This window comes from Actinoplanes sp. NPDC049316, assembly GCF_040677315.1.
Lineage (GTDB): Bacteria > Actinomycetota > Actinomycetes > Mycobacteriales > Micromonosporaceae > Actinoplanes.
Genome location: NZ_JBFAQM010000049.1, coordinates 1 through 41,541 on the forward strand (window position 1 = coordinate 1; position 41,541 = coordinate 41,541).

A 41,541-nucleotide genomic window follows, 5' to 3' on the forward strand; every position below is an offset into this window, starting at 1 on the left:
CGTTGAACCCTCTTACCGGAGACCTCTTCAGTTATGAATCACCGCCACGCCGTGACCTCGTACCGGCTAAGCGGGACTTACGAAACACGCCTTAGCCGACGCAGGCCTGGAACTGCGGGAAACCGGCGCCATCGAGGGGTATCCGGTCTTCACCCTCCTGACGGCTCGCTCCCGCACCGGGCGGCCCAAGAACCTGATCTTCGCCTCGCCCGTCAAGCCGGACTTGCGGCTGAGCGACGCGATCGACAACGACATCGAAATCGTCAGCAACGCCGACGCCGTGCTGGTCTACGACCGACCGATTGGCGCCGATGGGGTGCGCTGGCGTGATCTGCAGGCGTGGTGGCGGGACACCCGCACGACCGAAAGTGACGAGCAAGCCAAGATCGATCTGTACCGGCGCCTGCGTCAGAGCTTGCCCGCCAGCTCCCCACCGCAACAGCTCCTGTTCGACCTCTACCACGACATCCACCGGGACAGGGCGCATGACCTTCCCGCCCTGCTACCGGAAGTCTGGCTGCACTGGGATCCCCAGACCGTCAAGCAGCGCGGCGCCGCCGCACTGCTGCACCTGCGCATGGACTTCCTACTGCTTGTCCCTGGCGGCGGCCGCATCGTCCTGGAAGTTGACGGCCAGACGCACTACGCCATCGACGGGCGCGCGGACCCGGCGACCTATGCGCGGACCATGGCCGACAGCCGCAACCTCACCCTGGCCGGCTACGAAGTGCACCGCTTCGGCGCCCACGATCTTCGCGATCATGAGCGGGCCCGCAGCCTGCTCTCCCAGTTCTTCGCCGACTTGTTCCGCCGCCACCAGGTCATCACTGGCTGACAGTCGCCGGGTGCTCCGACAACCCACCTCAAACCATAAGACTAAGATCCAATTCCCGCGCTCACGTGATCGCCTCGAAAGCACGATCTAAAGTGAAACTCTCTCATGCGCTTGATGGCGGCAATGGATCAATACGATAGCTTTATGTCAATTAACGCATGATTACCGCGTCGTGAGATCTTGACCATCGATGACTACGGTCGGCAATAGCGAAGGGCGCGAACACAAGGGCTGGCGCTCCCCTTCTGTTTGGGCACGGCCCGACACCTTCGGCGGCAACCGCGTCCGACAACTCCTCGTCGCCGCGAGCACGTTCCCGGCCGCCGCCGTCCACAACGGCGAGCTACGAGCGGCCAACAACTACGGCAACTGGCCCGCATCGAGCAGCGATCGGCCCCTCGGCGACGACGTCCTCTGGCTCGCCCTTCCCCCGGGAACAGCCGCTGGTAACCCGCTGACGAACGCCTCCTGGCGCAAGCCGGCTCTCCTACCTCGACAAGATCCCTCGGCCGTTCTCGACTCCTACCAAGATGCCATCACCTACAACGAGGGCAACAGGGAGAATCCGGGCCTACGGTCGCCGCAACGGGGCGCCCTGCATGCAGTCCTCGGCTATTGGACGACAAAACGGACCACGCCGGCCACGGTCGTCATGCCGACAGGAACCGGCAAGACCGAAACGATGCTCGCCCTACTGGTCGCCGCGCGACTGCAACGTCTTCTGGTCCTGGTGCCGTCCGACGCACTCCGGGAGCAGATCGCCGGCAAGTTCGAGACACTAGGCGTACTGCAGGAACTCGGCATCGTCACCCCCAAGGCGCTGCGACCGAACGTCGGACGAGTACAGCACGGCTTCACCAACGCCGAAGAAGCAAGAGATTTCGCTCAGGCGTGCAACGTCATCGTCGCGACCCCGCAGGTGCTGAACGCCTGCGAGCCCGAAGCACTCGAGGCGATGACCGCCACCTGCTCGCACCTGTTCGTCGACGAAGCCCACCACGTCGCCGCACGCACGTGGTTTAACATCCGAGAACACTTCACCGAAAAGGATGTCGTCCAGTTCACGGCGACACCGTTCCGCGAAGACGGAAAACACCTGCAGGGCCGCACCATCTACGCATTCCCGCTCCGCGAAGCCCAAGCCCAGGGCTACTTCTCTCAGATCGACTACACCGCCGTCATCGACTTCGACAACCTCGACCGGGCGGTCGCCGAACAAAGCATCGCCAAGCTGCGCGCCGATCTCGCCGCCGGCCTTGACCACGTACTCATGGCCCGCGTCGGCGGCATCCGTCGCGCCAAGGATATTCAGCCCCTCTACGAAGAACTCGCCGCCGACCTGTTCTCCATCATCATCAACCACCAGATGCCCAAGAAGCAGCAGACCGAGGCCATCGCGGCACTACGCGAAGGCCGCTCCCGCATCGTCGTCTGCGTCAACATGCTCGGCGAAGGATTCGACCTACCGTCGCTGAAGGTCGCCGCGGTGCACGAGCCACAGAAGAGCCTCGGCGTCACCCTGCAGTTCATCGGCCGATTCGCACGCACCTCATCCAGCGGAAAATACGGCGACGCTTCCGTCTTCGTCGCCCGTTCCGAGATCGACGTCGATAAGCGCCTGCGCACCCTCTATGCCGAAGACTCCGACTGGAACTTGATCCTGCGCAACCTCACTGAGACCGCCGTCGACGCTCAACAAGACGCGAGCGACTTCGAGGAGGGCTTCACCAGCCTTCCGGATGAGGTCGCCCTACGCAGCCTCCTGCCGAAGCTGAGCACCGTCGTCTACCGCGCCCCAAGCGACGAATGGGAACCCGAGAACGTCATCGACTTCTTCGGCGAAGAGCGCCTCTACACCCAGCCGCTCGGGCTCAACGTCGAAGCTGGCATCGCCTGGTTCGTCATCGAAAACCGTGACGAAGTCAGCTGGGGCGACCTCAAAAACATCGAAGAAGTCACCTACGAGCTCTACGCCCTCTACTTCGACCGCGACCGACGCCTGCTCTACATCAACAACTCCGCCAACGACGGCGTCTTCGAAGACCTCGCCGAAGCCCTCCTCGGCCCCGGCGCCACCCGATTCACCGGCTCAACCGTCTACCGCGTCATGGCCGACATCGACCGCCTGATCCCGACCAACGTTGGGGTCCTCGACGCCCACGACCAATTCCGCCGCTTCTCCATGCACGTCGGCTCCGACGTCACCGCCAGCTTCACCCAAGCCGAAGCCGGCACCAAGTCACAGACCAACATCTCCGGCGGCGGCTACCGCGAAGGCGAGCGCGTCAGCATCAGCGCGTCGCTCAAGGGCCGCATCTGGTCCCACGCCACCGCCCGAGACCTCAAACACTGGCGCGACTGGTGCGACACCGTCGGAGAAAAACTGTTCGACGATACGATCAGCATCGAGAAGGTCATCGGCCAGTTCCTGCTGCCCGAACGCCTAACTGGTCGGCCCAGCGGAACTCTCCTTGCGGCCGAGTGGCCCTGGCAGCTGCACACCATGCAAGCAGACACAGTGCGTCTCTCTCTGAACGACTTGGTCTACGAGGCCGTCTACACCGACCTGGTACCCGACACGACAACCACCGAAGGACCGTTCCGCTTCGACGTCCGTACCAAAGGCTGGACGGCGACCTACGAGGCCACCGTCGAGCAGGGCCACCTGCGCTACCGCTGCATCACCGACGACGAGATCACAGTAGTCAGGGCCCGCTCCGAACTCAGCCTGAGCGACTGGCTCAACCACAACGGCCTGATCCTCATCCTCGACGAGGATCGCATCATCGAGGGCGACCTGCTCTACAAACCAACCTGGGACCGGCCTCCGTTCGACCGCAAAGAACTCATTCCCCTCAACTGGACTGGCACCGACCTCAAGGTCGAATCCCAAACCAAAGACCGCCTTACCGACTCCATCCAGTACCGGACGATCAACGAACTCAAAGCAGAGCCCGAACCCTGGGACCTCATCATCGACGACGACGGAAGCGGCGAAATCGCCGACGTCGTCGCCATCCGCATCATTAAAGACACTCTGCTGATCCGTCTCGTGCACTGCAAATACTCACACGGGGCGACAGCCGGGGCCCGCGTCGAGGACCTCTACGAAGTCTGCGGCCAAACCCAAAAGTCGGTTATGTGGCGCCGCGGGGATCTACACCCCTTCTTCCACGCCCTGGACGACCGCGCACGCAAGAAGTACCGCAGGGGCGGAGTCAACCCGTTCGAGGTAGGCAACATCAAGACCCTCTACAAAGTCCAAGAAAAGGCGACCGTCCTCAGACGCAAGATGGAGATGGTGATCGTCCAGCCGGGACTATCAGCGACCAAGGTCACTCAGCAGCAACTCAACCTCCTTGCCTCGACGCAGGCATATCTCAATACGACAATCAAAGCGCCGCTCATAGTTTGGTGCAGTCCATAGCGGCGGTGCAAACCTGAAGGAAATGGTCACCACGCTATAACGCTAGTGCCGAGTCAAGTCCTCGGATTAACGGTGTCGTGGGCCGGGAAGATGTAGCCTCGTCGGCAGGTCGAAGAACACCGCCACGGGCGAGCCGGAAGCGTTGAGAGCATCGCGCCTGAACAAGCGCAGCCATGAACATGCAGGTCAAGTACCATGAGGATGTGCACGGAAGAGGTAAGCCCTTGGACACCTTTACTCGGCCGAGTATACTTTTCAGCGACCTGGTAAAACGTTTGTTAGCACGTCGCTGGGCCCTCTAAATGCTGGGGGTCAAGGGGTCGCAGGTTCAAATCCTGTCAGCCCGACCGAGTGTGACCAGGGAATATGCCGATTCCGGCATATTCCCTGCGGTCGCTGGAGGTTTTTGTTGTCGCCTCGCTGTCGCACGCCTGCACGGATCTTACACCCGCGTCAGGCGGCTTGGGCGTCGGCGGCGTTCAGGGCCGCGCAGGTGGCGCTCACCCCGTCGGCGGCGGCATCCGGGGTGAGGTGGCCGTAGAGGTCGATGGTGGTGGCCACGTTCTTGTGACGCAGCGTCTTGGACACCACGGCCAGTGGCACCCCTTGGTTGATCATGATGGTGGCGGCGATGTGCCGCAGGTCGTGCACCCGGATGGCCGGCAGCCCGGCGTCGACGGTGAGCCGGCGCAGGTGGTCGAGCACGTACTGCGGCCGCAGTGGTTGCCCGTCCGGCCGGGTGAGTACCAGGTCGAGATAGTCGTAGTGGCGGGCGGCCAGCTGTTGGCGACGCTGGCAGCGGCGCTGCCGCTGCAGCGCCTCGATCGCCCGAGTAGACAGCGCGACCCAGGCGCGGCTGCCTGTGGTCTTGGGCGCGTTGAACATGCTGCGGCTGTTGTCGACGCTGACCAGCGTCCAGCGCACGAACAACATCCGCGCGTCCAGGTCCACGTCGGCCCAGTGCAGACCCAGAACCTCGCCTTACGCATCCCAGTGCAGATCATCAGCTCGAATAGCTCCGCCAGGGGGTCTTCGACGGTGCGGCAGTGCCGCAGGAACGCGCTGGCCTGGGTGGTGCTCCAGCAGTTGAGTTCGGGCCGCGGCGGTCGCGGGATCTTGGCGAAGCGGGCGGCGTTGTGGGGGAGCCGGTGGTTGCGGCGGGCGTCGTTGAGCGCGCTCGACAGCGTCGTGACGCAGCGGCGCAACGTGACCGGGCCCCGGCCGGCGGCGAGTTCCCCCGCGATGAACTGGGCGACGTGGGCGTGGGTGAGCCGCTCCAGGGCCACGGCGCCGAACGCCGGGATGAGGTCGTTGTGGATGTAGGCGGTGTAGCGGTTCACGGTGTTCGGCTTGAGGGTCGGTGTCTTGGTCTCGAGCCAGCGGGTGAGGTAGCCAGCGACCGTTTCGCTGTCGTCGAGGATGACGCCGGCACGCTCGCACTCGAGCACATGGCTCAGGGCTGCCGATGCGTCGGTCTTGGTGGCGAAGCCGGTGCGGCGCATGGTCCGGCGTTTGTCCAGGCTAGGCAGGTCGACGGCGAAACCCCAGCCGCCGTGCCGGGCCTTGGACAGCTTCGGGCAGCGGGGGCCGAGCAGTTTGCCGGAGCTGTCGCGGCAGGCGCAGCAGCGGTAAACACGGCCCCGGTTCGGAGTCTGTCGCATGACGTCCTCCTCGGTAGACGTGAGCTTCTGTCACCTCTACCTGTGCCCCGTTCGGCTGCGACAACATCGCGACAACCCTCCAAGTCATCCCAGCGTGTGACGCTGATGCTTGTCGCATCATCAAGGGGTGGAGTGCGTCGCGCTCCTCGTGGCGCGGACGACCGGTGTGCACGGTGAGGTCGAGGCTCTACCCGATCCCCTGATGCGGGCCGTGTCGCCGCCGGTCGCGTCTCAGCCGCCGAAGTGGGAGAAACGGCAGTTGATCGATGGGATTCGGTGGCGGATCCGGATCGGTGCACCGTGGCGTGACGTGCCGGCCGAGTACGTGCCTTGGCCGACGATCTACGGACTGTTCCGTCGCTGGCAGCGAGACGGGACCTGGGACCGGATCCTGTCAGCGTTGCAGGCCCACGGCGACGCACAGGGCCGCATCGACTGGACGGTCAGCGTGGATTCGATGACCAGCCGTGCTCACCAGCACGCCGCGGGTGCTCGCTCCGGCGGGCACCTGCAGAAGGAACCACCCGGGGTCCACGATGAGCCAGCCGACCACGCATTGGGCCGTTCCCGTGGCGGGCTGACCACTAAAACCCATCTGGCCTGTGAACAGGGTCAGAAAGTGTTGTCGGTGATCGTCACCGCCGGCCATCGCGGCGACAGCCCGCAGTTCGTCGCGGTCCTGTCCCGTATCTGGGTGAGCCGGCTCGGCGTCGGCCGGACCCGCAGCCGGCCGGTGCTGGTGCTGGCCGACAAGGCCTATACCAGCCGCGGCAACCGCGGCCACCTGCGCTCGCGCGGGATCAAGGCGTGCATCCCGAGCAAGAGCGACCAGGACGCCCACCGCAAAGCCAAAGGCTCCCGCGGTGGGCGTCCACCCAAGTTCGACCCGCAGCTCTACCGGCTACGGGCTCGCCGTTCATGATCACGGTCTGCGCGCGGCCATTCCAAGCCGGAGAGCGGGCTCAGGTCGTGCGCTGCGCCGAGTGCCGGCGGCCGGGCCCGACCGCGTCTTCCGTCGAGGAGAGGGGACGCGGCGAAGGGGGCGAACTATGGCTCAACATCATCGACCGAACGAGATCCAATTGAGGTTGACGTAGTCGGCGGGTTGCCCGCTGGTGAGAGTGACGTAGACAGTGTGCCGTCCGGTGACGCCGGACAGGTTGGCGGGTACGGTGCGCCAGCTTTGCCAGCCGCCGGTGTCGGCGATGGCCAGTGAGGCGGCCGGCGCGGCGTTTCGGTCGTCGAGGCGGATCTGCAGGAGCCCGCTGACGCCGGGTGGTGCGCCGGAGGCCAGCCGGGCGTAGAGCTGGGTCGCCGGTCCGGGGTCGAAGTCGACGTTGTCGAAGCGTAGCCAGTCGCCGTTGTTGAGCGCGGTGACATCGAGGCCGTCGTCGAGGTCTGCGCAGGCTTCGGTGCGGGTGCCGTGCTGCTCGTCGGCGCTTTCGCCTTCGATCCTGGCGTAGGCATCGCGGGGGCCGGGGTTTGTGGGTGTCCCCGGCGGGGGTGTTGAGGGTGGCGGGGGGGCCTCGCGGCGCGACACGGCGACGTGGTCGATGACCAGTGGGGCTCCGGGGCGGGTCTGGGGCGTGGGTCCGCCGCCGAAAGCTGCCGGGAAGCTGCCGCCGATGGCGACGTCGAAGATGATGAAGAAGCCGTGGTGCAGCGCGCGGGTCCATGTGTCGGTGTCGACGCGGGTTTGGTCGATGGTGAAGACGAGTTGGTCGTCGCGGTACCAGCGCAGTTGCTCGGGGCTGACACTGCGATCGATTTCGACAGCGTACTGGTGCAGGGCGTTCTGGCAGCCGGGGCAGGGTAGTTCGCCGCTGCCGATGCCGACGGGCTCGTTGCAGGGACCGCCTGGGAAGGCGCCGCAGTGCAGGGTGGCGAACTGTGAGCCGCGTCCGTTGATGTCCTCGGCGATGTCGATCTCGCCGATGCTGGGCCAGTTGGTGGCCCCGACGGGTCGTGCTGCGTCGCCGAGCAACCAGAATGCCGACCAGTAACCCGCGGCCTGCTCGCCGGTGACGTCGGGCTGGCGCAGGGATGCCTCCACGCGCAGGAGGCCACCGGGTGGTGGCACGAAGTCGGTGCGCCGCGTCTCGATCCGTCCCGAGGTCCAGTTTCCTTGCGGATCCCGTAAGGGGGTGATGGTCAGGTTTCCCGTGCCGTCGTGGGCGACGTTGGCCACGCTGTCGGTCATCGTCTCCACCTCGCCGGTGCCCCACTGCGGCGCACCGCCGGAATAGCCGGTGCCCAGGGCGTAGAGCCAGTCCTCCGGGGCGAGACCAGTGCCTGCAGGGCCCTCGAAGTCATCGCGGAACACTGTTGCCCACGATGAAAGGCGAACGGGCGCGTCCCGGACCAGAATCATCCAGGATGACGCGCCGAGCGCGAGTGTCGATGCCGCGGCAAGCATCGCCACCCGTCGCTTTCTTCTGGACAAGGGCCGCCACGCAACCCGCCGCAGGCTTGCCCACTTCCGATCTCTCCGTGGCGTCTGTGGGCGCATTCCGTCACCGCGCATCTCGTTCGGGTAACGCGGCCCTACCCGACCGCACAACTCCACTGTTATCTGCCGTCGGGAATATTCCTCAGGGAAGCCGGTCCCAAGATGCCGGGCCGAAAGACACCCGTCCGCGCAGCATGTATCTGGTCCTGGTCACCCGGCGTCCCCGCACCCCTGGCGCGTTGCCTGCCAATACCGGCAAGTTCGCTTTACCCGCTCGCCGGTGTGGGCTTCGGGAGATGGGCAGCCGCGGCCGTCTTCGAGGCGGGCGGTCAGGTCGGCCCGGCGGGACTCAGCTTACGTCCTGGGCGTACCACGACGGCGCAGCGGAACGTACCGTCGATGGAGATCACGGCGTCCGTCTCCTGCCGCCGCCACAGCGGAGGAGGCGCCTGGGGTGTTCCGCCACAGGCTGCGGGAGTTGTGCGCCGCAGCCAATCGGGTCAGGCGTTGAGTCGGCGGGGGCGCAGCGAGATGACGACGAAAATGTCCGCGCCCTTGACCACGGAATGGCCGAACCGGCGCGTGTAGACGTCGTGCGCTTGCTGCCACCCAGGTCGCCCCGTGGAAACGGCGCAGCCGAGGCCCTGGCGCCACTGCCGGTGCATCAGGACACGGGCCGGGTAGGGGCGGCCGAAGGCGTGCCACCAGCGGACACCGTCGGCATGGCTTACCAGTACAACGACGTCGTCCGACGTTCGGGCGTACTTGGTCGCCATGCGGACCGGGCGTCCGGTGGACGGTGACGGGAAGCACAATTCACAAATGCGTGAGTCGATGAGGCCGTGCATCACCGGGGTTTCCAGGATCGTGTGGACGGCAGGAGTCAAGCGGGTCAGCAGAGGGCAGGCCGGCACGCGTGGATGCGAGCTGATGGGTGGTCGAGCCGTCGGCGTCCGGTCCGGCGCCATGATCATTCTCCTTGTACCGCATACCGATCGTGGTGCAGCCCTCGGGCGGCGTAGCCACCTTGGCCGCGATATATCGGATTTCTGTGTACGTTCCATACTCGCCTTGGCGACGGAGGACCTGTAGGGCCGCTGGTCATGGGGACGACGGGCCGGTCGCAAGCGGCCTGACGAGAGCTCGCGGCCACTACCGGTCAGGTCACCAGCATGTCTCGCAGCGGTCGCCGTGGCGACGCCGCAGTCGCTTGGCCGTATCCGAGCCGCAGGATCATCTGTACGGCATGGTCGCCATACGCATGCGTGAGCAGTCGGCGTAGGTCGGGGATCTCCAAGGGTTGGGTCATCGGGGTCGCCGAGACGCCATGCACACTTGCGGTCAGCAGCACGCGCTGGAGGGCTTGGCCCGCTCGCACCCAATGCTTCGGGGTGTCGCCCGCTGTGGACAGTACGACAATCTTCGGGTGTGCCTCGAAGGGTGACTGACCCGTACGTACCCCTGGCTGGGTGAGTGCGAAGTCACGCAGAGGCATCGTGCGGTCGGGATCATGCGGCCCGAAGGCGTACCGTGGCACCCCATCGGCGCGCTCGGGCGAAGGTTGCGTCCAGAAGGTGAGCTCGTCGCGGTACCGGGCATCAGCTTCCTGCTGGTTGTTGGCGACACGAATCGTCTCGAGAACGGCGTCGCGCTCACCAGGCCCCGGCACGCTCAGCACGGCACCCTCGACCGCCGCCGCGTCCTTGAGCTGACTGATCACTGATGCGGGGACGGCGCGTCCGCTGTACGGTCGCCGATTCGTGTGCCGTCGGGGAATCGCGGCCACCATCTCACGCACTGTGCGGGTAGCGGGTTCCCGCGCGCTGACGACGATCCGCGCGACATACTCCAAGCCCGGCAGCGTCGGCGAGAGTCGTAGGACAGGTGACCGTCCGTGACGCCGGATCGCCAAACGCAAGTTGAAGATTGCGGCCCCTACGCTCATCAGCAGCTCACGTCCCGCCGGATCGATGACATGGAGCTGGCGCCGGGGATCGGCCGCGACGTCGACGGCCATACCTCGTACCCGGAACAGCCACGGCTGACTGTTGTGGATCGAGACAGCGGCAATTGCAGCTCGAAGACAGGCAGTCATCGCCTCTCCGGCTGTCTCCGCACCCTGGATCCGGTCCAGACCTGTGCCGCCCGAGCGCTCGGATGACCCCCCAGGTGCAGAGGGTTCCATGGGATTCGGTGACCGCCCGGTGCTGTGGTCGCGAGTATCATCCATCATGTCGTCGCCATCGGTGCGCGATGTGTTCACGGCGCCCGTCCTACCTTCACGTCGACGCTAGCCGCGTTGCATCCAGGACGTCCGACGACACGTTTTGGCACCGTGCGCGAGCCCTCCATCACTGTTGCCGGCGCCGGGTTGTGCACCCGGGCCGGTCGCCGGACAGATCCAGGTGTCGGCCCATCCCGCCTCGTCTGCTCTACGTCCGGTAGCGCACCATGGCGAAGTCGCTGTTGCCGACCCGGCAGACACCCACCGCGAGGACGGTGTGGTCGGTGACGGCGGCGACTGCGAAGGCTTCGTCGTCGGCCGTGCCGCCGGTGACATCCGTGACGATGGTGCCGCCGTCGCCGAAGGTGACATCGAGCCTGCCGTCGCCACCGTAGCGAGCGAGGGCGAAGTCGCCGAGACGGGGCAGGCCCGAGACTCCGGCTGCCACGATGCGGTGGTCAGGCTGCAACGTCACCGCCAGGGCCTTGTCAGTGCTGCCGTGGCCGATGTCCGTCACGACCATGCCGTCATCGCCGAAGGCAGGGTCAAGGCTGCCGTCGGAGCGATACCGGACCAGAGCGAAATCGTCGTTCGTGCCACGCCCTGCCGCGCTGGCTCCGGCGGCCACGATAGAGCCCTCCGGCTGGACAGCGAGGTCGCGGGCGTCGTCGTCGGACTCCGCTCGGCGCACATCGGTGATCACCACGCCGCCGTCGCCGAAGCTGGTGTCCAGCGCCCCGTCGGTCGTGTAGCGCGCCGTCGCGAAGTCGGTGTCCGCACGGACCTGCGCCACACCCGTCGTCACGATCCTCCCGTCGGGCTGCACGGCCACCGCCCGGGTCTCGTCCGCACCGCCGAGGTCGGTGGACACCACACCGCCGGCGCCGAACGTACGATCGGGGCGGCCGGCAGCGTCGTAACGAACCAGCACGGAGTCGGCGTCCGCGCTACCGGCCGCGACGATCTTGCCGTCAGGCTGCATCGTCACGCCGTACGCCTGACCGCCGACATCGGCAAGCGCAACGCCGCCGGTCCCGAACGTCGCATCCAGCCGGCCGTCGACGTTGTACCGGAGAAGGGCGAGGACCGTCCGTCCGTCCTGGTCTGTCGCCCCGGCGGCGACGATTTTGCCGTCGGACTGCAGGCTCAGAGCCCGGACGAGGCTGTACCTGTGATCGCCGATGTCGGTGACGACCTTGCCGCCCGCTCCGAACGTCGCATCGAGGCTGCCGTCCGGATCATGGCGTGCCATGGCGACGCGGTATTCACCATCGGTGCTGGTCAGGCCCGCGGATACGACCTTGCCGTCGGCCTGCACCGCCATGGCGTAAGCGAGATCCTGCCCTCCGAAATCCGTCAGCACCGTCAAGTCGTCCGGCGTCGCGGCGACCGCCGGCGTCCCGGTCATCGCCGCGCTGAGCAGCGCAGACGTGACCATGCCCAGGAAAGGCGAGCGGCCGTACATGCGATCACCCCATCGTCCCGGGTCGACTGCGCCGTACGTGACCTCATCGGTCCGGAAGCTCCCCGCTGTTTCCTAACCCCCAACGTTCGACGGGCCGGCCTCGGTGGGGCAAGAGTCTCAGGACCCTATTCGAGGTCCTGCCGGCCGGTGGTGACAGCTCCGCGGGGTCGGGCAACGGCCCGACGGCCCACCGCCCGCATTCGACCTGGGTATCGCGGCCGCGTTCTCATTTTCGCGGTATGCGACGGTGAGTCCGTCGGCCGGCTCTCCAGCGTCGAGGCGTCGAGGCGCCGACCCTGCTGATCGTCGGTGGCCTAGACTATCTGGTGCTCAGCGCCGCCTCGCGACTACGCTGTCCACACCAGCTGGCCGTCGTGCTGGGCGCCTCCCATCTGTTCGAGGAACCCGACACGCTCCAGGCAGCGGCCCGGCTCGCCACCGGTGGTTCACCGACCGCCTAGGGATCTCAGCCAGCACATCCGGCCGGTCCGCGATGTCAGCGGGGCGTGACGAGTTCCTTGTGATCAGCCGTCCGAGGCTTGAAGATTCAGGGATCCTGTCCGCACGACACGTCGTCTGCCTCGGCGAGCATCATTGGGTCAATGCCGAGGGTCGACAACAGGCTGCGGTTGTGCGGCAGGTCGACAACCTCGGACAGTTCGCGGTCAAACCAGTCGGCGCGCGCCTCCAGGCCCCTCGAACGCAGCACTGAGACTATCTCCGCCTTGAGCGCCGTCTTCGCGGCCATGCTCGCACCTCCTCCCGGCCGGCGTACCGACCGTCATCCGGTGCCATCCCCGGCTTAATGTTGCGCGCGGGGTCACTTTGCCGGTAGGGCCACTCGGCGCCGGTCGGCAGTCCGAAATCGCAGGGTGTTCCGGGCGTCACCGCCGAATATCGCTGCTAGGGCTGCAGGAACGCGGCGATGCCTTCGCCGCCGGCCAGTGGCCCGGCTGCGTCGGCGTCGATAAGCGTGACGTTGCCGCCCGCGCGGTAGGTCTGCTCGACCAGCAGTTCGCGCCGTCCGGAGTCCTCGGTGGTGGCGTCGCCGGCCCAGGGCCGGGAGCCGTCGAGCAGGAGATGCCGTACCCGGCCGTGCGCGGCGGCGCGGGCGGTGTCAGCCGGGCCGTAGGTGGCGGCTTCGCCGGCGAACGCGGCGTCACGGACCTGCTCGGCCAGACGACGGTGGGCGCGCCGGCGGGCGTCGCGAAGGTCGGCCGCCACCAGCGTGGCGACTTGGGCGGGCGGCAGGGCCGTGGGTACGGTGTGGGCCGCGGTGACCAGGTCCGCGTGCATGCCCGGTGGCAGTCCCGCGGTGAACGCCGTGACCAGGTTGGCGTCGCCGGTGACCAGTATCTGCTTCCAGTCGGGCCACGGGGCGAGCGCGTTGAGCCGGCCGCCGGTGTCGGTCAAGAACTTGTGCAGGTGGGCGGTCATGCGGCGGTCGTGTAGGTCGCGCTGTGCCGCGCTGCGCGGGCCTTGCCGGGAGCTGGCCTGCCCGGGTCCGACGAGTTCGCGTGTCTCGGCGGCGGGCTCGTATGCGGCGGCGGCGATCTCGTCGGTGTGGCCCAGCCGGTAGTCGAGGACGCGTACGCCGACACCCGACACCGTGACTATCCCGGCTGGTGCCTCGGAGCTGTAGGCCGCCGCGAGCGGCCACAGGTGAGCGGTGTCGCAAAGCCGCACCGTGTCGGCTAGCGGCACCTGCACCGCGAACTCGTGGGTGTCGCCATGGTCCAGCCCAGCGAACAGGGCGCGGCCCAGGCCGTGGGCCGCCGGGTCGAGCAGCCGGTCCACGGCCGGTTGGAGCACGTCGAGCCGCTGCCGCAGTTCGGCCACACGGCGATGCCCGACGGCGTCGGAGATCCGGCGGCGCAGCCCGGCCATCAGCTGCGGCAGAAGCAGCTGCCCGGCCGACGGACCGGGACTTGCCTGGTGCGGATCGACCGTGACGTACACCGACAGCACCCCGAGACGGTCGCGCAGCCGGGCAACGTTCTGCAGGTCCTGTGTGCGGATCACCGTCATGGCGCGCCTCCGCGGAAGATGCCGCCCAGCGTACGGGTGTCGTCCACGCGCCCGGCAGAGCCCGAAGTCCCGCTCGGAACGGACATTGGAACGCGATGTCTGGACGGCGCTATGAGCGGGCCGCCGCTACGGCGCGGACCGGGTACGTGTCAGGTCCGGCAGGAGTGCGGCTGGGCGAATCATCGCAGCGCGGCTTCGATGTCGTGTTCGGTGGCGCTGCTCGTGACAAGGAGCAGGATGTCGCCGGATTCGATGCGGTGGCCGGGGCCGGGGACGGTGGGTTGTCCGTCGCGGATGACGGCGGCGACGACCGTGCCTTGTGGCAGGGCGATGTCGGCGAGGGTGCGCCCGGCGGCGGCGGAGCCGATCCGGATGCGGCTTTCGACGAGGGTGACCCCGGCGGCGGCCAGGCGCAGCAGGCCGATGGTGTCGGTGGCGCCGGTGGCTTCGTCGATGAGTGCGACCAGGGGCCCTTCGGCGGGCAGGGCGACGTCGACGCCCCAGCGCTGGTCGAACAGCCAGGTGTCGTCGGGGTCGTTGACGCGGGCCAGGACGCGCGGTACAGCAAAGTGTCGTTTGGCGAGCAAGGAGATGACGAGGTTGTCCTCGTCCTCGCCGGTGGCGGCGATCACCAGGTCGGCGTTGTAGGCGCCGGCGCGTTCGAGGACGTCTGGCTCGCAGGCGTCACCGCAGATCCGGTGTTGCGCCGGCTCGCCTCGCAACCGGTCCAAGGCGTCCCGGTTCGCGTCGACAGTGGTGACGTGGTGACCGGTCGCGGAGAGTAGGTGGGCGGCCTGTCCGCCGAGCCGCCCGGCGCCGGCGATGAGGATCCTCATGTGCCCAGCTCCTTGCCGAGGAAGTCGCGTAGCCGGTCGAGCGCGGTGGCGGCGACGGCGAAGGTGATCTCGTCATCGGGCTGGATGACGGTGTCGCGGCCGGCCAAGGACGATCGGCCGCCCCGAGTCACGTCGATGACGCGGATCTCGCCGTCGACCTCGAGGGTCTCCAGCGGGCGACCGGCGAGCCAGGCCGGCAGCTGCTGCCGTACGAGAAGGGTTTCGCCGTTGCCGAAGCTCATCTCGGTGGTGAGGTTGCGGTGTGAGAGGAGTTGGTGGATGCGGCTGACGGTCCAGCGGACGCTGGCGACGGTGGTCATGCCGAGGTCGCGGTAGATTTCGGCGCGGCGGGGGTCGTAGATGCGGGCGACGACCAAGGGGACGTGGTAGTCCTCTTTGGCGATGCGCGCGCCGACGATGTTGGTGTTGTCGCCGGAGGTGACGGCGACGAACGCGTCGGCCCGGGTGATGCCGGCTTCTTCGAGCAGGCGCCGGTTGTAGCCGTTGCCGAGAAGGAAACGGCCGGGGAAGTTCGCGGGTAGCCGTTCTCGGGCGTTGTCGGCGTAGTCGATGACGCACACTTCGTGGTGCTCGCCGGACAGGTCCTGCGCGAGTTCGGCGCCGACGCGGCCGCATCCCATGATGATGACTTTCATGCGTTGTCCTTCCGGCGTTGTGCGCGGGCTCGCAGCAGGGTCTTGCGGGCTTCGTCGGCGGCGAGCAGGGCGGCGCCGAATCCGGTCAGGATCGCCCAGTCGAGCGGCGACAGCGGCGCGGTGTGGAAGACCTGTTGTAGCGGCGGGGCGTAGCTGATCGCGCACATTACGGCGATACCGAGCCCTTGGGCGGCGAGCAGGCGCGGGTTGCTCCAGATGCCGAGCCGGCGGATGCTCAGCCGGTCGCTGCGGATGGTTAGGCTATTGAAGACCTGGCTGACGACGATGCCGGCCTGGGTCATGGTCAGCGCTTCGCGGTAGTCCGGGTTGCCCGGGGTGAAGTCGGCGAAGGGCAATCCGGCGGTGTGAATCTTCCAGAAGAATGCGACGGTCACGCCGAGGGCCTGGATACCGCCGAGGAACAGGATACGACCGATCACCGAGCGGGTGAACAACGGTTCCCGGGGCGAACGCGGCGGCATGTTCATGGTCCCCAGCTCGGGCGGTTCGGTGCCCAGCGCGAGCGCGGGCAGTACGTCCGAGCCGAGGTCGATGGCCAGCACTTGCACCGCGGACAGGGGCACGAGGGGGAACCCGGCGAAGGTAGCGGCCAAAATGGGTGTCAGTTCGGCGAGGTTGTGGCTGAACAGGTACATGAGGAATTTGCGGATGTTCTGGTAGATCGATCGGCCGCGTTCGACGGCGGCGGCGATGGCGGCGAACGAGTCGTCGAGGAGCACCATGACCCCGGCTTCGCGGGCGACGTCGGTGCCGGACCGCCCCATGGCGACGCCGATGTCGGCGCGGCGCAGCGCGGGGGCGTCGTTGGCGCCGTCGCCGGTGACGGCGACCACCTGTCCGAGGTCCTTGAAGGCGGCGACGACTCGCATCTTGTGCTCGGGTTTGACCCGGGCGAACAGGATGGGCGAGGGATCGTTCAGCGCGGCGCGCAACGCCGGGTCGTCGAGGTGGTCTAGGTCGGCGCCGGTGACCGTCCGTGGCGGCGGGCCGGTGACGATGCCGACGCGGCGGGCGATGGCCTCGGCGGTCAGCGCGTGGTCGCCGGTGACCATGACGATGCGGATGCCGGCCTGCCGGCAGGCGGTTACGGCGGCGGCCACTTCCGGGCGGGGCGGGTCGAGCATGCCCACGAGTCCGAGCAGGATCAGGTCGCGTTCGGCTTCGTTCTGGCCGGTGTGTTCGGTGACCGGCCGGTATGCGACGGCCAGCACGCGCAGGGCGGTGCGCGCCAATTCGTCGTTGACGTCCGCGACCCGGCGCCGCAGCGTGTCGTCGAGCGGGACCACGCCGTATGGCCCGGCCACCCGGGTGCAGCGGGCGAGGACTTCCTGCGGCGATCCTTTGACGTAGGCGACCGCACCCGGGCCGTCGCGATGCACGGTCGTCATGAGCTTGCGGTCGGAGTCGAACGGGAATTCGCCGATCCGGGGTATTCGGTCCTGCTCGGCTCGCAGGTCTATGCCAGCCTTGCGCGCGGCCACGAGGATGGCGCCTTCGGTGGTGTCGCCCAGGATCGTCCATCCGCGGCCGTCGGCTGGTGGCAGCAGGCGGGCGTCGGCGCACAACGCTGCCGCCTGCAGCACGTCGTGCAGGGATGCCGGGTCGTCGACCTCGCCGACCGGCTCGTAGCCCACCCCGCCGACGCGGTGGATCCGGTCGGGTGTCCAGATCGCCTGCACGGTCATCTCGGCCTTGGTCAGGGTGCCGGTCTTGTCGGTGCAGATCACGGCCGTGGAGCCGAGGGTCTCCACCGCGCTCAGCTTTTTGATCAATGCCTGGCGGCGGGCCATCCGGCGTACGCCGACGGCCAGAGCGACCGACAATGTGGCCGGGAGCCCCTCGGGAACGAGCGCCACCATCACACCGAGCGCGAAGACGAACGTGGTGACCAGCTCGGCGCCCGCCGACAGGCGCACGACGAACACGAGCAGGCCGAGGGTGAACGCCGCCAGCGCGACCCGCCGTGCCATCGCGGTGATCTTGCGTTGCAGCGGGCTGGGGTCGGCACGGGTCTGGGCGGTCAGCCGGTAGATCCGGCCGAACTCGGTGGCCGCACCGATGGCGGTCACCACGACCTTGCCGGTTCCGGCCGCGACGGTGGTGCCCATCCACGCCAGGTTGCGGGCGTCCAGCGGCGGGGTGTCGCCGTTGGACGCCTCGGTTACGCGGAGCACTGGGTCGCTCTCACCCGTGAGGGCCATGTTGTTGACCGACAGCCCATGCGCTTCGACGATCCGTCCGTCGGCCGAGACCGCGTCGCCCGCCTCGACCACCAGCACGTCGCCGACCACGATCGTCGCGGCCGGTACCTCGGCGCGTTCGCCGTCGCGTAGGACTCGCGCCTGGTGAGGCACCATGGCCCGCAGGGCGTCGGCGGTACGCTCGGCGGCGTACTCCTGCCCGAAGCCGATCCCCGCATTGATCACCACAACCGCCAGGATCGCCACCGCCAGCTGGAGATTCCCCGTGTCGCGTGGCTGGCCCAGCAGGTAGGCGACGAAGGTGATCAGTGCCGCGACCTCGAGCATGACGGCGAACAGGTCGGTGAACTGGGCAGCGAATCGGCCGATCAGCGACGGCCCGGGCGGGGTCCGCAGTTCGTTGCGGCCGTCGCGTGCCAGCCGGCTTGCTGCTTCGGTCGTGGACAGGCCGCGGGGCGAGCTGCCGACGGCGGTGAAGACCTCGTACACCTCCAGAGTCGGGGATCCCGGAGCGCGGGCACCGGCGGTGGTCGCGGACCGGGTCGCGACGGGGCTCGTCATCGCATCCTCCGCTGTTGCCGGCGCACTCCGCACGGCTGGTCCTTCATTCGGCGCCGACGATCTGGCGGAGCCGCTTCACCACCGGCAGAAGCTGCGCGGTGGGGATGGCGAAGCCGATGTTCTCGACTGCGGTGCTGCGGCTGGACGCGGCGGTGGCCGTCACCATGCCGATCACCTTGCCGCTGCTGTCGATCAGCGGGGCGTCGGAGCTGGTCGGCGTGTCGGTCTGGGTCATTCCGGGCAGGTGGCCGGTCTCGGTGTCGACGGTGTGACCGAGAGGGGAGACGATGCCCCGGGTCACCGACGGCGTGGTGCCGATGGCGATGACGTCGTCGCCGACGTGGACGCCGCCGGAGATCACGTTTGCGTTGGTGATCACGTAACCGTCAGCCGAGGCGCCGGTGCCGGCTCCGGCGACGGCGAGTTGGCCCGGCGCGTGGGCGCTTCCACCATGACCGTCGCCGGCTCGACCGTGGCGACGTTCATCGTGCCGCCGGTGAACGCCTGCGCCGGCGGCACGATGACGGTGCGGCTGATGCTGGTCGATTGCGCTAGGTCATACAGGTGGCTGGCGAACGCGCCGACGCCGCTGGCCGGCAGGCCCACGAGGACGAGCACCCACAGCGTCGACCACCGGGGCCGCGACGGCGGAACAGCGGTGATCGGACCGGGCCGGCCGTCGGCTGTGGGCGGTGTGATCCTGTCCGAGACGATGGGGTCCGGGCCGGTTTCGGACCGGTACTCAGAGTTCATCCCTTCCTCCTCCCGGGGCTACCCCCGACCATCGCGCGGACGACGCCGGTGGGTCAGGGCCGAAGGTCACCGCTGCCGGCTCGTGTCAAGGCGACGCCGTGGCGTCCTGATCGCTGCGCCGCGGAGGGATGCCCAGCGCGGCCAGTTCGACCGCGCGGGCTTTGTCGTCGGCGGTGATTACCCCGGTCGGTTGCACCGATGATGACGGCGCCAGCCGGTGACCCCGGCCGGCAGCGCCGGGCCGCGTCCACCGGGGGCGTCGCGGAATCACGTCGCGGACGTGGTCGAGGGCGCATGAAACGTCGCCCAGCCGCAGCCGGTCGCGGTGGTCCGTGGGCACGCGGCCCAGGCGGGCGAGGCTGACCAGGCCGGTCAGCCAGCCGTTCAGATCAAGGATTGGAAAGATCCCGTACGGGTAGCGGCACGCCATGCTGGTGACGAAGCTACTGATCGTCTGGTGGTGCCGGAACGGACCAGCCGCAGGTCGGCGGTGTCGTGGTAGGTGGCGTCGAGCCGTCGTTGCGGGAGTGCGACAGTAGTGCTCCCCGGGCAGCAGACCGTCGAGGCGGGGGAAGTGGAAGTCCGGCGGGGCGAGAAGCTTCCGTCCCGCGAGCCGCCCATAGCCAGGCGGCAAAGACCTGATTGGTCGAGGTCAGACGAGCCAGCGGTTCTTCTGGACGAAGGGCAGGGAGGCCCACCACTTGCCCAGGCCCCAGGTGTGTCCGGCGTAGGTGAGGGCCAGGACGATGCCGGTGACCGCGTAGATGAAGTGGTAGTCGGTGATCGGGTTGGTCGAGCCGCTCGGCGCGCCCTTGGCGCCGGTCTTGTCGAGCGGGAACTCGGCCAGCCACATCATCGCCATCAGGACGACGAGGGAGCCGGCGGCGATCCGCATGCCGATGCCGAGGATGAAGGCGAGGCCGATGCCGAGCAGGGCGAGCATGAACAGCCAGTCGGTCCAGGCGTCGCCGGCGATGTTGTGGAAGAAGGTCTGCAGTCCGCTGGGGCCGACGTCGACGCTGGAGAGGAAGCCCTTGGTGGGGGATCCGCCGTTGATCCAGGCCTTGGCCGACGGGGTCGCGAAGCCCCATCCGAAGGTCTTGTCGAGGAATGCCCACAGGAACACGAATCCGGTGGCGATCCGTAGCACGGCGAGGGCCTTCGCGGCAGCATTGGTGAGCATGGAGCCGTGTGCCTCAATCTTTTCGGGGTGGGCGGCGGAACCCCGCCCGGTGGTGGTCATGATGTCCTCCTGATATCGATGTCCTTGATATCGATGTCCTTGCCGATGACGCTGCCTACCGCGGAGCGCTGCGCGCCCGGGCCTGAATACTTGTTCATAAGGCCGAAGTACCTGACATCGCTGGGCGGGTATCAGCACGGACCTGGCGGGGTCGCCTCTGACGGGTGCGTCGCGGATGCAGCGCTCGGCGTGCTGGACGCGGATGCGCTTACCCCCGGCCGCCTCCCATCGCGCTGCCGACACGCGTGCCCGCTCAGCCTGTCGGCGTGCGTGGTCAGCCCGGTCCCGGTACGTGGAATCGCCGCGGGTTGCCGCGAGCCGATCATTGGTTGCCGCGGCCTGTTCCTCCTCCTCGGCGAGACGGTCCTCTGTTTCGGCGACGCGGAGGGCGGACTGTCGGGCCCGTTCGATTCCGGTATTCATCCGCCGGTCCTGTTGTGAAGAAGCGCCTATCGCGCAGATATGCCCGCCGCGCGAGCGACCACCTCGAGCCGACCCTGCTGGTAGATCACGTCGGGGCAGTTGGCCGCGGGTCGGTGACGTTGGCCTCTGCGCCGGGTCGCCAGGTCGGCCGAAGATGGCTTCATGGGCGTCATGTCCGGCTGCGAGCCGGCCATTGAGGTGGTGGGGCTCCGTAAGACGTACGGCAAGGTCCGGGCGGTGGACGGCATCAGCTTCCAGGTGCGCCGCGGTGAGATCTACGCCCTGCTCGGCCCGAACGGCGCCGGGAAGACCTCGACCGTGGAGATCCTCGAGGGCCATCGGCGCAGAAGCGGCGGCGAGGTCCGGGTGCTCGGCCTCGATCCGGGCGACGGCACGCGCCAGTTCCGGGAACGGGTCGGCATCGTCCTGCAGTCTGGCGGCATCGATGCGGAGCTGTCCGTGCGGGAGATGGTGTCGCTCTACGCCGGCCTGTATGCCCGGCCGCGTGACGTAGCGGAGACGATCGAGCGGGTCGGGTTGACGGCCAAGTCCCGGGCGCGTGCCCGGACGCTGTCCGGTGGCCAGCTCCGCCGGCTCGATCTCGCGCTCGCCCTGATCGGCGATCCGCAGGTTCTGTTCCTCGACGAGCCGACCACCGGGTTCGACCCGAACGCCCGTCGCGATGCCTGGGACCTGATCGCCGGTCTGCGCCGCGGCGGGACCACGGTGCTGCTGACCTCGCATTACCTGGACGAGGTGCAGCGGCTCGCCGACCGGGTCGGGATCCTCAGCCGCGGTCATCTGGTCGAGGAGTCCACGCCGGCCGCGCTCGGCGGCCGTGATGTCGCCGGCACCGTCATCAGTTTCCGCCTCCCGGCGGGGGCGGGTGAACCGCCAGGCGGCCCGTGGGACCGATCCCCGGAGCGTCCGGACACCTATGTGCTGCACACCGACGAGCCGACCCGGGTGCTGGCCGCGGTGACACCGTGGGCGCTGCGGAACGGCGTCGAGCTCCCGGAGCTGAGTGTGGTGCAGCCCTCGCTGGAGGACGTCTACCTGCGCATCACCGGGCGGACGGAGGCCGGGGATGGCGACTGAATCGGCGAGCCGGTCCCGGTCCGCGCTGGTGCTGGCGGTCGGCCAGATCCGCTACCAGATCCTCGTTCTGCTGCGCAGCCCGCTCGGCTTCTTCGTCTCCGTGGTCATCCCGCTCATCCTGCTGATCTGCCTGAAGGCGCTTCTTCCCGGCGAGCCGGTGGGAGCCCTGCCCTACGCCCAGTGGCTCACCCCGGCGATGTGCGCGTTCTGCCTGCTCAACGCCTGCTACGTGGCGTCGGTGACCGGTATCGTGCTGGCCCGCGAGGAGGGCATCCTCAAGCGCCTGCGCGGTACACCGCTGCCGGCCTGGGCTTATCTGGCCGGCCGGTTCGGTTCGGCGTTCGTGACCGCGGCGGCAGCCTGCGCCGTCATCATCGCGACCGGCGTGCTCTTCTTTCACGTACGCATGGTGTGGCACGCCTTCGGCTACTTCCTGACGGCCGCGCTGATGGGGATCGTGTGCTTCTTCGTGCTGGGCGCGGCCGTCACGGTCCTGGTGCCACGTAGCGAGACGGCGCTGCCGGTCGCGTTCGGCTCGATGCTGCCGCTGGCGTTCATCTCCAACGTGTTCTTCGCCGCCGACCCTCCGCAGTGGCTGCACGATCTGGCGTACGCGTTCCCCGTCGCGCCGGTCGCGACAGCGATGGAAGACTCCTTCGACCCGGCCACCCACTCCTGGCCGATGCCTGTCTCCGGGACACTGGTGGTCCTGGGCTGGGTCGTCGCCGCCATCATCGTCATGGCGCTGGCGTTCCGATGGGAGCCCGGCCCGGCGCGAGCCGCTCTGACGATCAATTCCCCGCGCCGGTGGCGCCGACCCGGCCACCGCGGGAACCGGCCCGACGATGAAGGGCGGCGCCACACCGGGCGGACGGGCCGCCGGCGATCCTGAGCACGGTCACCGCGGGACGGCGGGACCCGCGACCGCCGCGTCCGGGACCATCGGCGCTGACGGAAAGTGCCGTCTCGAAAGAACAATGGAGGGGAGAGGCTCCGGGAAGGGGACGTGACATGTCGTACCAGGAAGCTCCGCAACCGGTTCGCCGCCGTACGCTCGTCCTCGAGCGCCCCGCGTGGATGCCACTGGAGGTTCCGGTCGGCACACCAGCGCTGTGCCGGATCGATGTTCGCTCGCGCCTGCGCCGCCGTGGGGTGCGACCCCGGGCTCGGCGCGCCACTCGCGGCCCTCGCTGACGCCACCGATCTGCCCGGTTGGAGGCGACTACCGGCATCGGCCCTGGACGCCCGGTATGTGGGCGAGAGACGTTGGCGCCGCCGTCGTCCGTCAGGTGTCACCCACCGGTGAGTCCGTTGTACTCGGCGCGCCATTCCAGCGTTCGCTCGACCTGTGCCTTCGCAACCGCGTCGACCGCGCTCAGAGCGTTGCCGTCGAACCGGTGGTCGGCGTACACGCGGGCCACCAGGATAGCGATCGGATTCTCCGACGCGGCCGTTAGATCAGGTTCGCCAGGACGAACCAGTTGAGCGCGGCCAACGGCCGATCAGCCAGGCGCGGAAGATGAGCATGAGCAGGTAGGCCTTCATCGCCGCGGCGTCTCCGGCGCGCACTCGAGAAGAGCTTGATGTCGTCGAGCCGCTGGCGTAACCGAGGTCGCAGCTGCCGGTCGATGACGGCGCGCCGCGGTCGCAGGAACCGGGACGGCACGAGACTTTCCCGCTGGCGCAGCAGGGTGGCCTCCCGGTCTGGCTCGAGGTCGTTGGTCAGGTGGCCGGTGAACCATCTATTCCGCACCTGCACGTCGGTCGGCCGATACGGCCGGACATCTCACCGACCGATTCAACCGGTTGGCCGCCGGGGCGCACGTCCGGCCGATCGGCCCACACCAGATCCGGCACCTAATCGCCTGAACGCTGCTGGCCGCCGGCTACAGCGTCCACGAAGTCGCCGAGCGGCTCGGCCATGATCCGGTCACCCTCATGCGCTACTACACGAGGGTCAACGCGGCCAGGCGTCGGCAAGCAACGGACCGGATCGCCGAACTGATGACACTGCCCGATGACCCGACGAGGCCAAGCCGATAGGAAATACAGACGCCAAAGCTCGGCCGCCTGAGGTGGCCGTCAACGGCCTACGCGAGGGCGGCAGCGGCACGCACCGCTGACGCGCTAGACGCCGAACCATCCACGCCGACGACTATCGGGGCCACGGATGGCGGCTTCACCTCGCCCACCTCCTCGGTAAGCTGCGGCGCCGCGGAGACGCTCCCTTGTCCTTTTGCCAGCCTGTGCCGAGGTGATCAGACTGGGGCAGAGGCGTTCTACCTGCCCCGCCCGGGCACTCGGTGGAACGGCGCGACGACCGACTTCGAGATCGTCACACCTCGCCAGGCCCGGGACGGGGGGCGCAGTTGACGACCGGGGACGCGTGATCGGCGTCTCGCCGGTTGTGCGGGGCTGACCACGTCGTCGTGTGGGCGTCCTACGGGCGAGCTGGTGGGCGCGCGGGCCCACCAGTTCTACGGGTGCGTGGCTCAGCCGGCCAGGAAGACCGGGCAGTCGACGTGGTGCAGGACCGCACGATTCACCGAGCCGAGCCTGGACCGGCCGGAAGGCCGGCCAAGCACGACCGCAGCGGCGCCACGGGCGGCGTCAATGAGCTCATTGACCGGGTTGCCGGCCACCGTCCGGTTCCGGACGGTCACGCCACCACGCCGGTCGGTCCAGTCCAGAACCTCGCTGGGCTCCGGGGTGATGCGCAGAAGGATGACGTCGCAACCGCGCAATTGGGCTTCCTGCACGGCGAACTCGGCCGCCCGGGTGGATGATGCCGAGCCGTCCATGCCGACCAGCAGAGGCCAGGTCGCCTGCTCGGGTTCGGTCGGCCACGGGGTCCGCACCACCAGGACCGGTCCGGGATGCCGGGCCGCAACCTGATCCGCCACGCTGCGGCGCAGCGTGCCCCGGATCGCGCCGTGCCGGTGCCCGACCACGATCAGATCGGTGGCGCCGGCGTCGGTGAGCAGCAGCTCGGTCGCGCCCATCCCGATCGTGGCGTGGGTGGTGACCGCGACGTCTGGGGCCAACACGTGTGCCCGCTCGGTGAGGTTCGTCAGCATTCGCGGGTCGCGCGACGGCGGGCCGGTGTGCACGATCAGCAAGGTTTGCCCACGGAGCTCAGCCTCGATCGCCGCGTGGTCGACGGCGACGTGGCTGATCGGCGCGTCGTCGGCCCCGACGATCACGGCTCCGGTGATGGCCCCGACGCCGGCCGGGCGTGCCGGCAGCCGCGCAGGAACCGGGACGTACGGATCGGTGTAGGAGAACGCCCCGAGATAGCGGTTGACGACCTCGATGTAGGGCGTGCTCCGATGCGGTGCTGCGGCTCGCTGCCGCGCTTCCTGCTTCACTTTGAAACTGTCGAGATCGCTCATGGCTGCCTCCCGACCCCGTCTGCGCGATCGGCGCCGGGTACGAAGCGGGCGCCCCGGAAATGTCGAGGCACCGACGACGCCGTCGGCGCTCCTACCTCCACGTGACCGCGGAATCCGCAGTCGGCACAGTGCCGTAGGACCTTTTCACGAGCCGATCGGACCCACTCCTGCCCGGCTGGGCGCATCAGGTGCCGCTGCTGAGGGCGCCTCTGGATCGCTAGTTCCTGCCACTGACCGATGACCGGGGCCGATGGCGCGCCGCACGGTCTTCTGTGCCATACGGGCACGTCGCCTGAGCGCCTTGGGACTTCGGCCCCTGATCGCGACGGGTCATGAGGGTGCACGGTGGAATGGTGATCGCTGGGTTGTTCCGCGACCGGATTGCCGCCGGCCGCGCGTTGGGCCGCAGGCTGGCTCGTTTACGGGACGCCGACGCCGTGGTGCTCGGCCTTCCGCGAGGTGGGGTGCCCGTGGCGTTCGAGGTAGCCACGGCGCTGCGGCTGCCGCTGGATGTCATCGTTGTGCGTAAGGTCGGTGTACCGGGCGACCCCGAGCTGGCGATGGGTGCGGTCGGGGAGGACGACGTGACGATCGTCAACGCGGGTGTGGTCGCGGCGTGCCGGGTGAGCGACGCCGAGCTGGCCTCCGCCCAGGAATCTGCCCGAGCCGAGGTGGAACGGCGAGCCGGGTTGCTGCGTGGCGGGCAGCCGCGGGTGCCGGTCCGGGGCCGGACTGCGATCGTCGTGGACGATGGGACGGCGACCGGGGCGACGGCGCGAGCGGGGTGCCAGGTGGCGCGGAAGTTGGGAGCAGCGCAGGTCGTGGTGGCACTCCCGGTCGGTGCCCACGATGCGGTGGCCGCACTGACGACGGTGGCCGACGAGGTGGCGTGTCTGGGGCAGCCGGACCCGTTCCTGGCGGTCGGCAGTTACTACGAGGACTTCGCCCCGACCACTGAGGCCGAGGTGGCAGCTCTGCTTGAGCGTGCCGGGCGTCGGACGTCGGGCGTGGAGGTCGTCGCCCGTTTGCCCATCAGCATGCAGGCGGCGGTCCGCGCCGGTGACGTGTCGCTGGAGGCCGAAATGGACGTGCCGCCGCAGCCTCGCGGTGTGGTTGTGTTCGCCCACGGCAGCGGCAGCAGCAGACACATTCCACGTAACCGGGCGGTGGCCCGCCAGTTGCGGCAGGCCGGCCTGGCGACGGTGCTGCTGGACCTGTTGGTGGCCGATGAGGAACAGGACCCGCGCAATGTCTTCGACGTCGCTCTGCTAGCGGATCGGCTGACCGGCATGATCCGCTGGGTCCGCCGGTGTCCGGCAACAGCAAATCTTCGTGTGTGCCTGTTCGGGGCCGGCACGGGCGCCGCGGCGGCGTTGCTGGTGGCAACGGAGCCGGATCTGCGGGTGGCGGCGGTGGTGTCCCGGGGCGGGCGCCCGGATCTGGTGTGGGACCGGCTTGGCGAAATCACGGTGCCGACGTTGCTGATTGTCGGCGAGGACGATCCGCAGGCGCTGAGGGTGAACCGGCGCGCCGAGGTGCGGCTGCGCGGCCCGGAGCGCCTAGCCGTGCTACCCGGCGCGGGTCACCTGTTCGCGGAGCCCGGCGCGCTGCCTGTCGTGGCTGACCTGGCCGCCTCCTGGTTCGTCCACTACCTGAGCGATCGGCCGGGCGCTGAGCAGGCCCGGCGGGCGCGCGGGTAGCCCAGCGGACGCAGGCAAGGTCCTGGGTGCAACGTCGCGACGACGATCCGGTCGGACGACACCTTCGTGCCGCCGGTGGCTGCGAACTCAGCCCGGCGTATTGGCCGAACGCGACAGCCCATCGTGTGTCGTTGGACCCTGTCCGGCAGGGCTGCGACGGGTGACGGTGGGGGTATGTGTGGACACGGTGAACGACCGGCGGATGGTGCTCGGAATCGAGGGGTCGCGCCTCTCGTGCCGGCACCGCAGACCGTCATGGCGACATCGACCGCAGATGAAGGGGGATGAAATGAAGCCAACGATGGCCCAACGTCACGCTTTGCGCGACGCGCTGGTGACGCTCGATCCGGCAGAAATCGATCAATTGCCGTGGTGGCCGGTACCGGACTGCGCTGGTGTCGTCGCGAAGGATCTGTGGCGCGCCGGCGACCTGCATGACGCGCTGATTTCGTACGAGCCGGGATCCGCCACGCCGGGAAGACCCCACCCGACAGCGCATCATCACATCTGGGTGGTCTCCGGCTCGGCGTCGATTGCGGGACGGCCCGTTGTCGCCGGTTCCTACCTGTACGTGCCGCCCGGCACCGACCACCCGATCGCCGCCGGTGCCGGGGGTTGTCTGCTGCTGCAGATGCACCGTCCGCTGCCTGCCGGCGTCGCGCGGTAGCCAGGCCGCAGGTCAGAGCCGGGCAAACACGGCCGATCGAAGAGGTGCGCAGTGCTCGCGGATCCCGGAACGCCGCCATCGGTGGTACGGGGGTCGTTCGCCGGACACGATCAACGTCAGTGTGTCGTCGGCCGCCACCAGGGTGTGGTAGCCGGTCGGCGCTACGAAAACCCGCGCTGGGGCCAGCACGCCGCCGTCATGGGCGAGGGTCACGGGCAGTTCGGTGCGTCGCGCCAGGATCTGAGCGAGATTGTTCTTGCCGCGTGGGTCGTGGTGCCGTAGCACTATCGTGGCTGCGGCGAAGCCGGCTGGCAGTGGTTCGAGGATCCGGATGACCGCGTCGAGGCCGCCGGTCGAGCACACCAGCGCTACTACTGGGAATCTGTGAGACGGAGCTGTCGTCACGGTGCCTGCTGCCCTTCCTGGTCGCAGGTCGGCGCGGGTCCCGCGGCAGCGGTTTGTCGCAGGTCCGTTCGGGACCATGGTCGCGGGGGCGCGCTCTGGCGTCCAGAGCCCTTGGTTCTGCTTGCCGGCGGCTCTGCACGAAAAAGGACAGTTGCTACGCGGTAGCCGGTGCGGACTCCCGGTTCCGCGTACGGAGTGCCTGCGGGGCCGGCGCCGTGGAATTACGGCGGGGTGGGACGGGGACTTTCGGCCCTGTCGTCGGCGTCGTGGCCGGGGTTCCGTCGAGGCGGCCTCCGCGACGAGCGGCTGAGTTCGGCCGTATGACGGTCGATGGGGGAGTCCGGGATGGCAGGTGCCCGAGGGTGATCCCCTGGCACCTGACCGCGGATACTGCCGGCGACGATCGTCGCCGGGGGGTGTTGTTCCGGCATCCATGTGTGCCAGCGGCTCCGCGGCTGTGCATCGCCGTCATTTCCCTTGCTGGACCGGGCACTGAGTGCCCTTCACACGGGCCGTTGATGGTCATCAGGAGGCCGTCGTATGCGTGAAGGTGGCACCCAACGTTTTCAATCTAGTCACGTGCGGGTTCGTCACCGAGGAGCAGGACCGATACGCCCGCGCCCTGGTCGGACGCTCTATTGTCGGCCTGCGACAGCTCATCCGCCAGGCGCGGGTACGGATCACTCGGCACAGCCGCTCCGGGCCGATCGTGGTGGTGCAGGTCAATCGCATCGTCGCGGAACGCCTGATTCGTGCTCAGGCGGCTGCCTCTACGGTGTCCGCGGCGGTTGATTCAGCGGCTGCCCGGCTGCGGGACCTGCTGGCCGTCATCGGTGGGCATCTGGCCGTCGAGGAGGCCGGTTATCTGCCCTACGTCGGTCAGAGAGGGCGGTTGGCGTGTTCTCCGCTGCCGCCGTGCTCGTGCCTGCCGGGTCTCGCCGGCAGCGACTCCCGGCTCGTGCGATCGAAGAACGTTCCTCTCGCGGTGCAGCCGGTCGCGGCCACCGCGCTGACGATGGAGCTGCGTGATTACGACGTCCATCTGGTCATCGAGGAAGGCACGGAGATGGATAGCGTCGTGTATCGAGGCGGGTGGGGCGGCTATGGCTTGATCCGCACCGCGGAGGTGCGGCCCCAGGACGGGGGCGTCCCGTCGGCTGTGCGCCCGCGATCGGCGCTGTCGCTCTCGGTGCCGGAGGCGATCGTGCGGGTCAACCGTACGCCTTCGGACCGGTTTGTGTTTTTCGTTGATGCGTTGAGCGGCCGCGGTCGTGTGATCTATCGACGGTATGACGGCCACCTGGGTTTGATCATTCCTCTCCTGTTCTGATCGGTGATGCTCGCGTCACCGCGGCCGTTGTCCTTTCGGGTGGTAGGTAACGGACGGTGACCAGCTCGGCGAGCAGCCGCCGGGTGCGGCGGGGGTCGCCGTGCGCGACCAGGTCCTGTTCGCAGGTCGCGATCAGCGACGCGAGTACGTGGTCGCGGTAGACGCCGGCCAGCCAGCGGGAGAAGTCGTGGCGCCGCGCGTGGAAGGTGATCACTTCGTCGGGCAGGTCGGGTAGCAGGGTGAGGAACTCGCGGAGGTTCGCGGCGACCGGTGCCGGGCCGCCGGGCGCGGTGTGGAAGGCGAATCGTTCGTGGTCCGGTAGCGGGCTGTCGACGTATTTGTGCCAGTGCCGCACGTGGGGTGTGGTGCGCCGGCCGATGGTGATCGGCATCGGTGGCCCGTCGGGTGGTGTGAGGATGGCGCTGTGACCGCCGGGGGACAGCTCGACCCGCCACCGCATCCGGTCGAGCACGGGCGCCGCGATGCGGTCCGGCTGGTACGACACCAGGCACAGGCCCCACTCGCCGAGGTCGGGTGTGTCCAGCCCGGCGTGGTGGCACCAGCCGAGGTTCTGTGCTTCCTCCAGGACGATCCAGTGGGGCAGGGCGGTCTCGGCGCGGTAGGCGGCGACTGCGGGCCACATGCGGCGCAGGTAGTCCTCGCGTCCCGGCCGGTGCAGGCTGGACAGGTCCAGAATCAGGCAGGACAACCCCTGTCCGTACAGGGTGGGCACCTCGGCCGGGTCGGGGAGCTGGTTGCCGGCCAGCACGGTGACCCCGCGGAGGGCGCCGAGCGAGACGTGGTCGCCCTCCGGATCTATCACGAGCAGTACATAGCCGAGCGCGGCCAGCTGTTCGACGACCAGCCCGGCGAGGTAGGACTTGCCGGACTCGCTGGCGCCAGTGACCATCAGGTTGGTCTGCGCGGCGGGCAGGACAGCCGGCTGCTGGTCCACACCGGTGCCCAGGACGATGCGCCGGCGCAGCGTCCGGACCGGCCGTTGACCGGTCAGCACCGGCCCGGTCAGCAGGGCGGACACGCCGGCACCGTCGGATTCGGCCAGTACCAGGTCGGCATGATCGCGTAACCCGGCCACGGCATTGGCCACGGCCACCCCAAGACCCGCCGCGGTCAGCATCGAGTGGTCGTTCTCGGCATCTCCTACGGCGAGGGTGTTGTGCGGTGAGACACCGAGTTCCGCCAGCCCTTCGCGCATGCCGGTGCCCTTGGTGACTCCGGACGGGATAAGCATGAGCGCCGCCCGGTTACGCACCAGCTGGACGTCGAGTCCGAGAGATTCGATCGCGTCGAGTGCCAGATGGTCGGCCGAGCCGTCGCAGGCCAGCAGCACCTCGCCACGCCGGGCCCGTACCCCGGCGTCGTGCAGCCGCTCCAGCAGGTTCGGGTCCACCGGGTCCGCCAGCGGCCTCGTCCACCCGGAGCTGCGCAACACGCCGCCGTTCTCGCCGACCACAAGGTCGAACCGGTCGGCCAGGCCGGGGAACTCGACGTCCAGGTCGGCCAGGATGCGGCCGGTCACCAGCAGCGTCCGCACTCCGTCGGCCCGCAGACCGTCGACGGCCCCCAGCACCGCCTCCGACGGCCATCCGCCGAGTGTCAACGTGCCGTCCAGATCCATGGCAACCGCCCGGTACCACCGCACCCGACGCCTCCAAACCGGCAGTTCCCGCCACGCCCGGGCGGCGCCGCCTGTCCACCTACCTCGACCCTTGCGCCGCCAGCGCTGGGACGGCAGAGCCCAACGGCCCGCCTCTTTTTGCCGGCGGCCACCGCGCTCACGTCGCCATGACACCTGGAGTGGCTGAGCAGGACCTGGGGCCTTCGGCCCTTCCGGCGGGGTGTACGGGAAGGTAACCGTCTATATGTGGCAAGGGCGGCCGTACACAGCGGCCTGACGTCCCTGTTCCTGTGCGGGGACGTCATGCTCGGGCGCAGCATCGACCAGATTCTGCCGTGTCCCGGTGCTCCGGCGCTGCGCGAGTCGCTGGTGCATGATGCCCGCACGTACGTCGGGCTCGCGGAGGCGGTCAACGGCCCGATCCGGCGGCCGGTGGACTTCGGTCGGGCCGGTCTGGCGCAGACGCTGGAGGTCCTGGCGGAGGCCGGGTTGCCGGCCGCCGGCGCCGGGCCCGACCTCGCCGCGGCGCGCCGCCCGGCGATCGTCGCGCTCGGTGGCGGCCGCCGGGTGGTGGTGTTCTCCATCGGGTTCGCCTCGAGTGGCATCCCCGCCGGCTGGGCCGCCTCCGCAGCGAGGTCGGGCGTCAACCTGGAGCCCGCGCTCACCGAGACCCTTGACGAGGTCGGCCGGGTGAAGCGGCCGGGCGATGTCGTTGTCGCCTCGATCCACTGGGGTTCGAACTGGGGCTACGAGATAGCAGCGGACGAGGTCGCCCTCGCCCATGCCCTGGTCGACGGCGGCGTCGACATCGTGCACGGGCATTCGAGCCACCATCCGAGGCCCATCGAGATCTATCGGGGCCGGCTGGTGCTCTACGGCTGCGGCGACCTGATCGACGACTATGAGGGCATCGGCGGTCACGGTGAGTTCCGCGATGATCTCCGCCTGCTCTATATCGCGTCGATCGACGCGGGCAGCGGCCGGCTCGTGCAGCTGCGGATGATGCCGTTGCAGGCCCACCGGATGCGGCTACGACGGGCGTCCGCCGCCGACACCCGCTGGCTGCAGAGTGCGCTGTGCCGGGGCGAGTCGCGACTTCGACGTACCGATCGGCCTGGGCCCGGACAGCAGCCTCACCGTCGCGGCGTCGTCTGTGGGGAGCCGGTGATTCACCGGTCTCGGCGGAGGTCGCCGAGTTGGTGCACGGCGGCCGCCACATCGTCGCGGTCCAGGGCCACAGCGGCCTCGGCAAAGCCCTGCCTGATGGTTTCTCTTCTGCCGCTGCCTACCAGCTCGAGCAGGGCCGTCACCGGCCGGTTCTCCGCCAGATAGAGGGCGCTGAAGATCCGGATTCCGCGGTCGAGTGCGGCTTCGGCAAGCATTTCCACCAGCGCGGTGGCCAGCCCGACGCGGCGCCACGCCGGGTCCACGGCGACGGCTATTTCTGCGACGCCGTCCGTGCTGTGTTCATACCGGGTGATGGCGATGCCGTCACCGGTTCGCGGGTCGCCGGCGACCAGGGCGAACCGCTTCTGGTAGTCCACCGTGCAGAGGTGCGTCAGCAATGCCGGGGTGATGCGCGGTGGCGAGCCGAGAAAGCGGCGGTACAAGGTTTCCGGATCGGCGGTGCGGATCGCCTGCGCAAGGTGAGCGCTGTCCTCGGGAACAATGGGACGAACGAATGCCCACCGCCCGTCTGAGAGCCGTAAGTCGCGCTCGTACTCACGCGGGTAGCCAGGCGGTACGCCGGTTGGGTGTTGGTCAAGTGGCTTCATCTGATCCATAGTGGGCGATTGAAACTCGGCTGACCGCTGGCCGGCCGGCTCGTCAGTCCGGGACGTTCGTCACGGCCGGTCGGGCGGTGCGGCGAACAGCATTTCGTACGCGCGCCGGGCGGCCTGACCGGCGCGCATGGCGTCCGGTTCCTCGGTCGGAGGCTGGTGCAGGCCATGCGCGAGTATCCGGGTTGCCTCACTGAGCGTCGCGATCCGGGCCTCCAGCCGGGCGAGCCGCGCCTCGACGGTGTCGTCGGTGTCGCCGGTCGGCCCTTGCCGCTGATCGGGGCTGACGGGTCGCAACGGCTCGCCCGGTGCGCCGCCGGTCGGCGCCTGCAGGATCCGGCGAACCGCTTCGGGCATGAGGTGAAGAACCTGGTCGATCTGTCCCGGCGAGAGGCGGTCCCGCATTGCCGCGGTGACCGCGGCGGCGGCCGCGTCGACGTACTCGATCGGGCTCTGCGCCTCTAGGGCGAAGCGTCGCCGGTATTCGTCGGCCCCGTACTTGTCCGGGCTCCGGCTCGGTTGCCATCCGTCGTAGAAGACGCCGCGGAAGAACTCGGGCAGTTGCGCGGCGAAATCGGCGGCGGTGTTGACCGGCAGCCGGTCGCGCAGCGTGTGCAGCCACGCCCGTAGCGTGCGGTAGGCGGCGTGTCGGTCGTCCGTGCCGAGGTGCCGGGCGATGTCGGCGAGCCACGTCTGCGCGGTCCGGGTGGGGTGTTCGAAGATGTCGACCCCGGTGTTCGCCATGGTCTCCTCCTGTGGTGCTCTTGCTCAGCCAGCGGGCGTGACGAGGCCGTAGTGGCCGTCGTAGCGGTGGTAGAGCAGCCGTCCGCGGCCGTCGGTGGCGTCGGCGTAGAACAGGAATGGTTGCCCGGTGAGGTTCAGCCGCTCGATCGCCTCGGCGATTGTCAGCCGGGGCGCGGGCTGGTCGCTGACGGTCAGGGGTACGGTCACCCCGGTCTCGGCTTGCTCGGCCGGGCGTAGCCGGGCGAGGCGGTAGCCGGTGGGCCCGGCCCGGTAGACGATGGCGTCCAGGCCGGTGCGCTCGTCGGTGAACAGGTGTACGTCGTAGTCGAGTTTCTCCATGTCGAAGATCGCCTCGTCCGGGGTCGCTCGGGCGAGCTCGTACGCCTTGTGCCGGATGATCCGGCGACCCTCGACCGGCCGCGGGAAGTAGTGCGGCCGATGCCAGCCGTCGGTGGTGTGGCGCCACTCGTGCGGGCCCGGCGCCGGGGTGCCGCCGCGGCGGGCCTCCCAGTGCAACGCCATCCGTGTCAGCCGGTGCGCGAGCCGGTCGTGCAGCAGGTCGACGGCTTCGCGCAGCGTGGGCGCGGCGACGTCGCCGCGCAGCAGGCGGCCGTCGACGTCCAGGTTGGCCTGTGCCAGCGCCGGGCGCTCCACGGCCGGGTCGGCCGAGAGGGCCAGCTTGATGCGTACGTGGAGGATCGGCTCGCGGGTTTGACGGCACACATGCAGCACCTTTGCCCGGGCGTAATCCACTATGCCGGCGGGAATGTGCCCGCGGGTCACCACCTCGACGTCGGCGGTCGTGGCCGGTTGCCGGTCCATCCGTTCACCCCCAGGCGAGGTCGTCACCCACCGGCGGGCTTGCCGGCTGCCCGATGGCAGGTATTCCTCGTCGGGACGGTGACGCGCCGGACGGCGTGCCGCTCCCTGTCCCGCCACCGAGGTGTCTCACCTCTGCGCCGGTGGGCGTTACTGTCATATTCCGGCTGGTTTTGCACCAATGCCAGGGCCACAGGTCCCGACCAGGGGTACGTGCGGCATCGTCCAGTTCTTGGGTGGGTGGGCCGGTGCCCCGATCACCATGCTGACGACCGTGCGGCTGCCGCCGAAGGTCGTTCGCCTCTGCCGCCGTGGTCTGGCCATCACCAGGCTTGACGAAGCCGTTCCCCCGGAAGGCGGGAGGCAGTCATGATCCCCTTGGTTCCGGACACGCCCTACCGGTGGTTGATCCCCCGGACGGGGGCGATGCGAGTGCCCGGCATCGTCCTCGCCTCCGCCGACCTGCTGCCCGACGCATCCGGTGACCAGGCGTTGCTGCAGGTCGCGAACGTTGCGACGCTGCCTGGAGTGGTGCAGGCGGTGTATGCCATGCCGGACCTGCACTGGGGGTACGGGTTTCCCATCGGCGGGGTCGCGGCCACCGATATCGCCCATGGCGGGGTGGTGTCGCCGGGCGGGGTCGGATTCGACATCTCGTGCGGCGTCCGTCTGCTGACCTCCGCAGTGACCCGGGCGGAGGCCGCCGGTCGTATGGACGGGCTGATGGACAGGCTGGACCGTGTGATTCCGCGCGGCGCAGGCCGGGGCGGGGTGCTGCACGTGAACGCGGCCCAGCTGGAGGAGATCCTACGGGGCGGGTCGCGGTGGGCGGTGAGCGGCGGCTATGGCGTGCCGGGCGACCTGACCCATTGCGAGGACGGCGGCGCCGTCGACGCAGCGGACCCGGCCGCGGTCAGCGGGCGCGCCGTCGAACGCGGCCTCGGTCAGGTGGGCAGCCTTGGCTCCGGTAACCACTTTCTCGAGGTGCAGGTGGTGGAGGCGATCCTTGACGAGGCCGTCGCGGCGGTGTTCGGTCTGCGCCTGGAGCAGATCTGCGTGATGATCCATTGCGGGTCGCGGGGGCTGGGTCACCAGATCTGCTCCGACCACGTCCGTGCGATGCTGGCCGCGATGCCGCGCTACGGCATCGACGTGCCCGATTCTCAGCTGGCCTGCGCGCCGGTGACCTCCCCGGACGGCCGCCGATATCTGGCCGCGATGGCGGCGGCCGCGAACTACGGCCGGGCCAACCGGCAGCTGCTCAGCCATGCTACCCGACAGGTCTTCGACGACCTGGGCCTGGGCGGCCTACGGCTGCTCTACGACGTCTCGCACAACCTCGCCAAACTCGAGACGCACACGGTTGACGGCGAGCTCCGCCAGCTGTGTGTCCACCGTAAGGGCGCGACGCGCGCATTCGGTCCGGGCCACCCGGATCTGGGCGAACCGCTGCGCCCGTACGGCCAGCCGGTGCTGGTGCCCGGCTCGATGGGCACGGCCTCGTACGTGATGGTCGGCGCCGCCGGCGACGTTGCCTTCGGCTCGGCGTGTCACGGCGCCGGCCGGGTGCTCAGCCGGCACGCCGCCGTCCGCCAGGTGCGAGCGCCGGACCTGCGGCGGGAGCTGGCAGCCGCGGGGGTACGGGTACGCGGCACCTCGGCTCGCGGGCTCGTGGAAGAGGCGCCGGTGTCGTACAAGGACGTCGACGAGGTCGTCCGGGTGTGCGCCGCGGCCGGCCTGGCCCGCCCCGTGGCCCGCCTGGTCCCGGTGGGCGTGGTCAAGGGCTGAGCTCAGACGTCCACGGTGATCCGGCACTGCCAGCCGGAGTCGTCGGGTGCGAAGACGAGCCCGTGCCGGGTGACCGCCTTCGGCGGCGGCCCGACCTGCCGCACCGCGGCGAGCGGCACGGCATGCAGGGCGCCGGCCAGCCCACCCGCCGCAGTAAGCCGCAGATTTGCCCGGCTCACGACGACCTCTCGCACCTCGAGCAGGTAGATGACCTCCTCCAGCACCCGGATCAGCAGCTCGGTGTCGCTGTCCGGGGGACAGGCGTACGGGATCTCCCGCATCGCCGGATGATTGGGCACCTCGGCGAACACCGCGACCAGCCCACGCACCGCTTGTTCGATGCAGCCAGTCGCGGTGGGCGCCCACGCCGCCACGATCACGTCGGCGGTGTGCGGCAGCAAGGCGAATCCCGCCGATGCCGCCCGCATCGGCCGTCCGCCCTGGTCGCTCGCCGCGCCCGACCGGTACGACGGCAACGCGCCCATCTGCAAACTCCATCCCTGTCTTGACTCCATGACACCGCGTCGAGCGGTCTTGGGTCAGGGCCGGACGGCTCGTCGCGGTCAGTTACTCGCCTCTTCGTCTCGCGCCCGACGCGCTCGCCAGCCGACTGGCCCGGCCGGCGGGCCGGATGACACCGGTGGCGCGGCCGCGCCGGTCGTAGCGTGGCGTTATGGCCCGGTCGAATAATGCGGACGACCTGGTGCTGCGGGCCAAACGGCACGGTGGCCGGTTCGCGATCGACACCGACGCGCACGCCACCGTCCATTTCGACAACCTGAGGTACGGCGTCGGCACCGCCCAGCGCGGCTGGCTCACCGCCGACGACGTGGTCAACACGTGGCCGTTGAGGCGGCTCCGCACGCTGATCGAGGGCAAACGCTCGCACGCGGCGTAGGCGGGCCGGTCACGCCCGGACGGTACGGCGCACCAGCGCGCCGGTGACCTCGTCGCGCAGGCGCGCCAGGCTTGGGCTGATCCTCGGCACCGGGGCGACCGGCCAGTGGATCCGCCGGGCCGGTTCGGGCAGCCGGGCCAGGTCGTCGGTGCACCGCTCGGCGGCCGCGACGAGTCCGTCCGCGTCGCCGCGGCTCAGGCGCCGGCCGCCGGACATGACCGGGACGAGCAGCGGCAGTTGATCGGGCGGGGGTGGTTCGGATCGTCGCGTGATGATGTCGGCGAGCGGATCGGCGGTCCGGCGGTACACCTGCTTCGGCCCGGGCAGCGTGACCTTGCCGGGAGACAGCTTCATGACCGGGCGTCCGGCGTACGAGACGAGCTTGTAGGCGCTGTCGAGCGCCGGCGCGTCCGCGGAGACTCCGATCTTGGTGCCGACGCCGAAGGCGTCGATCGGGGCGCCGCGGGCGAGCAGGTCGGCGACGGCGTACTCGTCGAGGCCGCCGCTGGCCACGATCCGCGCGGTGGGCAGGCCGGCGTCGTCGAGCAGGCGGCGTGCTGTGCGCGCGTCGGCGAGGAGGTCGCCGGAGTCCAGGCGTATGCCGATCGGCGCGGGTAGCTCGAGGCGGCGGGTGACCGCGATGGCGGTGCGGACCCCGGCCGCGACGTCGTAGGTGTCGACGAGGAAGACCGTATCGGTGGGGTAGTCGGCCGCGAACGCCGTGAACGCGTCCTCCTCGCTGGGGAAGGCCTCGATGAACGAGTGGGCCATAGTCCCGGCGGCGCGCAGTCCGAAGCGGTGCGCGGCCTCCACATTGCTGGTGGCGGCATACCCGGCGATCGTGCAGGCGCGGGCTGCCGCCAGCGCGGCCTGACGGCCGTGCGTGCGCCGGGCGGCGAAGTCGATGAGCTGCGCGCTGCCGGCGGCAAGCCGGCACCGGGCCGCCTTGCTGGCGATCGCCGTCTGGTAGGTCAGGATGTTGAGCAGAGCGGTCTCGACCAACTGCGCCTCGGCGATCGGCGCGGTCACCTCCAGCAGCGGCTCGCCGGCGAGCACGACGCGGCCCTCCGGGACCGCCCACACGTCGCCGGTGAACCGCAGCCGCCCCAGCGCGGCCGCGGCCTCGGCCGGCAGGCCCAGCCCTTCGCGCAGGTGGGCGACATCCTGAGCGGTGAAGTGGAACTCCTCAAGGTAGGTCAGCACGTCGGCCAGGCCGGCTACCACGAGGAAGCCGCGTTCGGCCGGCAGGCCGCGGACGAACAGGCTGAATGTGGCCGGGCCACTCATCGACCGTCGCAGGTAGGCGGCGGCCATCCGCAGCTCGTACAGATCTGTGAAGATCGCGCTGGAAGTCATCGTGACCTCCCGTCCGTCAGCCCTCGCCATCCACTCAAGCGCAGGCCGCGCGATCGCCGCCGGCAAGGGGAGAAGGACACGACCTCGCCGGGACGAAACAGTCACCGGTCGGCCATGTGGGCCGGATGTTTCCGAGAAGGTGACCTGCGGCCCTGACCAGGCAATCCAGGTCCGGCGCATCGTGAAGACGCGCCCACCGGCGCAGAGGTGAATCTCCTCGGTGGCGGACAGGGGTGAGCGGTCCTGCGGACCGTGGACTCACCATCGCCAAGATGGATCACCCGCCACCGGTGGCCGGCCGAACCCGCCGGTGGGTGCTGTTGCTCCGCGAAAGCCAAAGCGGCAGCTGATGCGCCGGGTGTTCACCGGCCTCGTTTTTGCTGTTGCTGCTGGTGCCGGCTGCGTCGGCACCGGGCGAACCGGGTGGCCCTCCTCCCCGGCGCCGACGACCAGCACGGCGGTCATGGTGACGATGCCCGACGTCGTCGGCCCAAACGCCGACGTAGCGGCCGACCAACTGCACGAACGCGGCTTCACTCACGTCGATCTCGGAACCGTTGACGGCCGCCCGATAGTGGTGCTGCCGCAAAAACTGGACCGTCAAGACACGATCCGCCAGGGCGGGCACCCGAATGGCATCGGACACCAAGATCGTCCTCGGCTGCGCGCGCATCGGCGGGAGCCGTTGGCCGTGACCATGCAGGCGCTGCCGAAATTGCACCGCCGCAGCCGACCAGGACTGGAACCCTGAGCACACGGGCGACAACCAACACCTGTCTCGATCCCCCGTAGACCTGCGAGGCGATCTCCCTTCGCCGGCATTACCCGGATCAGGTGACTGGGGATCGCCGGTGAGCATCACTGCCTCGCGGCCTCTCAGGTCAACCGCCATTACAGTTGATCTCTCCCGCTCGTCTCGCAGGCCTTTCATCAGTGCACCGCGGCTCAACTTCTGCCGCGAGAGCCGTTGGTCTCGCGTGCTGGACCGAACGGCCCGACACGGCTCACGCGGGGAGGTCCGGCACCTCGCACAGGTATCGGCGTCCTGATCCGCGCCGAGCCGGGGGTAGCGGGGTGACAGCAGCGCTGATTCTGACGGCGCGCCGGGACGGGCGTAGGCCGTCGCGCCCTCCCGCAGCAGTGCCTCTGCTTCGTGTGCGTCCGGTCGCGCATCAGGGCTTTCGTTCAGACGGGGGCGGCACAGGTCCACGACGGCGGCGGAAACGCCGCCAGCGACCGGGAGAGGCGCCGGCGGGACGGACACGTGAGCGGCCAGCATCTGCGTCGTAGAGCCGACACGCCAGGGGCCCCGATGGCCCCGAAGCTGGTACAACAGGATGCCCAGCGCATAGATGTCAGTGGGTGGGCCGACGGCACCGCCGGTGAGGCGTTCCGGCGCGACGTAGGCAGGCGTTCCGAGGATTTCGCCGGACCCGTGTCCAGCGCCTCCTGAGTACGCGCGGCCCACAGGCTCGAACAGGTCATACCGGCCGGCGAGCAGTATCCTCCCCATCAGCTGTCACCTGGTCCGGCCGGTGCCCACGATGGCAGGATGCCGGCGTGATGACCATTGTGGACGGGCCGAACGGCACCCACGGATCAGCTGTTGACCCACCCAGCTGATCCGACCATCGCGCGGTACATCACTCGCCGGCGCACGACCGCCCCCGCGAGGACTCTGACACGCGGGGTCGTTCGGCCCTGGTCATCATCGCGCCGACGGGTGTGCCATAGGAACCGAGCGGCGCCCCGGCACGACGATGACGGTGACGGTGGCCCGCCAGTGGACGACAAACGCTGGGGAGGCGTCATGGCGTTCCACGATCGAATCGATGCCGGTCGGCAGTTGGCGGCCACGTTGGCCCATTTCCGTGACCGGAACGTGGTCGTGCTGGGGCTACCGCGCGGCGGCGTTCCGGTGGCCGCCGAAGTGCCCGAGCACTGCAAGCACCACTGGATGTGATCGTGGTCCGCAAGGTCGGCGTGCCCTGGCAACCGGAACTGGCTATGGGAGCGGTCGGCGAATCCGGCGCCAGCGTCGTCAACATCGGAGTTGTCCGCCTCGCGAGGATCAAACCGGAGGAACTGGCCGCCGCTCAGAAGGTGTTTTAGAGAGGTAAGGCCCGGGCTTGTCGTAGCGTGCGGCGTTGCTGCCGGCGGACGGGTTTGCCGCGGGTGACGCGGCGCAGCATCTGGCTGATGGCGGCCCAGCGGATCATCTCCTCGGACACGCTCGGGTCGCGTTCGTAGTCGCGGGCCAGGCGCCGGTGGGCGGTCAGCCAGGCCAAGGTCCGCTCGATCACCCACCGCTTGGGGTGGACGGCGAACCCACGCTGATCGGCTGGCTTGCGGACGATGTCGATCACGATGCGCAGCGTGCGGGCGGCCCAGTCGACGAGACGGCCGGCGAAGCGTTGGTCGGCGAAGACGTACCGGATCGGCGTGCTCAGGTACACCCCGAGCAGGGCGGTCTTCGCGCCGTCGCGGTCCTGCCACGACGCGGCGAGCACGGTGACGCCGACCAGCAGGCCGAGGGTGTCGGTGACAATGAATCGCTTGCGCCCGTTGACCTTCTTACCCGCGTCGTACCCGCGGGTGTCGGCGCCGACGGTGTCGGCGCCTCTGACCGATTGCGAGTCAATGACCCCGGCGGACGGCTGCGGCTCGCGGCCCTCGGCCAAGCGGATCTGTTCCCGTAGTTCCTCCAGGATCCGGTCGGTGACCCCACGTTCCTTCCACCGCCGGAACCAGCCGTAGACGGTCTGCCAGGGCGGGAAGTCGACCGGCAGTTGCCGCCAGGAACACCCGGACCGGTCGATGTACAAGATCGCGTCCACGATGTCCCGGAACGGATGGACCGGGACCCGACCGGGCTCTTTGATCAACGGGAGCATCGGCTCGATGATCTCCCACTGCTCGTCCGTCAGGTCCGAAGGATAAGCAGGCTCACGACCCACACCCCACACACTCCCGCGGCATCAAAGATCACCGCGGACACGCCGTCCGACACCCCTCTAAAACACCCTCTGAGCGAGCGGTCCGAGCCGGGGGGGTGTCCCTATGGGTTCTGTCAAGCGGCGAGGGTGAGCTTGTCTGCTGGCTTGTGCTGGTAGGAAGTTCGGGTGCGGAGCATGGCGTGCA

General features: G+C 69.0%; 35 protein-coding genes, 6 pseudogenes and 1 riboswitch. Of the genes and pseudogenes, 16 read left to right on the forward strand and 25 right to left on the reverse strand.

Annotation, left to right across the window (positions count from 1 at the left end):
• Nucleotides 1-100: 100 nt before the first annotated feature.
• Nucleotides 101-835 (forward strand): annotated as a pseudogene (locus tag AB0K03_RS39470) (hypothetical protein); the annotation flags it as partial.
• A 190-nt stretch (nt 836-1,025) separates the two neighbouring features.
• On the forward strand, nt 1,026-4,262 hold the full coding sequence (locus AB0K03_RS39475) for a DEAD/DEAH box helicase family protein (RefSeq protein WP_364696754.1): 3,237 nt from the start codon (nt 1,026-1,028) through the stop codon (nt 4,260-4,262).
• A gap of 453 nt (nt 4,263-4,715) precedes the next feature.
• Here AB0K03_RS39475 and AB0K03_RS39480 read toward each other — a convergent pair whose 3' ends face one another.
• Complete coding sequence (locus AB0K03_RS39480) at nt 4,716-5,234, reverse strand: site-specific integrase (protein ID WP_364696844.1); 519 nt, start codon at nt 5,232-5,234, stop codon at nt 4,716-4,718.
• Between the two features lie 278 nt (nt 5,235-5,512).
• A pseudogene (locus tag AB0K03_RS39485) lies at nt 5,513-5,923 on the reverse strand (N-terminal phage integrase SAM-like domain-containing protein); the annotation flags it as partial.
• 127 nt (nt 5,924-6,050) lie between these two features.
• Between AB0K03_RS39485 and AB0K03_RS39490 the strand changes: the two are divergent.
• Nucleotides 6,051-6,845, forward strand: a complete 795-nt coding sequence (locus tag AB0K03_RS39490; RefSeq protein ID WP_364696757.1) for an IS5 family transposase — start codon at nt 6,051-6,053, stop codon at nt 6,843-6,845.
• A gap of 138 nt (nt 6,846-6,983) precedes the next feature.
• On the opposite strand, the gene AB0K03_RS39495 is transcribed toward AB0K03_RS39490, so the two are convergent.
• The 13 genes from AB0K03_RS39495 to AB0K03_RS39555 all read right to left on the reverse strand — a co-directional run bounded on the left by AB0K03_RS39495 (nt 6,984) and on the right by AB0K03_RS39555 (nt 20,360).
• On the reverse strand, nt 6,984-8,339 hold the full coding sequence (locus AB0K03_RS39495) for a glycoside hydrolase family 16 protein (RefSeq protein ID WP_364696846.1): 1,356 nt from the start codon (nt 8,337-8,339) through the stop codon (nt 6,984-6,986).
• Nucleotides 8,340-8,872: 533 nt separating this feature from the next.
• On the reverse strand, nt 8,873-9,340 hold the full coding sequence (locus tag AB0K03_RS39500) for a hypothetical protein (protein ID WP_364696760.1): 468 nt from the start codon (nt 9,338-9,340) through the stop codon (nt 8,873-8,875).
• Between the two features lie 191 nt (nt 9,341-9,531).
• A complete protein-coding gene (locus tag AB0K03_RS39505) occupies nt 9,532-10,389 on the reverse strand; it encodes an Acg family FMN-binding oxidoreductase (protein WP_364696763.1) in 858 nt (285 codons plus the stop codon).
• Nucleotides 10,390-10,804: 415 nt separating this feature from the next.
• Complete coding sequence (locus AB0K03_RS39510) at nt 10,805-12,061, reverse strand: delta-60 repeat domain-containing protein (protein ID WP_364696766.1); 1,257 nt, start codon at nt 12,059-12,061, stop codon at nt 10,805-10,807.
• Between the two features lie 547 nt (nt 12,062-12,608).
• The gene (locus AB0K03_RS39515; protein ID WP_364696769.1) at nt 12,609-12,809 is read right to left on the reverse strand and encodes a hypothetical protein; all 201 of its coding nucleotides are present in this window, start codon (nt 12,807-12,809) and stop codon (nt 12,609-12,611) included.
• Nucleotides 12,810-12,964: 155 nt separating this feature from the next.
• Nucleotides 12,965-14,089 carry a VLRF1 family aeRF1-type release factor gene (locus AB0K03_RS39520; RefSeq protein ID WP_364696772.1) on the reverse strand — a complete coding sequence of 375 codons (1,125 nt, stop codon included), beginning with the start codon at nt 14,087-14,089 and terminating at the stop codon, nt 12,965-12,967.
• A 179-nt stretch (nt 14,090-14,268) separates the two neighbouring features.
• Nucleotides 14,269-14,925, reverse strand: a complete 657-nt coding sequence (locus AB0K03_RS39525; RefSeq protein ID WP_364696775.1) for a TrkA family potassium uptake protein — start codon at nt 14,923-14,925, stop codon at nt 14,269-14,271.
• A complete protein-coding gene (locus tag AB0K03_RS39530; RefSeq protein ID WP_364696778.1) occupies nt 14,922-15,581 on the reverse strand; it encodes a TrkA family potassium uptake protein in 660 nt (219 codons plus the stop codon). The genes AB0K03_RS39525 and AB0K03_RS39530 overlap by 4 nt, the downstream gene beginning before the upstream one ends.
• Nucleotides 15,578-18,364 (reverse strand): cation-transporting P-type ATPase, encoded by a 2,787-nt coding sequence (locus tag AB0K03_RS39535; RefSeq protein ID WP_364696780.1) that lies wholly within the window; start codon nt 18,362-18,364, stop codon nt 15,578-15,580. Before AB0K03_RS39535 ends, AB0K03_RS39530 begins: the two co-directional genes overlap by 4 nt.
• A gap of 43 nt (nt 18,365-18,407) precedes the next feature.
• Nucleotides 18,408-18,743 (reverse strand): S1C family serine protease, encoded by a 336-nt coding sequence (locus tag AB0K03_RS39540; protein ID WP_364696783.1) that lies wholly within the window; start codon nt 18,741-18,743, stop codon nt 18,408-18,410.
• A complete protein-coding gene (locus AB0K03_RS39545; protein WP_364696786.1) occupies nt 18,740-19,117 on the reverse strand; it encodes a hypothetical protein in 378 nt (125 codons plus the stop codon). The genes AB0K03_RS39540 and AB0K03_RS39545 overlap by 4 nt, the downstream gene beginning before the upstream one ends.
• Before the next feature lie 85 nt (nt 19,118-19,202).
• Nucleotides 19,203-19,547, reverse strand: coding sequence for a hypothetical protein (locus tag AB0K03_RS39550; RefSeq protein ID WP_364696789.1), 345 nt, complete (start codon nt 19,545-19,547; stop codon nt 19,203-19,205).
• Between the two features lie 222 nt (nt 19,548-19,769).
• Entirely contained in the window at nt 19,770-20,360 is a 591-nt protein-coding gene (locus AB0K03_RS39555; RefSeq protein ID WP_364696792.1) for a hypothetical protein, read from the reverse strand.
• A gap of 270 nt (nt 20,361-20,630) precedes the next feature.
• Here AB0K03_RS39555 and AB0K03_RS39560 point away from each other — a divergent pair, with 270 nt between their 5' ends.
• The 3 genes from AB0K03_RS39560 to AB0K03_RS39570 all read left to right on the forward strand — a co-directional run bounded on the left by AB0K03_RS39560 (nt 20,631) and on the right by AB0K03_RS39570 (nt 22,773).
• Nucleotides 20,631-20,801 (forward strand): hypothetical protein, encoded by a 171-nt coding sequence (locus AB0K03_RS39560; RefSeq protein ID WP_364696795.1) that lies wholly within the window; start codon nt 20,631-20,633, stop codon nt 20,799-20,801.
• Nucleotides 20,802-20,954: 153 nt separating this feature from the next.
• Nucleotides 20,955-21,881: an ABC transporter ATP-binding protein gene (locus AB0K03_RS39565; protein WP_364696849.1), complete on the forward strand. Its 927-nt coding sequence runs from the start codon at nt 20,955-20,957 to the stop codon at nt 21,879-21,881.
• A complete protein-coding gene (locus tag AB0K03_RS39570; RefSeq protein ID WP_364696798.1) occupies nt 21,871-22,773 on the forward strand; it encodes an ABC transporter permease in 903 nt (300 codons plus the stop codon). Before AB0K03_RS39565 ends, AB0K03_RS39570 begins: the two co-directional genes overlap by 11 nt.
• Nucleotides 22,774-24,373: 1,600 nt before the next feature.
• Here AB0K03_RS39570 and AB0K03_RS39575 read toward each other — a convergent pair.
• Nucleotides 24,374-25,273, reverse strand: coding sequence for a universal stress protein (locus AB0K03_RS39575; RefSeq protein ID WP_364696801.1), 900 nt, complete (start codon nt 25,271-25,273; stop codon nt 24,374-24,376).
• A gap of 350 nt (nt 25,274-25,623) precedes the next feature.
• Here AB0K03_RS39575 and AB0K03_RS39580 point away from each other — a divergent pair.
• From AB0K03_RS39580 to AB0K03_RS39590, 3 genes and pseudogenes are all read left to right on the forward strand, one after another.
• Nucleotides 25,624-26,253 (forward strand): annotated as a pseudogene (locus tag AB0K03_RS39580) (phosphoribosyltransferase family protein); the annotation flags it as partial.
• A 120-nt stretch (nt 26,254-26,373) separates the two neighbouring features.
• Nucleotides 26,374-26,973, forward strand: a pseudogene (locus AB0K03_RS39585) (alpha/beta family hydrolase); the annotation flags it as partial.
• 289 nt (nt 26,974-27,262) lie between these two features.
• On the forward strand, nt 27,263-27,640 hold the full coding sequence (locus tag AB0K03_RS39590) for a cupin domain-containing protein (protein ID WP_364696804.1): 378 nt from the start codon (nt 27,263-27,265) through the stop codon (nt 27,638-27,640).
• 12 nt (nt 27,641-27,652) lie between these two features.
• Here AB0K03_RS39590 and AB0K03_RS39595 read toward each other — a convergent pair whose 3' ends face one another.
• Nucleotides 27,653-28,003 (reverse strand): chemotaxis protein CheB, encoded by a 351-nt coding sequence (locus AB0K03_RS39595; RefSeq protein ID WP_364696807.1) that lies wholly within the window; start codon nt 28,001-28,003, stop codon nt 27,653-27,655.
• A 586-nt stretch (nt 28,004-28,589) separates the two neighbouring features.
• Between AB0K03_RS39595 and AB0K03_RS39600 the strand changes: the two genes are divergently transcribed.
• Nucleotides 28,590-29,375, forward strand: coding sequence for a sigma 54 modulation/S30EA ribosomal C-terminal domain-containing protein (locus AB0K03_RS39600; protein WP_364696810.1), 786 nt, complete (start codon nt 28,590-28,592; stop codon nt 29,373-29,375).
• Here the strand turns inward: AB0K03_RS39600 and AB0K03_RS39605 are convergent.
• A complete protein-coding gene (locus AB0K03_RS39605; RefSeq protein WP_364696812.1) occupies nt 29,356-31,038 on the reverse strand; it encodes an HAD hydrolase family protein in 1,683 nt (560 codons plus the stop codon). The two genes, AB0K03_RS39600 and AB0K03_RS39605, sit on opposite strands and share 20 nt — an antisense overlap.
• A 279-nt stretch (nt 31,039-31,317) precedes the next feature.
• Here AB0K03_RS39605 and AB0K03_RS39610 point away from each other — a divergent pair.
• Nucleotides 31,318-31,857: pseudogene (locus AB0K03_RS39610) on the forward strand (CapA family protein); the annotation flags it as partial.
• Nucleotides 31,858-32,183: 326 nt separating this feature from the next.
• Here AB0K03_RS39610 and AB0K03_RS39615 read toward each other — a convergent pair.
• Genes AB0K03_RS39615 through AB0K03_RS39625 form a run of 3 tightly spaced genes read right to left on the reverse strand, consistent with a single transcriptional unit; the run spans nt 32,184 to nt 34,361 of the window.
• Nucleotides 32,184-32,798, reverse strand: a complete 615-nt coding sequence (locus AB0K03_RS39615) for a GNAT family N-acetyltransferase (protein ID WP_364696815.1) — start codon at nt 32,796-32,798, stop codon at nt 32,184-32,186.
• A gap of 60 nt (nt 32,799-32,858) precedes the next feature.
• Nucleotides 32,859-33,539, reverse strand: coding sequence for a DUF2267 domain-containing protein (locus AB0K03_RS39620; RefSeq protein ID WP_364696818.1), 681 nt, complete (start codon nt 33,537-33,539; stop codon nt 32,859-32,861).
• Between the two features lie 24 nt (nt 33,540-33,563).
• Nucleotides 33,564-34,361 (reverse strand): sigma 54 modulation/S30EA ribosomal C-terminal domain-containing protein, encoded by a 798-nt coding sequence (locus AB0K03_RS39625; RefSeq protein WP_364696820.1) that lies wholly within the window; start codon nt 34,359-34,361, stop codon nt 33,564-33,566.
• Nucleotides 34,362-34,730: 369 nt separating this feature from the next.
• Between AB0K03_RS39625 and AB0K03_RS39630 the strand changes: the two genes are divergently transcribed.
• Nucleotides 34,731-36,146 carry an RtcB family protein gene (locus AB0K03_RS39630; RefSeq protein ID WP_364696851.1) on the forward strand — a complete coding sequence of 472 codons (1,416 nt, stop codon included), beginning with the start codon at nt 34,731-34,733 and terminating at the stop codon, nt 36,144-36,146.
• Between the two features lie 2 nt (nt 36,147-36,148).
• Here the strand turns inward: AB0K03_RS39630 and AB0K03_RS39635 are convergent, their stop codons facing one another.
• Entirely contained in the window at nt 36,149-36,631 is a 483-nt protein-coding gene (locus AB0K03_RS39635; RefSeq protein ID WP_364696823.1) for an archease, read from the reverse strand.
• A gap of 188 nt (nt 36,632-36,819) precedes the next feature.
• Between AB0K03_RS39635 and AB0K03_RS39640 the strand changes: the two genes are divergently transcribed.
• Nucleotides 36,820-37,044, forward strand: coding sequence for a hypothetical protein (locus tag AB0K03_RS39640; protein WP_364696826.1), 225 nt, complete (start codon nt 36,820-36,822; stop codon nt 37,042-37,044).
• 9 nt (nt 37,045-37,053) lie between these two features.
• Here the strand turns inward: AB0K03_RS39640 and AB0K03_RS39645 are convergent, their stop codons facing one another.
• Nucleotides 37,054-38,400 (reverse strand): nicotinate phosphoribosyltransferase, encoded by a 1,347-nt coding sequence (locus AB0K03_RS39645; protein ID WP_364696829.1) that lies wholly within the window; start codon nt 38,398-38,400, stop codon nt 37,054-37,056.
• Nucleotides 38,401-38,749: 349 nt separating this feature from the next.
• Here AB0K03_RS39645 and AB0K03_RS39650 point away from each other — a divergent pair, with 349 nt between their 5' ends.
• Nucleotides 38,750-39,151 carry a hypothetical protein gene (locus AB0K03_RS39650; protein ID WP_364696832.1) on the forward strand — a complete coding sequence of 134 codons (402 nt, stop codon included), beginning with the start codon at nt 38,750-38,752 and terminating at the stop codon, nt 39,149-39,151.
• A 39-nt stretch (nt 39,152-39,190) separates the two neighbouring features.
• Nucleotides 39,191-39,319: riboswitch (TPP riboswitch) on the reverse strand.
• Between the two features lie 240 nt (nt 39,320-39,559).
• On the opposite strand, the pseudogene AB0K03_RS39655 reads toward AB0K03_RS39650, so the two are convergent.
• Nucleotides 39,560-39,913, reverse strand: a pseudogene (locus AB0K03_RS39655) (hypothetical protein); the annotation flags it as partial.
• A 270-nt stretch (nt 39,914-40,183) separates the two neighbouring features.
• Here AB0K03_RS39655 and AB0K03_RS39660 point away from each other — a divergent pair.
• Together AB0K03_RS39660 and AB0K03_RS39665 are read left to right on the forward strand one after the other, a co-directional pair.
• Complete coding sequence (locus tag AB0K03_RS39660; protein WP_364696835.1) at nt 40,184-40,363, forward strand: hypothetical protein; 180 nt, start codon at nt 40,184-40,186, stop codon at nt 40,361-40,363.
• 2 nt (nt 40,364-40,365) lie between these two features.
• Nucleotides 40,366-40,512, forward strand: a complete 147-nt coding sequence (locus AB0K03_RS39665) for a hypothetical protein (protein WP_364696838.1) — start codon at nt 40,366-40,368, stop codon at nt 40,510-40,512.
• Here AB0K03_RS39665 and AB0K03_RS39670 read toward each other — a convergent pair.
• Nucleotides 40,509-41,357 (reverse strand): IS5 family transposase, encoded by an 849-nt coding sequence (locus AB0K03_RS39670; RefSeq protein WP_364696841.1) that lies wholly within the window; start codon nt 41,355-41,357, stop codon nt 40,509-40,511. The two genes, AB0K03_RS39665 and AB0K03_RS39670, sit on opposite strands and share 4 nt — an antisense overlap.
• Nucleotides 41,358-41,541: the final 184 nt, after the last annotated feature.

What these genes read in the sequence shown, in the direction of transcription:
- AB0K03_RS39475 (WP_364696754.1), top strand. Translation starts at nt 1,026, where the DNA reads ATGACTACGGTCGGCAATAGCGAAGGGCGCGAACACAAGGGCTGGCGC.
- AB0K03_RS39495 (WP_364696846.1), bottom strand. Translation starts at nt 8,339, where the DNA reads ATGCTTGCCGCGGCATCGACACTCGCGCTCGGCGCGTCATCCTGGATG.
- AB0K03_RS39500 (WP_364696760.1), bottom strand. Translation starts at nt 9,340, where the DNA reads ATGGCGCCGGACCGGACGCCGACGGCTCGACCACCCATCAGCTCGCAT.
- AB0K03_RS39505 (WP_364696763.1), bottom strand. Translation starts at nt 10,389, where the DNA reads ATGGCCGTCGACGTCGCGGCCGATCCCCGGCGCCAGCTCCATGTCATC.
- AB0K03_RS39510 (WP_364696766.1), bottom strand. Translation starts at nt 12,061, where the DNA reads ATGTACGGCCGCTCGCCTTTCCTGGGCATGGTCACGTCTGCGCTGCTC.
- AB0K03_RS39515 (WP_364696769.1), bottom strand. Translation starts at nt 12,809, where the DNA reads ATGGCCGCGAAGACGGCGCTCAAGGCGGAGATAGTCTCAGTGCTGCGT.
- AB0K03_RS39520 (WP_364696772.1), bottom strand. Translation starts at nt 14,089, where the DNA reads ATGACGGTGATCCGCACACAGGACCTGCAGAACGTTGCCCGGCTGCGC.
- AB0K03_RS39525 (WP_364696775.1), bottom strand. Translation starts at nt 14,925, where the DNA reads ATGAGGATCCTCATCGCCGGCGCCGGGCGGCTCGGCGGACAGGCCGCC.
- AB0K03_RS39530 (WP_364696778.1), bottom strand. Translation starts at nt 15,581, where the DNA reads ATGAAAGTCATCATCATGGGATGCGGCCGCGTCGGCGCCGAACTCGCG.
- AB0K03_RS39535 (WP_364696780.1), bottom strand. Translation starts at nt 18,364, where the DNA reads ATGACGAGCCCCGTCGCGACCCGGTCCGCGACCACCGCCGGTGCCCGC.
- AB0K03_RS39545 (WP_364696786.1), bottom strand. Translation starts at nt 19,117, where the DNA reads ATGAACTCTGAGTACCGGTCCGAAACCGGCCCGGACCCCATCGTCTCG.
- AB0K03_RS39550 (WP_364696789.1), bottom strand. Translation starts at nt 19,547, where the DNA reads ATGGCGTGCCGCTACCCGTACGGGATCTTTCCAATCCTTGATCTGAAC.
- AB0K03_RS39555 (WP_364696792.1), bottom strand. Translation starts at nt 20,360, where the DNA reads ATGACCACCACCGGGCGGGGTTCCGCCGCCCACCCCGAAAAGATTGAG.
- AB0K03_RS39565 (WP_364696849.1), top strand. Translation starts at nt 20,955, where the DNA reads ATGTCCGGCTGCGAGCCGGCCATTGAGGTGGTGGGGCTCCGTAAGACG.
- AB0K03_RS39570 (WP_364696798.1), top strand. Translation starts at nt 21,871, where the DNA reads ATGGCGACTGAATCGGCGAGCCGGTCCCGGTCCGCGCTGGTGCTGGCG.
- AB0K03_RS39575 (WP_364696801.1), bottom strand. Translation starts at nt 25,273, where the DNA reads ATGAGCGATCTCGACAGTTTCAAAGTGAAGCAGGAAGCGCGGCAGCGA.
- AB0K03_RS39590 (WP_364696804.1), top strand. Translation starts at nt 27,263, where the DNA reads ATGAAGCCAACGATGGCCCAACGTCACGCTTTGCGCGACGCGCTGGTG.
- AB0K03_RS39615 (WP_364696815.1), bottom strand. Translation starts at nt 32,798, where the DNA reads ATGGATCAGATGAAGCCACTTGACCAACACCCAACCGGCGTACCGCCT.
- AB0K03_RS39620 (WP_364696818.1), bottom strand. Translation starts at nt 33,539, where the DNA reads ATGGCGAACACCGGGGTCGACATCTTCGAACACCCCACCCGGACCGCG.
- AB0K03_RS39625 (WP_364696820.1), bottom strand. Translation starts at nt 34,361, where the DNA reads ATGGACCGGCAACCGGCCACGACCGCCGACGTCGAGGTGGTGACCCGC.
- AB0K03_RS39635 (WP_364696823.1), bottom strand. Translation starts at nt 36,631, where the DNA reads ATGGGCGCGTTGCCGTCGTACCGGTCGGGCGCGGCGAGCGACCAGGGC.
- AB0K03_RS39640 (WP_364696826.1), top strand. Translation starts at nt 36,820, where the DNA reads ATGGCCCGGTCGAATAATGCGGACGACCTGGTGCTGCGGGCCAAACGG.
- AB0K03_RS39645 (WP_364696829.1), bottom strand. Translation starts at nt 38,400, where the DNA reads ATGACTTCCAGCGCGATCTTCACAGATCTGTACGAGCTGCGGATGGCC.
- AB0K03_RS39650 (WP_364696832.1), top strand. Translation starts at nt 38,750, where the DNA reads ATGCGCCGGGTGTTCACCGGCCTCGTTTTTGCTGTTGCTGCTGGTGCC.